At 63.6% G+C, this 56,795-nt stretch carries 50 protein-coding genes, 1 tRNA gene and 4 pseudogenes (1 of these 55 only partly in view); 28 read left to right on the forward strand and 27 right to left on the reverse strand.

Annotated elements, in window-relative coordinates:
* Positions 1-148: 148 nt before the first annotated feature.
* Positions 149-712: a hypothetical protein gene (locus tag QMX96_RS05485; RefSeq protein ID WP_116053627.1), complete on the forward strand. Its 564-nt coding sequence runs from the start codon at positions 149-151 to the stop codon at positions 710-712.
* A gap of 36 nt (positions 713-748) precedes the next feature.
* Here QMX96_RS05485 and QMX96_RS05490 read toward each other — a convergent pair whose 3' ends face one another.
* The 3 genes and pseudogenes from QMX96_RS05490 to QMX96_RS05500 form a co-directional block, all read right to left on the reverse strand.
* Entirely contained in the window at positions 749-1,051 is a 303-nt protein-coding gene (locus tag QMX96_RS05490) for a hypothetical protein (protein ID WP_282361324.1), read from the reverse strand.
* A gap of 78 nt (positions 1,052-1,129) precedes the next feature.
* Complete coding sequence (locus QMX96_RS05495; RefSeq protein ID WP_321141387.1) at positions 1,130-1,501, reverse strand: CZB domain-containing protein; 372 nt, start codon at positions 1,499-1,501, stop codon at positions 1,130-1,132.
* Positions 1,478-1,879 (reverse strand): annotated as a pseudogene (locus tag QMX96_RS05500) (methyl-accepting chemotaxis protein); the annotation flags it as partial. The gene QMX96_RS05495 and the pseudogene QMX96_RS05500, both read right to left, overlap by 24 nt.
* Before the next feature lie 447 nt (positions 1,880-2,326).
* On the opposite strand from QMX96_RS05500, the gene QMX96_RS05505 reads away from it, so the two are divergent.
* Positions 2,327-2,848 (forward strand): hypothetical protein, encoded by a 522-nt coding sequence (locus tag QMX96_RS05505; RefSeq protein ID WP_282361325.1) that lies wholly within the window; start codon positions 2,327-2,329, stop codon positions 2,846-2,848.
* Positions 2,849-2,880: 32 nt separating this feature from the next.
* On the opposite strand, the gene QMX96_RS05510 is transcribed toward QMX96_RS05505, so the two are convergent.
* Positions 2,881-3,303: a hypothetical protein gene (locus QMX96_RS05510; protein ID WP_058540370.1), complete on the reverse strand. Its 423-nt coding sequence runs from the start codon at positions 3,301-3,303 to the stop codon at positions 2,881-2,883.
* Between QMX96_RS05510 and QMX96_RS05515 the strand changes: the two genes are divergently transcribed.
* The 4 genes from QMX96_RS05515 to QMX96_RS05530 all read left to right on the forward strand — a co-directional run bounded on the left by QMX96_RS05515 (position 3,281) and on the right by QMX96_RS05530 (position 5,009).
* The gene (locus tag QMX96_RS05515) at positions 3,281-3,868 is read left to right on the forward strand and encodes a GNAT family N-acetyltransferase (RefSeq protein ID WP_282361326.1); all 588 of its coding nucleotides are present in this window, start codon (positions 3,281-3,283) and stop codon (positions 3,866-3,868) included. The genes QMX96_RS05510 and QMX96_RS05515 overlap by 23 nt on opposite strands.
* A 46-nt stretch (positions 3,869-3,914) precedes the next feature.
* Positions 3,915-4,169 carry a hypothetical protein gene (locus QMX96_RS05520; protein WP_054914290.1) on the forward strand — a complete coding sequence of 85 codons (255 nt, stop codon included), beginning with the start codon at positions 3,915-3,917 and terminating at the stop codon, positions 4,167-4,169.
* A 155-nt stretch (positions 4,170-4,324) separates the two neighbouring features.
* Positions 4,325-4,657, forward strand: coding sequence for a hypothetical protein (locus tag QMX96_RS05525; RefSeq protein ID WP_043861710.1), 333 nt, complete (start codon positions 4,325-4,327; stop codon positions 4,655-4,657).
* 25 nt (positions 4,658-4,682) lie between these two features.
* A complete protein-coding gene (locus tag QMX96_RS05530; RefSeq protein WP_043861709.1) occupies positions 4,683-5,009 on the forward strand; it encodes a DUF2388 domain-containing protein in 327 nt (108 codons plus the stop codon).
* 129 nt (positions 5,010-5,138) lie between these two features.
* On the opposite strand, the pseudogene QMX96_RS26945 reads toward QMX96_RS05530, so the two are convergent.
* Positions 5,139-5,330, reverse strand: a pseudogene (locus QMX96_RS26945) (hypothetical protein); the annotation flags it as partial.
* A 170-nt stretch (positions 5,331-5,500) separates the two neighbouring features.
* Between QMX96_RS26945 and QMX96_RS05540 the strand changes: the two are divergent.
* The gene (locus QMX96_RS05540; protein ID WP_253087054.1) at positions 5,501-6,649 is read left to right on the forward strand and encodes a serine hydrolase domain-containing protein; all 1,149 of its coding nucleotides are present in this window, start codon (positions 5,501-5,503) and stop codon (positions 6,647-6,649) included.
* A 34-nt stretch (positions 6,650-6,683) separates the two neighbouring features.
* Here QMX96_RS05540 and QMX96_RS05545 read toward each other — a convergent pair whose 3' ends face one another.
* Positions 6,684-6,980, reverse strand: coding sequence for a hypothetical protein (locus QMX96_RS05545; RefSeq protein WP_043861706.1), 297 nt, complete (start codon positions 6,978-6,980; stop codon positions 6,684-6,686).
* Positions 6,981-7,215: 235 nt separating this feature from the next.
* Positions 7,216-7,635, reverse strand: a complete 420-nt coding sequence (locus QMX96_RS05550) for a hypothetical protein (protein WP_147303867.1) — start codon at positions 7,633-7,635, stop codon at positions 7,216-7,218.
* A gap of 314 nt (positions 7,636-7,949) precedes the next feature.
* On the opposite strand from QMX96_RS05550, the gene QMX96_RS05555 reads away from it, so the two are divergent.
* On the forward strand, positions 7,950-8,435 hold the full coding sequence (locus QMX96_RS05555; RefSeq protein WP_282361327.1) for a GNAT family N-acetyltransferase: 486 nt from the start codon (positions 7,950-7,952) through the stop codon (positions 8,433-8,435).
* A 72-nt stretch (positions 8,436-8,507) separates the two neighbouring features.
* Here QMX96_RS05555 and QMX96_RS05560 read toward each other — a convergent pair whose 3' ends face one another.
* Together QMX96_RS05560 and QMX96_RS05565 are read right to left on the reverse strand one after the other, a co-directional pair.
* Entirely contained in the window at positions 8,508-8,975 is a 468-nt protein-coding gene (locus tag QMX96_RS05560; RefSeq protein WP_282361328.1) for an anti-virulence regulator CigR family protein, read from the reverse strand.
* Positions 8,976-9,078: 103 nt separating this feature from the next.
* Complete coding sequence (locus QMX96_RS05565) at positions 9,079-9,279, reverse strand: hypothetical protein (protein ID WP_054914285.1); 201 nt, start codon at positions 9,277-9,279, stop codon at positions 9,079-9,081.
* 146 nt (positions 9,280-9,425) lie between these two features.
* Here QMX96_RS05565 and QMX96_RS05570 point away from each other — a divergent pair.
* Positions 9,426-9,548 (forward strand): annotated as a pseudogene (locus QMX96_RS05570) (integrase); the annotation flags it as partial.
* A 99-nt stretch (positions 9,549-9,647) separates the two neighbouring features.
* Here the strand turns inward: QMX96_RS05570 and QMX96_RS05575 are convergent.
* Together QMX96_RS05575 and QMX96_RS05580 are read right to left on the reverse strand one after the other, a co-directional pair.
* Positions 9,648-9,721, reverse strand: a tRNA-Cys gene (locus QMX96_RS05575).
* A gap of 182 nt (positions 9,722-9,903) precedes the next feature.
* Positions 9,904-12,069 carry a methyl-accepting chemotaxis protein gene (locus tag QMX96_RS05580; protein ID WP_100632511.1) on the reverse strand — a complete coding sequence of 722 codons (2,166 nt, stop codon included), beginning with the start codon at positions 12,067-12,069 and terminating at the stop codon, positions 9,904-9,906.
* 302 nt (positions 12,070-12,371) lie between these two features.
* Here QMX96_RS05580 and QMX96_RS05585 point away from each other — a divergent pair, with 302 nt between their 5' ends.
* The 3 genes and pseudogenes from QMX96_RS05585 to QMX96_RS05595 all read left to right on the forward strand — a co-directional run bounded on the left by QMX96_RS05585 (position 12,372) and on the right by QMX96_RS05595 (position 19,324).
* Entirely contained in the window at positions 12,372-14,318 is a 1,947-nt protein-coding gene (locus QMX96_RS05585) for a methyl-accepting chemotaxis protein (protein ID WP_282361329.1), read from the forward strand.
* Between the two features lie 154 nt (positions 14,319-14,472).
* Positions 14,473-16,617, forward strand: a pseudogene (locus QMX96_RS05590) (TonB-dependent siderophore receptor); the annotation flags it as partial.
* Between the two features lie 241 nt (positions 16,618-16,858).
* Positions 16,859-19,324 (forward strand): EAL domain-containing protein, encoded by a 2,466-nt coding sequence (locus tag QMX96_RS05595; RefSeq protein WP_058540378.1) that lies wholly within the window; start codon positions 16,859-16,861, stop codon positions 19,322-19,324.
* 41 nt (positions 19,325-19,365) lie between these two features.
* Here QMX96_RS05595 and QMX96_RS05600 read toward each other — a convergent pair whose 3' ends face one another.
* On the reverse strand, positions 19,366-20,850 hold the full coding sequence (locus QMX96_RS05600; protein WP_054914280.1) for a PLP-dependent aminotransferase family protein: 1,485 nt from the start codon (positions 20,848-20,850) through the stop codon (positions 19,366-19,368).
* A 161-nt stretch (positions 20,851-21,011) separates the two neighbouring features.
* Here QMX96_RS05600 and QMX96_RS05605 point away from each other — a divergent pair, with 161 nt between their 5' ends.
* Together QMX96_RS05605 and QMX96_RS05610 are read left to right on the forward strand one after the other, a co-directional pair.
* The gene (locus tag QMX96_RS05605; protein WP_116053598.1) at positions 21,012-22,076 is read left to right on the forward strand and encodes a phosphotransferase; all 1,065 of its coding nucleotides are present in this window, start codon (positions 21,012-21,014) and stop codon (positions 22,074-22,076) included.
* Positions 22,077-23,396, forward strand: a complete 1,320-nt coding sequence (locus tag QMX96_RS05610; RefSeq protein WP_282361331.1) for an aspartate aminotransferase family protein — start codon at positions 22,077-22,079, stop codon at positions 23,394-23,396.
* Between the two features lie 96 nt (positions 23,397-23,492).
* Here QMX96_RS05610 and QMX96_RS05615 read toward each other — a convergent pair whose 3' ends face one another.
* Both QMX96_RS05615 and QMX96_RS05620 read right to left on the reverse strand, forming a co-directional pair.
* Positions 23,493-24,527 (reverse strand): ABC transporter substrate-binding protein, encoded by a 1,035-nt coding sequence (locus QMX96_RS05615; protein ID WP_058540381.1) that lies wholly within the window; start codon positions 24,525-24,527, stop codon positions 23,493-23,495.
* A 70-nt stretch (positions 24,528-24,597) separates the two neighbouring features.
* Positions 24,598-25,371, reverse strand: coding sequence for a class II aldolase/adducin family protein (locus QMX96_RS05620; protein WP_043861694.1), 774 nt, complete (start codon positions 25,369-25,371; stop codon positions 24,598-24,600).
* A 171-nt stretch (positions 25,372-25,542) separates the two neighbouring features.
* On the opposite strand from QMX96_RS05620, the gene QMX96_RS05625 reads away from it, so the two are divergent.
* Entirely contained in the window at positions 25,543-26,943 is a 1,401-nt protein-coding gene (locus QMX96_RS05625) for a PLP-dependent aminotransferase family protein (protein WP_043861693.1), read from the forward strand.
* A gap of 183 nt (positions 26,944-27,126) precedes the next feature.
* Positions 27,127-28,179 (forward strand): NAD(P)-dependent alcohol dehydrogenase, encoded by a 1,053-nt coding sequence (locus tag QMX96_RS05630; RefSeq protein WP_043861692.1) that lies wholly within the window; start codon positions 27,127-27,129, stop codon positions 28,177-28,179.
* Between the two features lie 9 nt (positions 28,180-28,188).
* Here the strand turns inward: QMX96_RS05630 and QMX96_RS05635 are convergent, their stop codons facing one another.
* Entirely contained in the window at positions 28,189-30,072 is a 1,884-nt protein-coding gene (locus tag QMX96_RS05635) for a methyl-accepting chemotaxis protein (RefSeq protein WP_282361332.1), read from the reverse strand.
* A gap of 222 nt (positions 30,073-30,294) precedes the next feature.
* A complete protein-coding gene (locus QMX96_RS05640; protein WP_043861690.1) occupies positions 30,295-31,710 on the reverse strand; it encodes an amino acid permease in 1,416 nt (471 codons plus the stop codon).
* Positions 31,711-32,070: 360 nt separating this feature from the next.
* Here QMX96_RS05640 and QMX96_RS05645 point away from each other — a divergent pair, with 360 nt between their 5' ends.
* The 4 genes from QMX96_RS05645 to QMX96_RS05660 all read left to right on the forward strand — a co-directional run bounded on the left by QMX96_RS05645 (position 32,071) and on the right by QMX96_RS05660 (position 36,868).
* Positions 32,071-33,483 (forward strand): PLP-dependent aminotransferase family protein, encoded by a 1,413-nt coding sequence (locus QMX96_RS05645; protein ID WP_043861689.1) that lies wholly within the window; start codon positions 32,071-32,073, stop codon positions 33,481-33,483.
* 81 nt (positions 33,484-33,564) lie between these two features.
* Positions 33,565-34,200: a LysE family translocator gene (locus QMX96_RS05650; RefSeq protein WP_058540384.1), complete on the forward strand. Its 636-nt coding sequence runs from the start codon at positions 33,565-33,567 to the stop codon at positions 34,198-34,200.
* 107 nt (positions 34,201-34,307) lie between these two features.
* On the forward strand, positions 34,308-34,991 hold the full coding sequence (locus QMX96_RS05655; RefSeq protein ID WP_043861687.1) for a response regulator transcription factor: 684 nt from the start codon (positions 34,308-34,310) through the stop codon (positions 34,989-34,991).
* Between the two features lie 8 nt (positions 34,992-34,999).
* Positions 35,000-36,868, forward strand: a complete 1,869-nt coding sequence (locus QMX96_RS05660; RefSeq protein ID WP_282361333.1) for an ATP-binding protein — start codon at positions 35,000-35,002, stop codon at positions 36,866-36,868.
* Between the two features lie 90 nt (positions 36,869-36,958).
* On the opposite strand, the gene katG is transcribed toward QMX96_RS05660, so the two are convergent.
* Positions 36,959-39,229 (reverse strand): catalase/peroxidase HPI, encoded by a 2,271-nt coding sequence (gene katG, locus QMX96_RS05665; protein ID WP_104572593.1) that lies wholly within the window; start codon positions 39,227-39,229, stop codon positions 36,959-36,961.
* Between the two features lie 346 nt (positions 39,230-39,575).
* On the opposite strand from katG, the gene QMX96_RS05670 reads away from it, so the two are divergent.
* From QMX96_RS05670 to QMX96_RS05680, 3 genes are all read left to right on the forward strand, one after another.
* A complete protein-coding gene (locus QMX96_RS05670; protein WP_282361334.1) occupies positions 39,576-40,202 on the forward strand; it encodes a hypothetical protein in 627 nt (208 codons plus the stop codon).
* A 127-nt stretch (positions 40,203-40,329) separates the two neighbouring features.
* Positions 40,330-40,839 (forward strand): autoinducer binding domain-containing protein, encoded by a 510-nt coding sequence (locus tag QMX96_RS05675; RefSeq protein ID WP_282361335.1) that lies wholly within the window; start codon positions 40,330-40,332, stop codon positions 40,837-40,839.
* Between the two features lie 76 nt (positions 40,840-40,915).
* Positions 40,916-41,248 carry a hypothetical protein gene (locus QMX96_RS05680; RefSeq protein WP_058540389.1) on the forward strand — a complete coding sequence of 111 codons (333 nt, stop codon included), beginning with the start codon at positions 40,916-40,918 and terminating at the stop codon, positions 41,246-41,248.
* 36 nt (positions 41,249-41,284) lie between these two features.
* Here the strand turns inward: QMX96_RS05680 and QMX96_RS05685 are convergent, their stop codons facing one another.
* On the reverse strand, positions 41,285-42,268 hold the full coding sequence (locus tag QMX96_RS05685; RefSeq protein WP_054914269.1) for an Lrp/AsnC family transcriptional regulator: 984 nt from the start codon (positions 42,266-42,268) through the stop codon (positions 41,285-41,287).
* Between the two features lie 97 nt (positions 42,269-42,365).
* Here QMX96_RS05685 and QMX96_RS05690 point away from each other — a divergent pair, with 97 nt between their 5' ends.
* Positions 42,366-43,658: an MFS transporter gene (locus tag QMX96_RS05690; RefSeq protein ID WP_043861683.1), complete on the forward strand. Its 1,293-nt coding sequence runs from the start codon at positions 42,366-42,368 to the stop codon at positions 43,656-43,658.
* Positions 43,659-43,746: 88 nt separating this feature from the next.
* A complete protein-coding gene (locus QMX96_RS05695) occupies positions 43,747-45,159 on the forward strand; it encodes an amidase (protein WP_116053571.1) in 1,413 nt (470 codons plus the stop codon).
* Positions 45,160-45,218: 59 nt separating this feature from the next.
* Here QMX96_RS05695 and QMX96_RS05700 read toward each other — a convergent pair whose 3' ends face one another.
* The 3 genes from QMX96_RS05700 to QMX96_RS05710 all read right to left on the reverse strand — a co-directional run bounded on the left by QMX96_RS05700 (position 45,219) and on the right by QMX96_RS05710 (position 48,325).
* Complete coding sequence (locus tag QMX96_RS05700; RefSeq protein ID WP_282361336.1) at positions 45,219-46,496, reverse strand: NADH:flavin oxidoreductase/NADH oxidase family protein; 1,278 nt, start codon at positions 46,494-46,496, stop codon at positions 45,219-45,221.
* Between the two features lie 95 nt (positions 46,497-46,591).
* On the reverse strand, positions 46,592-47,032 hold the full coding sequence (locus tag QMX96_RS05705; RefSeq protein ID WP_043861680.1) for a MerR family transcriptional regulator: 441 nt from the start codon (positions 47,030-47,032) through the stop codon (positions 46,592-46,594).
* Positions 47,033-47,158: 126 nt separating this feature from the next.
* Positions 47,159-48,325 carry an MFS transporter gene (locus QMX96_RS05710; protein WP_078481047.1) on the reverse strand — a complete coding sequence of 389 codons (1,167 nt, stop codon included), beginning with the start codon at positions 48,323-48,325 and terminating at the stop codon, positions 47,159-47,161.
* A 94-nt stretch (positions 48,326-48,419) separates the two neighbouring features.
* Here QMX96_RS05710 and QMX96_RS05715 point away from each other — a divergent pair, with 94 nt between their 5' ends.
* Both QMX96_RS05715 and QMX96_RS05720 read left to right on the forward strand, forming a co-directional pair.
* On the forward strand, positions 48,420-49,313 hold the full coding sequence (locus QMX96_RS05715) for a LysR family transcriptional regulator (RefSeq protein WP_088514798.1): 894 nt from the start codon (positions 48,420-48,422) through the stop codon (positions 49,311-49,313).
* Between the two features lie 318 nt (positions 49,314-49,631).
* A complete protein-coding gene (locus QMX96_RS05720; protein WP_282361367.1) occupies positions 49,632-49,928 on the forward strand; it encodes a DUF3077 domain-containing protein in 297 nt (98 codons plus the stop codon).
* A 339-nt stretch (positions 49,929-50,267) separates the two neighbouring features.
* Here the strand turns inward: QMX96_RS05720 and QMX96_RS05725 are convergent, their stop codons facing one another.
* From QMX96_RS05725 to QMX96_RS05745, 5 genes are all read right to left on the reverse strand, one after another.
* Positions 50,268-50,501, reverse strand: a complete 234-nt coding sequence (locus tag QMX96_RS05725; RefSeq protein ID WP_078481050.1) for a hypothetical protein — start codon at positions 50,499-50,501, stop codon at positions 50,268-50,270.
* Positions 50,502-50,636: 135 nt separating this feature from the next.
* Positions 50,637-51,611: a tripartite tricarboxylate transporter substrate binding protein gene (locus tag QMX96_RS05730; RefSeq protein ID WP_078481051.1), complete on the reverse strand. Its 975-nt coding sequence runs from the start codon at positions 51,609-51,611 to the stop codon at positions 50,637-50,639.
* Positions 51,612-51,781: 170 nt separating this feature from the next.
* Positions 51,782-52,921: a mandelate racemase/muconate lactonizing enzyme family protein gene (locus QMX96_RS05735; protein ID WP_282361337.1), complete on the reverse strand. Its 1,140-nt coding sequence runs from the start codon at positions 52,919-52,921 to the stop codon at positions 51,782-51,784.
* Positions 52,922-52,937: 16 nt separating this feature from the next.
* Positions 52,938-54,059, reverse strand: coding sequence for a mandelate racemase/muconate lactonizing enzyme family protein (locus tag QMX96_RS05740; RefSeq protein ID WP_043860271.1), 1,122 nt, complete (start codon positions 54,057-54,059; stop codon positions 52,938-52,940).
* Entirely contained in the window at positions 54,056-55,681 is a 1,626-nt protein-coding gene (locus QMX96_RS05745; RefSeq protein ID WP_282361338.1) for a BCCT family transporter, read from the reverse strand. Before QMX96_RS05745 ends, QMX96_RS05740 begins: the two co-directional genes overlap by 4 nt.
* Before the next feature lie 123 nt (positions 55,682-55,804).
* Between QMX96_RS05745 and QMX96_RS05750 the strand changes: the two genes are divergently transcribed.
* Complete coding sequence (locus QMX96_RS05750) at positions 55,805-56,707, forward strand: LysR substrate-binding domain-containing protein (protein WP_043860269.1); 903 nt, start codon at positions 55,805-55,807, stop codon at positions 56,705-56,707.
* Between the two features lie 19 nt (positions 56,708-56,726).
* Here the strand turns inward: QMX96_RS05750 and QMX96_RS05755 are convergent, their stop codons facing one another.
* Positions 56,727-56,795, reverse strand: the 3' end of a protein-coding gene (locus tag QMX96_RS05755) for a LysR family transcriptional regulator (protein ID WP_054916486.1). 861 nt of this gene lie beyond the right edge of the window; the window shows 69 of its 930 coding nt (coding positions 862-930); its start codon lies beyond the right edge, outside the window; the stop codon is at positions 56,727-56,729.

Genomic DNA, 56,795 nt, shown 5'->3' on the forward strand with positions numbered 1-56,795 from the left:
ACGATTTTCTTTTGAATCAGAAACACTTTTGAGAAAAATCCTACATAAAGCGAATCGGCTTTCTGTTTGACTGAGTGCAATACGCCGCCAAATAGGCGTGGCTTTTTCGCGTGCATCACGCGGCACCGTCTGATCAAAAGGTTTCGACTTGAACGCTCATCTGCTGACCATCACCTTGGGGCTGCTCCTGGCACCTGCCACTTGGGCCGACTACTGGCCGGGAAACGCCAAAATCTGGAAGTTCGAACCCGACAACTTTGCTGGCATCAAGCTCAATGGCAACAACCTTGCCGAATTCGCACCCTGTTCCGCCGACGCTACGCATATCCCTCCCGAGGTGATGTGCCTGGAGCAGACGTCGATGAGTGATTACTACCAGGTCAGGGGCGCTCCCTACATCGGACTTGGCGCGGACTACCAGCTGGGCATGAAGCTCAACGCAGGGCAGTTGGAGTACCTGTCTATATCGGGCAGCGCGGAAGGCTTCAACGAGGTGCAACAGTTGCTCGTGTCCAAATACGGCCAACCGAATCGGCGCGAGAACCAGAACCTGGAGATGCGCTCAGGGCTTCTGTTCAACAACGACATTCTGATCTGGGACGGCAAGCACGTAGCCATTACGCTGCAGCGCGATGCTGAAGACTACCGACGCTACTCGGCGAGGTTCAGCAACCTCGACAGCCACCCGGAGATGGTGGAAAACCCGCGATAAAAACTTGCCAGCACGTGCCGACGCAGCCAACCAACGTCAAAGCAGCAAAAGGCCGTACCACAGCGCAAACAGCGCCATTGCAATGCCTTGCACCACAAGCAGCACGCGAGCGCCATGGGGCCGGAACGCCAACAGCCAATAGGCAAACACCAGTGGCAGGCACAGCAGGTTGGTCAGTGCCAGCGCGAAGATCGCCAGCACCGGGCCCAGCGAGGGGAACATGCTGGCCGGGCTCAACAGGCAGTACAGGGAAGCACAGAGACCAACCGCCGCAATGATGACTGCACAGACAACGCAGAAACGACGCGCGACGTCGCGCTCATCCAGCTCCCCAACCATGCGGCACTCCCTTTACCCGATCCGATCGCACGGATCCTACCACTTTTGCTCCCTCGCGCCTGTGCCTGCAACTGTCGATCAGTCGCCGCGATGGGCGAGCGCCTGCAGCACCTGGTTCACCTTGAGGCTGGCGGTCTCCATGCTGTCCAGCGAGGCCACCACCGCGCTCCAGTCCTTGTGCTGCGCCTGGTGCAGCGCATGGCTGGCCGATTCATGGCAGATACGGTGGGGGTCGTCGAGCTGGGCGAATGCCCGGTCGTGCTGGTAGATCTGCTGGGTTTCCGGCATCAGGTACCACTTGCCCAGGCGGCAATGCTTATGGTCCGACAGCTCAAGGTTCGGGTCCTGATTGAACAGGCGCAGGTACACCATCAGCTTGAACAACAGGTGGTCGAGCTTGACCGCCTCGCAGAACGAACTGAGCGCCATGTTCTCGATCAGGGTGGTCATGTGGTCCCCCATCACCACCATTTCGTCCAGGGTCTGTGCCGAGGTCGACACGTCGCCAGCCAGGCGCGTGGCTTCATTGGAGAGGTTGCCGATCGAGTTGCTCGCCGCCGTGGTATCGACATTGATGGCGTCCACCAGCACGCTGATGTCCTGGGTGGCCTGGTGGGTGCGCTGGGCCAGGGCCCGTACCTCGTCGGCCACCACCGCAAACCCGCGCCCCTGCTCACCGGCCCGCGCCGCCTCGATGGCGGCGTTGAGTGCCAGCAGGTTGGTCTGGTCTGAAATGGCCTTGATCAAGCCCACGATGCTGCTGATTTCGCTGACCCGCGCCTGCAGGTGGGTCACGCTCTCGACACTGCTCACGCCTTGACCGGCCATGTGCGTGAGCGAGGTGGAGAACGACGAAAGCAGTTCGGACGTCTCGCTGAACACGCCGCTGTTGGCCTTGAGGTGGTCGACCTCCCCGCGCAGGGTTTCGGCCTGGCTGACTACCCCATCACGGGTCTGCTTCATCGACTCGTCGAACATGCCCATCTTGCTGTGCAGATCACATTGGTAACGGCTGTAGGCATTGAGCTCGGCCTGCTCACCCTGGGTTTGCGCCAGCAAATCGGTCAGTTGCTGGTTTTCCTGCTGGAGCGCCAGATTCTGCTGCTTCAGCTCCTGCAACTCACGCGCCTGTGCGCTGACCTGTTCTCGCCACTTTCCACCAAACATTGCCACAACTCCCCGGCACGCAACGCCTATCGATATGTGCCTCGATTTTAAAGGCGCAGCAGGGAGGCAACATTGACATCAATCAGCCATCATGCATGAATTGGCCCCTTGCGCACTGCCGCAGAGCGTCTGCATCGCGTTTTTCGCATCCTTGAAAATGCCCGTGACCATGGCACAGTGCGTGGGCTGCAGTGTTTTCTCTTCGTTGTCGCAGGTAGCTGTATGGACAAACTCACCACCTTTCGAATGGGCCTCACCCTGGCTGCCGTACTGGGCCTGATGCCCCTGACGCTGCTGTTCATTGCCGGGTGCATCGGTTTTTTCTTCCCGATGTTGGTCATCAGTGAGCAACCGCTGTTCGCGATACCCATAGCGATGGGCCTGATGTCGATTTCGTTGTTCGGCCTCTGGTCGTGCTGGAAGATCTACCTGCTGGCGATGGCTGAAATACCCGTGGTACCCAACCGCCGCCTGCTGATCTGCGGGGTGGCAGTCACACTGATATGGGGCGGCGTGCTGGCCGGCTTCACTCACAAGTTCCCGCAGCTCGTGTATATCTTCATGATGCCCGGCCTGCTGTCGGCCGCCCTGTTGTGGCATACACTGCGGCGGGAACGGCAGGCGGGGTGACGCGCCCCTTCATCCCCCCCTTGGTCAACGGCTTAGCGCTGGTCAGCCTCCAGCGACCTATCGGGCCTGCGCCGCTCGAGGGCGACCGCAAGCCCCGCCAGCAAAATGGCCAGCGCGTAGGCAAAAAGACCAAGGTTGACGCCCAGGATCATCTTCTCCGAACCGTCTGTGAGTACCATCGAGCCGCCGTAGCCATCGCGCAGCCAGTACGCCATCAGGAACCCGCCTGTGACGAACAGGGTCAGCAGGCTCGCCAGCCTCAGGTTATCGCGCCCCCACACCAGCCAGACGCTGTACGCACCAATGGCGGTATTGGTGAAGAGTTGCCAGGTTTCATGCAGGCGCGCGTGTGGCTCCCAGGCCTGATTGAAGACGTGGGTATCATTGATTTCGAGGATCGGTACCACGACGGCGTAAAACACGATACCAACGGTGACCATCAACTTCGCTATCATCGCAAACTTCCTTGTTCAGACCATGACGGGACTATTCGGCACTGTAGCGCCAAGTTGCGTATATCGCGACTTTTATGGATTCAGTGTCCCTGAAGTACACTTCGCGGCATCAAACCGACAAGGCGAGACCATGAGCCTATCTATCAGGCAGGCCCTGGCAGAGGACATCCACCACCTGACAGGCATTGACGCTGTTGCACGCAACGATGAACGCCGCCGCGAGCAGCTTGCGCAGGCCATCCGCGCACGTGAGTGCTGGATTGCCTGCGAAGCGAACGACGCCGCCACCCCCTTGGGTTATGGTTGCCTGGACCGAAGCTTTTTCGGTGAGTACTTCATTCCCCTGGTGGTCGTTTCAGATGCATCCAGGCGCACCGGTGTCGGCCGCCAGCTGATGACACACCTGGAGCGAGTCGCCTCGGCGCAGAAGGTGTTCACATCCACCAACACCTCCAACCTGCCGATGCGCCAACTCCTGGCACAGCTGGGCTATCAACACAGCGGGACAATCGAAAACCTCGACCCGGGCGACCCGGAACTGGTGTTCGTGAAGTTCATGCGTTGAGCGGGCTTGTCGCCAGGCTTCGACAGAACAGAAAAGGATTTCATCGATGGCATTTTCCCCGACAGAACGTACTGCCCTGCTGGCGCTCAAGGGCGTAGGCCCCACCGTTATCACCCGGCTCGAGCAGATGGGCATCGATTCCCTGGCCGAGCTGGGCAGATCGGATGTCACTGACATCCTTGCCCAGGCATCTGCCGCATTGGGCTCGACCTGCTGGAAGAACAGCCCCCAGGCCAGGGCCGCCATTACCGCAGCCGTGGACCTGGCCAGAGGGCTGGCCGACGGTGAGCCCGCGCGCTAGTTCCCTCCCCATCGATGGCGGCACCGCCCCGGCGCAGCACTGGCATCGCCCGGGCGAATCTTTCAAAACGAGACTCAGCGCAGGGTAATGAAAACCATCACCCTGTAGTCTGCAGCGCTAACGCAACAATGATGCAACTACCAGGACCCGTGACCATGAAGTGCAAGTACCTGTTGCCCCTGGTGCTGCTGGCCGGCTGCACCACCCAGCCCAATCATCAGCCCAATCATCAAGGCATCGACTGGGGCCAGGGCACTTGCCCGGCCCCAGACCCGCAGAGCATCTCGCCCAACCACCAACTGGTGATCGAAGATGGCAAGACGCTCAAGTGCCAACTGCGCCCCTACGTGTCGAACATGGCATGCCAGGGCATCGTCGACAGCCAGAATGAAGGCGTCATCTGCCAGGACAACGTGGGCAACCAGATCATCTTTCTGTTCGACGACAAGGGCGTGCTGAGCCTGCATCGAAGCCTGAGATCACGCTAAGCTACCCGGTGCAATGGAACCGCAAATGACCGTATGGAACGCCCTGGGCGCCGCCCTGCTTGTCCTGGCCAGCAGCCACGCTGCGGCTGCCGAAAACGCCAATCCGTTCGATAAGGCGCTGATGTACACCACGTTCGTGCCGAGCATCCTGGTGGCGGGCACCACCGCGCTGACCTTCAATGCGCCCGATCTGTTCAAGTCGGCCAGAAGCGATGCGCTGGCCTTCGTTGGCTCGGATGGCCAGATACGCGGCGCACAGTTCGAGCAGGCGTCTCGGCATTATCGTGCGACCGCCCGGCCACCTTTGATGACAGATCGGCAGCTGGCTCAGGCGATCACCGCCACCTACTGACCGGGCGAGGGTTCAGGCACCGGACTCAGGATCGCTCGCAGGCACGTCGCGCGTCTCCTTTCTCTCATCGCCCTGCTCGCGCAATGGCGAGCCCGCATGCGGGTGGTCGTCGCGACTGTGGTTTCCTGCCTCGGGATGCTCGCTCAGTACCGAGTTGCCGGCCTCCACATCGGTCATGTCTTCTTCGACCGCCGCTTCGTCGTCAGGCGGCAGTGGCACCTCTGGCGCCTCGCGCCTTGGATCGTGACCGGTTTCGTTGTCGGTGGTGCGCGTAACGCCCTGCTGTGACCTGTTGCCAGGTGCGTTCTCGTCGATGTCCATGGTGCTTCTCCAGGCTGCTGCACGGGATGCCCGCGCATAAGCGTGAGAAGCTTCGAAGGGTGTGGGAGTGCCGGGCATTGGACGAACGGTGCGCACAAGCGCAGGGCACCGGCACCCCCACCGCGCAGTACGGGCTAGAGTTCAGCGCTCGATCGAATGGAGTCAATGAGATGCAGGTACAAGGACGATGTGACGCTGCTTTTGAACCGGTCCGCCAGGCCTTCGCCGCCATCCTGGAAGAGCCCCACGAGCGCGGTGGCGGTGTCTGCATACAGGTCGGCGGCAAGACCGTCGTAGACATCTGGGGCGGCGTGAAGGATGTGCACGGCCATGCCCCCTGGCAGCGCGATACCCTGGTCAACGCCTATTGCACCATCAAGCCGATCACCGCTGTGGCGGTACTCATGCTGGTGGAACGGGGCCGACTGGGTCTGGATGATCCCGTGGCCAAACACTGGCCTGAATTCGCCCGACACGGCAAAGAACGAATCACCCTTCGCCAGGTGTTGAGCCATACCAGCGGCTTGCCTGCGCTGCGCCTGCCGGATCGCACGCCCCACATGTACGACTGGAACCACATGGCCCAGGTGACAGCAGACGAACAACCGTGGTGGTCGCCAGGCACACAGGTGGGGTACGGCGCGACCACCTATGGCTGGATCATCGGCGAGTTGATCCGCCGCGTGGACGGTCGCGACGCCGGGGTTTTCATACACCAGGAGATCCTCGAACCCCATGCGCTGGATGTGTTCCTGGGCGTGCCTGCCGATCAGTTCAAGCGTATCGCTCACTTCGAACATGCGCCCGGCCGAGTGGGTGACCGGTTCGCACAGGACCTGCGCACCCTCATCCTCAATGAGCCTGCGCATGTGGCGACCCTGGCATTCACCAACCCCAGCCTTTCACCCACCCGTACGGGTAATCCGCGCTGGTGGGGCTACCACCAGCCGGGCGTCTGCAGCCATGGCAACGCCCATGGCCTGGCGGGCTTCTACAGTGCCCTGCTGCAAGGCAAGTTGTTGGGGCCACAACTGTTGAAGGCGTTCGGCACAGAGCAAAGTGCAGGGTTCGACCAGACCCTGCGGCGCCCCATGCGCTATGGCCTGGGTTGCATGATGGAACATGCCGCCGACCCTGACGCGTCCTATTGCATGGGGCCGCAGGCATTCGGTCATGTTGGGCTGGGCGGGCCGGTGGCGTTCGCAGACCCAGACCGGGAGATGAGCTTTGGTTTCGTGACCACCACCATGGGCAGCCATGTGCTGATGGACCCTCGCGCCAGAACGCTTGCGGCACTTGCCTTCGCAGCGGTTGAGTGACGCATCGTGCCAGCGCTTACCGGGCGCTGGCGTTTCAGTCCTGATCGGCCAGTTCGCAGACGCCATTCGCACGATTCTTGCCGGTGTACGACACATCCGGCGAGCCGTCGGGCCTGATGGTGAGCGACACGGTTATCCCGCTGCCCTTGGCTTCGAAATAGTTGTCGTTGAATTTCTTCAACGTGGCCTCTTTGCCATTGATATAGATCGGCCCGCCTTCATCGGCGTGAACCTCGATGTTGCCTGGGCAGGTGGCGTTAAGCAGCGGGATGTCCGCATGGGCAATGCCGGCAGCGCTCACCAGCAAGGCGCCCAACAGTAGCTGTTTCATTGAATTGTCTCCTGAGTCGGCCAGGTGCCGAAACATCAGCAATAGCTCACTTCAACGGTGCACGCCACCTTGGTGCAGGGGCGGATGAATCGAATGCGCTACCACAGCGATGGATTCAAGATGAAAAGAGCCCCTCTCGGTCAACCAGCAAAGTGGCTGCAAGCAAAATGCCACCAAGTGCAAGAATGTTCGGAGCTGTTTTAAAATGCGCACTTTGTCATTTCAAAGGAATGAACTAGTGGTAAGTCACAATGCCGTCGCGTGCCCACACTGTCACGGGCAAAATGTTCAACTGCTGTCCGTTATCCATGCCGCAGGCACCTCCCGCATCAAAACCACTCATCAAGTGCAATCCGGAGTAGGGCCAAGTGTTACGGTCGAGACGACGGGTAAACATCAGACTGACCTGGCCGCCAGCGTCTCTCCCCCACCAGGCAAACGCTTGCTGGGGCCCGTCATACTTACGATCGTGGGCTCCATCATCCTGTATGACGGCCTTAAACTCATGAACACCTGGTGGGGAGTCGATTGGACCAGGTTCTTCATTGGCGTTGCGTTCATTGCAATCGGCGTGATCGGTTTTGTTCGTCATTGGCGGTTCAACGTCGCGCAATACGACAAGTTGGAAGTCTGGCGCCGTAGTTGGCTTTGTCATGCTTGCGGCACCCGATTTGAGCCCTCATAACGTGTGAGGTCACTGTCCCGACGCGTACTTGAGCCCGTCTAGCGCGGGCTTTTTTTGAGCCATTTTTCTGCATGAGCATAATTTAAGGGCCGCCAGCTTCTGGTTGTACTCGTCGAGGCTCATGCCGCAGGCGCTGTCACCGTACTGGTTGGCCAGGTTCAGCTTTTGCTGGTTGATCCGGTCGGCGATGGTGGCGGCATCGGTCTGCTCATCACGCCCCTGGACATTGAAATAATGGTGGGTTGCCGGTATTGGTGAACATCAAGTCATCCGCAAGGCAAATCATGCAGCTAACGTTCCGACATCTCAGCGATGTTTCAACCGATGACATCATGGCGCTTAACAACAATCCAGATGTCTTACGCCAGATGCCCTTGGGCCGCCCCGACTTTGACGAAAAAAAATGCAAGGCATGGGTCGCCCAAAAAGAGGCCCAATGGGTCCTTAACGGATATGGGCCCTGGGCCTTCTTCGTCGAGAATGAATTTGCCGGTTGGGGTGGGCTACAGAAAGAGGGCGACGACGCCGATCTTGCCTTGGTGCTCCATCCACACTACTGGGGATTGGGAAAGGTAATTTTCAATGAAATCGTACGGCGCGCTGTTCAGGAGTTGAGGCTGGAGTCGATTACCCTACTGCTTCCACCAACCAGAGTTCGAATCAAAGGTGTACTGCGCCTAGGGTTTCGCCCTGACGGAGAAGTTGATATCGACGGTACGCACTTCAGGCGCTATCGGCTCCTTGTCAGGCCAAGCGCACAGCACCCGTAACCCTTCAACTCGCATCCAGAGGAGCAAGCGCGCCGCCTGAAAAGCCTGATGCGAGCTTCTAATAGATCGAGCTTAATCCAGCACTCCATTTATCACTTCGTAGATGATGCCAGTGGCAATAGCAACGAGAATCAAGTCTGTGCCAGCTTGTTGCCACTCATAGCCATCGTAGCGCGGTAGATGGCCGATAAGTCTTGCGTCGAGCTTTTTCGCGATGCCAGGAGGGAGCGGTTTTCCTCGTGCCAAGTTCTTCTGGATGCCAGGCGGTAGTGCTGGACTTGGGGCCCAATAATTGCGGTAACTGTTCAGTACATTCAGGACGCTGCCACGATCAATGTTCGGGCCGTGGTCCCAGTCATTTTGCCCTGAACGCGTTCCCTTCGCGCCGCTCCCCTGGTTGCCGTGGCCTTGAGCATTGTGGGCGTTACCCTTTCCGTTGCCTTGCCCTTTTCCATTACCGGGGTCAGCGCATGCGCCGACCGAGCCTGTAATTAAAACAAGGCTTGTAAGCACTGAGATCAACATTTTCGATTTGAGCATGGCCGTACTCTCAGAAAGGGGATAGCCCCTCCAATGTAGACGACGCTGGATGAAAAGATTCACTCACCCCCATGCCGCATCCGGCCACGGAGGGCCACCAGAGTCACCATCTGCCTGCCAGGTAGAACATGCCTCCTGCAAACACAGTCAAGATGATGCCGTCCAGTACATCGCCAAATGCGGCGTTATCTGAGCACCATGCTTCGAGCTGTGCGGCCAGAAAGAAGATCGCAATGAACAACACGACGCCCGCGATGCGCCGCTGAACCTTGAACCTGGCTTTGTCGGTTCCGAACCACAGCATTCACGCCTCCTTCAGTCATCCATCCATAACCCCACGATAACTTGCGTAGGCGCTCAGGTCACGGAGGGCGGCGCATGTATGGGGAAAGCCATGGACAAGTAGTCCGCCCAACATTTCAAGTCCGCAGCAGTGGCGCCACAACACTTCCGAAAGCGGCCTCGGTGATCGAGGATATCAGCCACGCCAGCCGGCTGCTGGGACACTCCAAAGAGGAGATAACGAGGCGTGTTTACCGACGCGTTGGGGAGGTGGTAAGCCCTACAAAATAGGTGGGGTTGCGGACCACATGCTAAAAGATGCGGAACACTTAGTGTTTTCTGCGCCCAAAGAAAAACCCCGCAGACGTTAATCTGCGGGGCTTTCAATAATGGAGGCCGAGGTCGGAATCGAACCGGCGTAGACGGATTTGCAATCCGGAGCATAACCACTTTGCTACTCGGCCTCAAATGACTGAACCCTCTGAAGCAGCTCAATCACGTACAAACTGTAGAGATTTGCATCTCATTGAAAACGTTGAGATTTTTATTTCTCGTCGCTTTCGATGGACGCCATTATGTCCGCATTCGGGAGGGCTTGCAACCCCCTGATTTAAAAAAGATTTGGGGTGGGTTTTCGCCAACGGGGTCATGCGGCGGCAGGCTCTCCTGCCCCGCGGCTGACTTCGAACACGCCCACCAGCTTCTGCAGCTTGTTCGCATTCAAGCGCACGGTCTCGGCACTGGTGTGCAACACCGTCACGGTCTGGCGCATTTCCAGTGACGCCTGATCGACCTCCTTGATGGTGCGCCCGTACTCGAGGCTGCGCTGGTTGAGCTGCTGGATGATGCCGAACATGTTCTCCACGGCCCGGTGCAATTGCACGTTCTCGGACGAGGCCTGCTCGGCCAGGCGCAGGCTGTCATCCACGTCCTGCACGCCGCTCTGCATGAAGCCCACGGCCTGCTGCGTCTCGCTGTGCAAACCGTCGACCATCGTACGGATATCGTCGGCCGCCCGTGCCGTGCGCGCCGCCAGGCTGCGCACCTCGTCGGCCACCACCGCAAAGCCGCGACCATGCTCGCCGGCACGCGCCGCCTCGATGGCGGCATTGAGCGCCAGCAGGTTGGTCTGGCTGGTGATGTCGCTGATCAGCCCGGTGATGTTGCCGATCTCGGCCATGCGGCTGTCCAGCAACCTGACACTGGACGATGAACGCTGCACCACATCGCGAATCGACTGGGTGCCCGCCTGCACGGTCAGGAACTGCTCCCGCGCCCGGCTGACCACCTCGTCCATGGCCTGCTTCATCTGCTCGGCGCCGGCCGAGGCCTGCTGGATCTCGCCCAGTTGCTCCTCCACGATCACCATCATGCGGTGCACGGCATCGGCCACCTCCTCGGAGGTGAGGCTGGCGGCCTGGCTGCGCCCCAGCATCATCTGGTTGGTGGTGCCCACGCTGTGGCTGGCCTTGATCACCTGCCCCACCACCGCGTCCAGGTGGTCGATGAAGCTGTTGATCCAGCGCCCCATGTCGCCGGTCTCGTCATTGGCCATGCGCGTGGTGTCCAGGCGCTGGCGCAGGTTGCCCTCGCCTTCGGCGATGGCCCTGATCACGCCGGTCATCTCGCTCAGGCGCGCGGCGAGGCGCCGCGGCCCCAGCACGCTGAACACCAGCGCGGCCAGCAGCAGGCTCACGCCCTCGCACGCATCGATCAGGCCCTGGTCGAGGCCGCTGTAGTGCTGCACCAGGTAGTTGCTGACGAACAGGCCGAGCATGGTCGCCAGGTACGGCTTCATCAGGCCGTAGCTCAGCGAGCGCCGCCGGTACACCTCCTCCAGGTCGGCTTCGCACATCATGCCCCAGCGGTCCGGCGAACCGGGCAACTGAAAGGTCACACCCTTGCCCACCACGGGAATGTGGCGGTAGTCCGAGTAGCCGGGGTAGCTCACGAACAGGTTGGCGCCGGTGCGGATGGTTTCGCGCACGCCGGGGTGCAATTGCCCGGTGGCCGGGTCGGTGAAGCGCAGCTCAAGCTCGGTGTGGCGCTGCACCTGCACGGTCTTCCACGGGGTGTGCACGCCGCTCTTGAGGTTCTCGCCGTGGCTGAAGGTGCCGTCCTCGAAGCGCGAGCGCGACAAGGCCACCCCCGGCTGCAGGCCGGGGTCGAAACGCGACTGCACCATGAACAGGTAGTTGTCCCCGGACTCGGCAAAGATATGCCCGGCCTCGCGCTGGATCAGGTCGCCCAGTACGTCGTTGGGCACCCGTGCACACAGGCAGCCCACCACCTGGCGGTCGACCTTGATCGGCTGGTAGAACATCAGCGTCACTTCATCATGAAAGCTGGAGGTCGACGGGCCGATCGCCAGGGTCAGCGGGTCGCTGTAGGGCCCATGCAGAAACGGCGCCTTCAGCCCCTCGGCCAGCGGCCGTGGGTCGATGCGCGGGCGCGTGCCCTGGCCGCGCCAGGTCGAGGCAAGCACCTCGCCCGCCGCATCCACCACGAACAATTCGGAAAAGTCTTCGGCCTGCGCCAGCTTCTGCTGCAAGACCTGCCCATCGAGGCTGCGGATGTCGTTGCCGGCACTGGCGGCCAGCTCCGCCAGGTGCTCCCACTGCTCCTGGGCCCAGCCCTGCAGCAACTTGACGCGGGTATGCGCAATGGCTTCGAAGGTCTGCCCGATCACCGGGTACGCCGATCGGTTGAGGCGGCAGGCCCAGCCCATGGCCAGTTTGCCGGTCTTGCCAAACCATGGCAGCCAGCGCTTTTCTGCGGCGGACAGTTGCATGCAATTGTTCGATAGCGACATTTACATCTCCCGATACGACATTCCTTTGTCCATTCGGCAGGCAACTACCAGGCCAACGCAAAAAACCACCTTGAAAACCGACGCGCAAGCCAGCCAGATAGCACTCTGCCAGCCCCTTCCATGCCCCCTGCGAACCCACCTTTTCTGCGCCCCGAAACGGCGCATGAACGCGCTTGTGTGCACCGCAGGAGTGCGCAGATGAAATGTCCTACAATCCTTGCCTTTGCTGCTCAAGCGGCCGCTCGCCACGCCGATAACCCGACCAGACGAAACAACAATTAAACGGCGTCAGCGGAGCGGATATGAACATCAAACAGAAACTCACGTGGGGCTTCGCGACCATCGCCTGCGTACCGATACTGGTCGTCGCTACGCTGGTGATACTCAACATCCGCCTGGAGGCGCGGGACAACTTCGTCGACGGCAGCGACCGCGAAATTCGACAGGTGGCCAATGCCATGCAGTTGTTCTTCGACGGCATCAGCCAGAACATCGAATTTCTCAGCAAGCTGCCCATGCTGCAGAACACCGACGCCAGCCTGAAGAAGTACATTTCGCCCGACGCCCCCACGCTGCCGATGGGGCCGCAGGACAAACCGGTGTTCGACTACTTTGCCCGCCTCGGCGCCAGCCACCCGGCCTATGGCTACATCTCCATCGGCACCACCGAGGGCGGCTACATCTCATGGCCCGAAGACCCCAGCCTGGCCAACTACGATCCGCGCCAGCGCCCCTGGTTCAAGATGGCCCAGGCCAACCCGGGCAAGACCCTGCGTACCGCCGCCTACTACTGGGCCAACGACGACGCGGTGCTGGTCAGCACCGTGCGCAGCCTGCCCAACGCGCTGGGCGCCAACGGCGGCGTGGTGAGCGTGGATGTGTCGCTCAAGCAACTGACCGAGATCATCAAGCAGCTCAAGCTGGGTGAAACCGGCTACGTGATGCTGCTGGAGCAGAGCGGCAACATCCTGGTCGACCCCAAGCAGCCGGCGCACAACTTCAAACAGCTCGACAGCCTCGGCCAGGGCTATGCGCAACTGGCCAAGACTACCCAGGGGCTGGTGGAGATCGAGCTTGACGGTGAGCGCTACATGGCCAACGTGTGGCCTTCCGAGCAACTGGGCTGGCGCTTCATCGGCCTGGTCAAGCAGAGTGAAGTGATGGCTTCGGCCACCCGCCTCACCTGGCTGATCGTCGGCATTGCCGCCGCGCTTGGGCTGCTGTTCGCCTTCGTCGGTGCCAGCTTTGCCCAGGTCATCGTGCGCCCGATCAACGACGTGTCCCACGGCCTGGAAGGCATCGCCCAGGGCGAAGGCGACCTGACCCGCAACCTGCATGTGCGCGGCAACGACGAAACGGCCCAGCTCTCGGGCTGGTTCAACCAGTTCCTGGGCGCGATCCGCAGCCTGATCCAGCACATCATGCACGCCGCCGATGGCATCCTGACCAACTCCCACAGCGCCACCAGCGTGTCCAACGAAATGGCCGACGCCGCCAGTCGCCAGCGCGAGGCCGTGGACATGGTGTCGACCGCCTTCCATGAAATGGTCGCCACCGCCAACGAGGTCGCGCGTTCGTGCAGCCAAGCCGCCGAGTCGGCCGACAACGGCCAGCGCCAGGCTTCCGAGGGCCAGCAGCAGATCGACGCCGCCGTGGGCAGCGTCGACCAGCTCAGCCAGGAAATCGCCCAGTCGGCGCAATCCATGCAGCAGCTGGAGCGCGACAGCAACGCCATCCAGTCGATCCTCAGCACCATCCGCTCGATTGCCGAGCAGACCAACCTGCTGGCCCTGAACGCGGCCATCGAGGCGGCGCGGGCCGGCGAGCAGGGTCGCGGCTTTGCCGTGGTGGCCGACGAAGTGCGTGCGCTGGCCAAGCGCACGGCCGACTCCACCGCCGAGATCGACGGCATGCTCGCCAACCTGGCCCGCGGCACCAGCCAGGTCGCCGCACAGATGAACACCAGCCTGAGCCTGTCGCAGGACTCGGTCAGCCGCATCGGCGAGGCACGCACCCGCTTTGGCCAGATCCGCGAGTCGGTGGACATGATCCGCGACATGAACACCCAGATCGCCACCGCCGCCGAAGAGCAGCACCAGGTGGCCGAAAGCATCAACCAGCACATCAGCCAGATCCACGGCGATGCGCAGCGGGTGGCGCAACTGGCCAGTGAAGCCAAGAGCGATGCGTTCAACCTGACCCAGCTGTCCAACGAAATGAACACGCTGGTACGGCGCTTCAAAACCTGAAAAAAAGGCGCTGCACGATTTATTTTGCAGCGCCTCTGTCACTTTTTGTTTCTCGTGCGGCAACAGGGTTACTGAGAACCATTCACATCAGGAACCTGACCCCATGTCCGTTGCCGCCCCTACGCCCCGCCCTCACCTGCTGGCGCTTGCGATTGCCTGCGCCGGTATCGCCACGCCGCTGCTGGCCGCCGATGAACAGGCTGTGCCCCAAGCCCGGCTGAACCTGCCGCAAACCGACGTCAACGCCACCCGCATCGCCGACGGCAGCGCCGAAGCCGGCTACCTCACCGACTCGCTGAAGAACGTCGGCGCCCTGGGCGGCATGGCCCTCAAGGACACGCCCTATTCGATCAGCGTGGTGTCCAGCGAGCTGATCCGCAACACCCAGGCCACCTCCACCGACGACATCTTCAAGCTCAGCCCCTTCACCCAGTTCACCTCGCCCTCGGGCGCCGGCTATGCCAGTTCGGTGGCGATCCGCGGTTTCAACGACCTGGGCAATCTCAACATCGCCAACGACGGCCTGCGTTTCAGCAATGGCTCCGACAGCGGCAACTTCGTCGAGGAGATGGAGCGCCTGGAGATCGTCACCGGCCTCAGCGGCTTCCTGTATGGCCCCGGCAGCCCGGGCGGGCTGGTCAACTACGTGCTCAAGCGCCCCACCTACGAGCGCTACAACAGCGTGACCCTGGGCAACGCCGGCGGCGAGAACGCCTATGTGCACGGCGACTTCGGCGGCCCGATCGACGATCAGGGCGTGCTGGCCTACCGCGTCAACGTGCTGGCCCAGGACGGCGAGACCGCCATCGACCTGCAGAACCGCCGTCGCAAGATGGTCAGCCTGGCGCTGGACTGGAACGTCAGCGACGACCTGCTGGTGCAGTTCGACGCCTCGTACAAGAAAAACCAGACCCACGGCCTGACCAGCTACTGGTACTTCGCCGACCAGCGCCTGCGCCCCGACGCCGATCAGTTGGACAACGACAAGCTCTACAGCCAGCGCTGGGCGTTCTCCGACAGCGAGCACGAGCGCGTCGGCAGCCGCTTCAACTGGCGCCTGAACGAGGTGTTCAGCCTGCGCGGCGCGGTGGCCCACGACCGCAACCGCACCCAGTACGCCTACACCGGCCCCACCGTGACCTCGCCCGGGGTCTACAGCCAACCGCTGTACGCCTTCGCCCCGGTCGAGCGCGAGGAAACCTCGGCCTACCTGTTCGCCGACGCGGCCTTCGACACCGCCAGCATCGGCCACAAGGTCACCTTCGGCTACCAGGGCAACGTGGCGCGGGTACGCGACTACACCGACTACATTCCCTTCCCGGGGCCGCAGTACCAGCCGGTGGGCGGCAACGGCTCGATCACGCTGGATGAAACCCCGCAGTACGCCAAGCCCGACTACTCCATCGGCCACGGCGACCAGCGCCTGTCGTCGCGCACCCAGGCCGACAACCTGCTGCTGGGCGATGTGATCACCTTCAACGAACAATGGTCGACCATCCTCGGCGTCACCCGCACCCGCATCAAGACCTTCAGCGACAACTTCGTGTGGGCCGAATCGTTCGGCACCCCGAGCCAGATCGACAACTACAACCAGAGCAAGACCTCGCCCAACGTCTCGCTGATCTACAAGCCGCTGCCCTGGCTGACCACCTACGCCACCTACATCGAAGGCCTGCAGGCCGGCGGCATCGCGCCCAACACCGCACTCAACGCCGGCCAGGCCATGGCCCCGGCCGTCAGCGAGCAGTACGAGGTGGGGGTCAAGGCCGAAGTGGGCGAAGCCCTGCTGACCCTGGCACTGTTCAACATCGACAAGCCCAATGGCTACACCAACCAGCAGCAGATCTACGTGCAGGACGGACGCCAGGAGAACACCGGCCTGGAGTTCGGCATCACCGGCAAGGTCACCCCGCAGCTGACCCTGGTCAGCGGCCTGACCCTGCTCGACCCCCAGGTGAAGAAGGCGGCCAACGCCAGCATCGAGGGCAACAAGCCGGTGGGCGTGGCCAGCCAGCTGGCCAAGGTGTACGCCGAATACGACCTGAACGGCGTGCCCGGATTCGCCGTGACCGGCGGCGCCTATTACACCGGCAAGCAGTACGTGGATGAGGCCAACCACTACAGCCTGCCGTCGTTCACCACCTTCGATGCCGGTGCGCGTTATCGCCTGCCGCTGGCGGACAACGCCCTGACCCTGCGCGCCAACGTCAGCAACCTGACCAACAAGGCGTACTGGCTGAGCGACCACTTCCTGGGCGCGCCGCGTACCCTGACGTTCTCGGCACAGCTGGAGTTCTGAGCCCTTTCGCCGGCATTGCCGGCTCCTGCACGGGCGCACGCAGCCTGCAGGAGCCGGCGTTGCTGGCCAAATGCCCACCTCGCGCCGCGCAAATCCCTGAGCGCCGCCAAAATCAGTACCAAAGAACCATTGCCGTTCGCATCCGGCCCTGATATTGAGTGTGCCGCTTTGCGCACCCGCGCCTTTCGTTTCCTCTTGCCCACCCCGCTGGCTTCATCCCCACGCGATCCGAGATGCCGACATGATTGAAAACTCCGATGTAATGTATCGCCTGCTGGTACAGAGCGTGATCGATTACGCGATCTACATGCTGACCCCGGAGGGTGTGGTCAGCAACTGGAACGCCGGGGCGCAGCGGGCCAAGGGGTATACCGGCGAAGAGATCATCGGCGAGCATTTCTCGGTGTTCTACAGCGCCGAGGAGCGCGCCACGCAGTTGCCGCAGAAAAACCTGCAGACCGCCCGCGACCAGGGCCGCTTCGAGGCCGAGGGCTGGCGCCTGCGCAAGGACGGCAGTGCGTTCTGGGCGCACGTGGTGATCGACGCGGTGCATGACGACGACGGCCACCTGGTCGGCTTTGCCAAGGTTACCCGCGACTGCACCGAACAGCGCCGCGCCCTGCTCGAACAACGTGAACAGGAGCGTCACTTCCGCCTGCTGGTACAAGGCGTGAACGACTACGCCATCTACATGCTCGACCCGCTGGGCCATGTGATCAACTGGAACGCCGGCGCCGAGCGGGCCAAGGGCTACACCCACGACGAGATCGTCGGCCAGCATTTCTCGGTGTTCTACACCCCGGCGGACCGCGCCGCCGGCCTGCCCGCCCAGTGCCTGGACGCCGCACGCCAGACCGGCCGCTTCGAGGCCCAGGGCCTGCGCCAGCGCAAGGACGGCTCGCACTTCTGGACCAACGTGGTGATCGAAGCCATCCACGACGACGATGGCCAGCTGCTGGGGTTTGCCAAGATCACCCGCGACATCACCGAGCGCCGCCAGTACGAACTCGACCTGCTGGCAGCCAAGGAGCTGGCCGAGGCGCAGAGCGAGAAAATGGCCGCGCTGTCGCAGTTTCTCGACTCGGTGATCAGCAACATCCCGTCCAGCGTGATGGTGCTGGACGTGGCCTCGCGCCAGATCCTGCTGGCAAACCCGCAGGCCGAGAAGCTGTTCTCCAGCCAGCAGTGCGCCCTGGTCGGCAGTACCCCGCAGCAGAGCCTGGTGCCGGTGATGGCTGGCTACCTCGAACACCTCACCGAACATTGCCTGAACCATAACGGCCTGCACCTGACCGAAGACCACCTCGACACCCCGCTGGGCCGACGCACCCTGCGCTCACGCACCCTGCTCAGCCGCAACCCGCAGGTGGGTGCGGGCCACTATGTGCTGCAGATCGCCGACGACGTCACCGACGAGATCGCCGCGCACGCGCAGATTCACCACATGGCGCACCACGACGAACTCACCGGCCTGCCCAACCGCACGCTGTTCCACAACTGCCTGGAAGAGGCGCTGGCCGACGGGCAGGCGCGCCAGCACATGACTGCGGCGCTGTGTCTGGACCTGGACAATTTCAAGAACATCAACGATGCCCTGGGGCATGCCTTCGGCGACCGCCTGCTGCGCGCCCTGGGCCAGCGCCTGCGCAGCGTGCTGCGCGACCAGGACACCCTGGCGCGCCTGGGCGGTGACGAGTTCGCCGTGGTGCTGCCGCACCTGGCGCGCCTCGAGGATGCCCAGCGCACCGCCACGCGCCTGATCGAGGCAGTGGCGCCGGCGTTCCTGATCGACGGCCACAGTTTCTCGGTGGGCCTGAGCGTGGGTATCGCCATCGCGCCGGTCGACCACCACAAGGCCGACCAGTTGCTGCGCTACGCCGACATGGCCCTGTACGAGGCCAAGCGCAACGGGCGCAACCGCTACGAGCTGTTCCACCCCGAGCTCGACGAAGCCGCGCGGCGCCGCCGCATCATGGAAACCGACCTGCGCACCGCGCTGCACCTGGGCCAGCTGCACATGCACTACCAGCCGATCATCGGCAACGACGGGCAGATCACCGGCTACGAGGCGCTGATGCGCTGGCAGCACCCGGTCAAGGGGCAGGTCATGCCGATGGACTTCATCCCGATTGCCGAAGAGACCGGGCTGATCCACGAGGTGGGTACGCGGGCGCTGAACCTGGCCTGCCAGGAGGCCGCCAGCTGGGCCACCGAGCAATCGGTGGCGGTCAACCTGTCGCCGGTGCAGTTCAAGAACAGCGACCTGGTGGAAGTGGTGCAGCTTGCGCTGACCGACGCCAGGCTCGACCCGTCGCGCCTGGAACTGGAGATCACCGAATCGGTGCTGCTGGAGAACAGCGACGGCAACCTGCGTACCCTGCAGGCGCTCAAGGACATGGGCGTGCGCATTGCCTTGGACGACTTCGGTACCGGCTACTCCTCGCTGGGCTACCTGCGTTCGTTCCCGTTCGACCGGATCAAGATCGACAAGTCGTTCGTGCACGACATGGGCGAAAGCCGCGAGGCGATGTCGATCATCCGCGCCATTACCGGCATGAGCAGCAGCCTGCTGATCAACACCACCGCCGAGGGGGTGGAGACCGAGGCGCAGTTCAAGCAGTTGCAGGCAGAAGGCTGCTCGCATTTTCAGGGGTATCTGTTCGGGCATCCGCAGCCGGCTGACAAGCGCCAGAAGGGAGGCCGGTAGAGCAGCGAGCGCGCAGGCCGTTTCGCCGGCAAGGCCGGCTCCTACACGACAGGTGCGGGAGCCGGCCCTGCCGCCACCTGATCGTACAGCCGCCGCAGCCGCTGCACTGCCGCCTCGATCTCGCCCACCTTGACCCCGCCGTACCCCAGCACCAGCAGGTTGTCGTCATCGGCGTCGGGCTCCACGCTGTAGCCGCCGCGCAGCACCAGCCCATGTGCCGGGGCCTGCGCCAGCATCTTGCGCGCCGTGCCCGGGGCACCGATGCGTACCGCCAGGTGCAACCCCGCCTGCCCCGCCGAGTACCCGATCAGCGCCCCGAACGCCTCGTCCAGGCACTGCTGCAGGCAACTGCGGCGCTGGGCGTACTCGGCGCGCATCTTGCGGATGTGCCGGGCGAAATGCCCTTCCTGGATGAAGTCGGCCATCGCCGCCTGAATCGACAGGTACCCTGGCCGGTACAGCTGGATCAGGCCCTTGCCGAAGGCCTCGGCCAGCCCCTCGGGCACCACCAGGTAACTCAGGCGCAGCCCCGGGAACATCACCTTGCTGAAGGTGCCCAGGTAGATCACCCGGTCTTCGCCACCGAGCCCCTGCAGCGACGGCATCGGCTCGATGTCGTACCGGAACTCGCTGTCGTAGTCATCCTCCACCACCCACAGGTTGTTGGCCTGGGCATACGCCAGCCAGTCACGCCGGCGCTGCAGCGACATGATGTTGCCGGTGGGGTACTGGTGCGACGGCGTGACGAACGCCAGCCGCGGCGCAGCAGCCGGCACTGCCGAGGGCAGGCAGGCGCCCTGCGCATCGATCGCCAGCGGCGCGCAGTGCAGCCCCGCCGCCGAAAACACCACCGGCGCACCCCAATGGCAGGGGCTCTCGACCCACACGGTGTCCCCTGGGTCGCCCAGCAGCTTGGCCACCAGGTCCAGCGACTGGTGGGTGCCCTGGGTCACGATCACCTGCGCCGGGCTGCAACGGACCGCGCGGGCTGCATACAGGTAGGCACTGAGCGCCTCGCACAGCGGGCGGTAGCCGCCCTGATCCACGTAGCCGGCCAGGTGCGCCTGGCGCTTGCTCAGGTAGCGGTTGTGCAGGCGCTTCCAGATATGAAACGGAAACAGGTCGGCGTCCGATACGCCGCCCACGAAGGCGCCCTCGGCCCGCGCCACCGCGCCGAAACGCGCGTTGATCGCCTTGCCCCGGGCCGACAGCGGCGCCTGGTCGGGCGTATCGGGGGCCGGCACGCCGGTTTTCACCTGGGGCAAGGTGTCGGCCACGAAGGTGCCGCTGCCGGGCCGGGCGTACAGGTAGCCTTCATCGAGCAGACGGTCGTAGGCCAGCGACACGGTCAGGCGCGAGACCAGCAACTGCTCGGCCAGCGCCCGGGTGGAGGGCAACTTGTGGTTGACCGGCAGGCGCCGCTGCAGGATCGCCGCCTGGATCGCCTGGTACAACTGGCGCTGCAGGGTCACGCCGCCGTCGCGGTCCAGCGTGCCGACCAGCAGGTCGTGGAGAAGCGATGCCATCGGGTGCCTCACTGCAGGGGCGGAATCGGAACCGCGAGCATACAAGTGGCCTTAACAACTGATCAACTCTGGATATAACCGATATAGCCAAACAGGCCTATGTTCGAACCAGTGCTGGCCTTACACCCCAGCTTTCCCGGCAATCGACAGAGTGATGTTCAGTGACCCTTCACACACCCCCTGCCTTCGACGCATTGCTGGTCGCAGCTCCGCCCAAGGTTTCGGCCGAACAGGCGCAGGCCGTGGCAGCGCAGTACTTCGGCCTGCACGGCGCATGCCGCCTGCTCACCGGCGAGCGTGACCTCAACTTCCAGATCACCTGCGCCGACGGCGCCCAGTACCTGCTCAAGGTCTCCAACGCGGCCGAAGACCCGCAGGTGGCCGACTTCCAGAACCAGGCGCTGCTGCACATCCAGCACTGCGACCCGACCCTGGCGGTGCAGCGCATCTACCCCAACACCAGCGGCAGCTACCAGATCCCGCTGATGTTCGATGGCCAGCCGCTGCTGGTGCGGCTGTTCTCGTTCGTCGACGGGATCTGCCTGCACCGCGTCGAACACCCCGACGTGGCGCTGCGCAGCAGCCTGGGCGAGCACCTGGCCCGCCTGGGGCTGGCCCTGCGCGGCTTCTTCCACCCCGGCGCCGGGCACGAGCTGCTGTGGGACCTCAAGCACGCCTCGCGGCTGAGCGACAAGATCGGCCTGATCCAGGACCGTGAAGAGCGCCAGCTGGCCCAGCACTTCCTGGACAACTTCGAGCGCCACGCACAACCGCACCTCAAGGGCCTGCGCGCCCAGGTGATCCACAACGACCTGAACCCGCACAACGTGATCGTCGATGCCAGCCAGCCGCACCCGGTGCGCAACATCCTCGATTTCGGCGACATGGTGCATGCCCCGCTGGTCAACGACCTGGCCGTGGGCGCCGCCTATCAACTGGGCAGCCAGGGCGACCCGCTGGAACACGCTGCACCGTTCATCCGCGCCTACCACCGCATCGCGCCGCTGGAGCCGCTGGAACAGGAACTGCTGGTGGACCTGATCGCCACCCGCCTGGTGCTGACCGTGACCATCACCAACTGGCGCGCTGCGCTGTACCCGGAAAACCGCACCTACATCCTGCGCAACGCGCCGTCTGCCTGGCGTGGCCTGAAGGCCCTGGCTGACGTGCCGCGCGAGGTCGCGCAGCAACAGATTCGTCGTATCTGCTCCGAGGAGACGCTGTAAATGACCATGATCAATGGCTTCACCGCCGAAGATGCCGCACGCCTTAGCGAAACCGAACGTGCCCTGATCGAGCGCCGTGCGCGCGTGCTGGGCCCGGCCTACCGCCTGTTCTACGAACACCCGCTGCACCTGGTCAAGGGTGAAGGCGTGTGGCTGTACGACGCCGACGGCAAGCGTTACCTGGATGCCTACAACAACGTGGCCTCCATCGGCCACTGCCACCCCAAGGTGGTCGAGGCGCTGTACGAGCAGGCCAAGGTGCTCAACACCCACACCCGCTACCTGCATGAAGGCATCCTCGACTATGCCGAGAAACTGCTGGCCACCTTCCCGGCCGAGCTGGACCAGGTGATGTTCACCTGCACCGGCAGCGAGGCCAACGACCTGGCCCTGCGCATCGCCCGTCAGTACACCGGCGGTACCGGCCTGATCGTGACCCAGCTGGCCTACCACGGCGTGACCGACCAGATCGCCGCCGCCTCGCCTTCGCTGGGTGCGGGCGTGCCGGTGGGTGACTTCGTGCGTACCGTGCGGGCTCCTGACGCCTACCGCCTGGGCGCCGAGAACGTGGCACAGATCTTCGCCGACGACGTGCGCGCCGCCATCGCCGACCTGCGCCGCTGCGGGATCAAGCCGGCAGCACTGCTGCTCGACGGCATCTTCGCCAGCGATGGCGTGCTGTCCGACCCGGCCGGCTTCCTGCAACAGGCGGTGGCCGTGGCCCGCGAAGAGGGCCTGCTGTACATCGCCGACGAGGTGCAATCGGGCTTTGGCCGTACCGGCTCGCACATGTGGGGCTACCAGCGCCATGGCGTGCAGCCCGACATCGTCACCATGGGCAAACCCATGGGCAACGGCCAGCCGATTGCCGGGGCGGTGTTCCGCGGCGAGGTGCTCGATGCGTTCGGTCGCACCGCCCGCTACTTCAACACCTTCGGCGGCAACCCGGTGTCATGTGCAGCAGCCAACGCGGTGCTCGACGTGATCCAGGGCGAAGGCCTGATGGCCAACTGCGCGGCGGTGGGCGAATACTTCAAGGCGGGTCTGCAAGGGCTTGCCGAGCGCTACCCGCTGATTGGCGACGTGCGCGGGGCCGGGCTGTTCGTGGGGGTCGAGCTGGTAACCGATCGTGCCAGCAAGGCGCCGGCCACCGAGGCAACGGCACGGGTGGTGAACGGCATGCGTGAACGTGGCGTGCTGATCAGTTCGGCGGGGCCGGCGGCCAACATCCTGAAGATCAGGCCGCAGCTGATCTTCCAGCGCGAGCATGCTGATCTGTTCGTGCAGACGCTGGAGGCGGTGCTGAAGTCGCTGAACTGACAGCAAGAGGCATTGACGGTTGTGGCCCTTTCGCCAGCAAGGCTGGCTCCTACAACGATTGGTGCAGGAGCCAGCCTTGCTGGCGAAGGGGTTCACTTACTTGGTCTTGGCAACCCAGGCATTGAAGCGCTGCTCGAGGTCTTCGCCGTTGTTGACCCAGAACTCGCTGTCCATCGGAATGGCCTGCGCCAGGTTGTCCGGCGCGGTGTTCAACTGCGCCGCCAGTGCAGGGTCAAGCAGCCCGGCGGTATGCAGGTTGGTCGACCCATAGCCCAGCTTGGTGGTGTGGATCTTCTGGTTTTCCGGGCGCAGCGAAAACGCGATGAAGTCCTCGGCCAGGGCCTTGTTCTTGCTGCCCTTGGGGATCGCCCACGAGTCGATGGCGTAGATGCTGCCATTCCATACCGTGTGCACATTGGCGCCGGCCGCCTGTGCGGCGAACACCCGGCCGTTGAACGCGGTGCTCATCACCACGTCGCCGCTGGCCAGGAACTGCATCGGCTGCGCACCGGCCTCCCACCACTGGATGTCGGGCTTGATCTGGTCCAGCTTGCGGAATGCACGCTCCACCCCTTCCGGCGTCGACAACACCTTGTACACGTCGGCATACGGCACGCCATCGGCCATCAGTGCCGCTTCCAGGGTGTACTTGGCGCCCTTGCGCAGGCTGCGCTTGCCCGGAAACTTCTTGGTGTCCCAGAAATCGCTCCAGCCGGTAGGCGCCTGCTTGAGCTTGTCGCCGTTGTAGGCCAGCGCCATCGACCATACCAGCAGGCCGCCGCCGCAGTCCGACAGGGTGCCGGGCACGAAATCCGCTTCCTTGCCGATACGGTTGAGGTCCAGGTGTTCGAACAGGCCCTCCTCGCAGCCACGGATCAGTTCGGCGCTCTCGACCTGCACCACGTCCCAGTTCACGCTGTTGGTGTCGACCATGACCTTGATCCGGCCCATTTCGCCGTTGTATTCACCCGCTACCACCTTGCTGTGGCTGGCGGCGGCAAAGGGGGCGTAGAAGGCCTCGGTCTGTACATCCTTGCTGGCACCGCCAAACGAAATCACGGTGATTTCGGCAGCAAGGGCGTTGGCGGCAAAAGCACTGAGCAACACGGCGGCAATGGTGGTTTTTTTCATGTCTACCTCTGTAATTTATTGGTTTTGGCAGAGTTGATACACGCTGGGCGTCCTTTCGGGTGGTCGCACTTCAGCTTCGGTAATCCACCTGATCACCACTGATCAGGCGCAAGGCGGCGGTCCAGGCCAACAGGTGAAGTTGCTGATCGAATTCGGCGTCGGACTGCTGCGCGGTCAGTTCGCAGACCGCTTCGTCCGGCAGGCGCAGCGGCGGGTTGCCCGCCAGTGCCTGTACCTGCGCCTGGCAGGCGCGCTCCAGGAAGTAGATCTGGTTGAAGGCTTCGGCAATGCAGCGCCCGGCGGCCAGCAGGCCATGGTTGCGCAGGATCATCGCCATGTGCGGGCCCAGGTCCCTGACCAGGCGCTCGCCTTCGGCCGGGTTCAGCGCAATGCCCTCGTAGTCGTGGTAACCCAGGCGGCGATAGAACTTCAGCGCATGCTGGGTGATCGGCAGCAGCCCCTGCTCCTGGGCCGACACGGCCATGCCGGCAGCGGTATGGGTGTGCACCACACAGGCCAGGTCCGGACGTGCGGCGTGGATCGCCGAATGGATGTTGAAGCCGGCACGGTTGACGCTGCCGGCGTCATAGCCAGGGTCGATGGTGTTGCCGTGGTGGTCGATCTTGATCAGGTCCGAGGCGCGCATTTCGTGAAACAGCACGCCGTAGCGGTTGATCAGGAAATGCCCCGGCTCGCCGGGGACACGGGCCGAGATGTGCGTGTCGATCAGATCGGTCATGCGAAAGTGGGCCAGCAGCCGGTACAGCGCTGCCAGGTCGCAACGGGTCTGCCACTCTTCGGGCGAAACCTGCTGCGCGTCGATCCGTGGGGTGTTGGGGTGCATCGCGCCTCCTTGTTCATGGTATGTTTCGGGCACTTGGCCCGCCGGCATGCAGGGATGTTGCAGCAGCCCCCGGCGGCCCACCATGCACAGAACGCGCTGGTTGTGCCGGCCCTGTTATGGTGTTTTCACCAGTACACCCACCGCCACACCCTCGCCTGACGGATGTTTTCTATGATGTTGTTGGATGCCAGCTCGTCGCAGTCGCTGGTCAACCAGATCGTTGCGGGCATCACCCTCGCGATCAACGAACAGCGCTTGCGCCCGGGCACCAAGCTGCCCTCCATCCGCAAGTTCGCGCAAACCCACAAGGTCAGCCATTTCACCGCCGTCGAGGCCTATGACCGGCTGGTGGCCCTGGGTTACCTGACGGCGGTGCGCAATGCCGGCTTCTATGTACGCAGCGCCCCCGACACCCCCGCCCCGCCGCCGATGCCCAGTGCCAGCGACGATGCCTTCGACTTCGACGCCTACCTGCTGCTGCAGAAGGTGTTCCAGCCGCTGGGCATGGACCTGCGCCCGGGCATCGGCCTGCTGCCCGAGCCCTGGAGCGACGATGACGGGGTGCAACGCAGCCTGCGCGCCCTGAGCCGTCGCGACCCGAGCGAGTTCACCGGCTACGGCCATGCCAAGGGGTGCGCCAACCTGCGCGCCCGGCTGGTGGAGAAACTGCTCGATACCCGGGTCAACGCCCACCCCGAGCAGATTCTGCTGACCAGCGGCGCCAGCCATGCGCTGGACCTGCTGGTGCGCTACCTGGTGCACCGCGGCGACAGCGTGCTGGTGGACGAACCGGGCTACCACAACCTGTTCCTCAACCTGCGCCTGCAGGGGGCCCGTCTGCTGGGGGTGCCACGCACCCGCGACGGCATCGACCTGGACGTGCTCGAGGCGCAGATCCGCGAACACCGGCCCAAGGTGTTCTTCACCAACACGCGCCTGCAATGCCCCACCGGCACCAGCCTGACACTGGCGGTGGCCCACCGTCTGCTGCAACTGGCGGAAAAGTACGACTTCCTGATCGTGGAGAACGACATCTACGCCGACCTCGACCCGTCCGACCAGCAGGCGCTGGCAGGCATGGACCAGCTGGCGCGGGTGATCTACGTGGCCAGCTTCTCCAAGAGCATCGCGCCGTCGCTGCGGGTGGGGTTCGTTGCCGCGCACCGCGACCTGATCGACGAACTGGTGCCACTGAAGATGGCCAGCGGCCTGACCACCTCGGCAATTGCCGAGGAACTGGCACTGGAGGTGCTGCTGCAGGGGCGCCACCGCAAGCACGTCAAGCAGTTGCAGGCCAACCTGGCCCTGGCCCATGAACAGGTGGCGCGCAAGCTCGAGGCGGTGGGCATGGAGATCTTCGTCAAGCCCCATGCGGGGTTGTTCCTGTGGGCCCGTCACCCCCAGGTCGAAGACGCCACGGCACTGGCCATGGACGCGCGCGAACACAAGATTCTGCTCGCGCCCGGGCAACTGTTCATGCCCGATGCACGGGTGGTGCCGTGGCTGCGCTTCAATGTGGCGCACGCGCAGGATGAGCGGATCTACCGGCTGTTGGAGCAGGCCGCGCACTGACCGGATTCGACTCGCCTCTTCGCCAGTAGGCGCTGGCCTTGCCGGCGAAGCGGCCCGCCCGGGCGACACCCCCGCAGGTCCGGAGAATCAGGCATGACACGCAGAGGAATGCCGGTGGGCACGCCCGGTGCCCGCGCGGACAATGCGCCGCCTCTACCGTCATTGCTTTTGCGAGGTTCCCCCATGTACACCGCCATCGGCTACGCCGCCCAGTCGGCCACCACGCCCCTCGCCCCCATGACCTTCCAGCGCCGCAGCCCACGCCCCGACGACGTGGCCATCGAGATTCTCTACTGCGGCGTGTGCCACTCCGATATCCACCAGGCCCGCAACGAATGGGGCATCGCCGTTTACCCGCTGATGCCCGGCCACGAAATCGTGGGCAAGGTCACTGCTGTGGGCGCCAGCGTCAGCCGCTATCAGGTGGGTGACCTGGTGGGTGTGGGCTGCATGGTCGACTCCTGCCGCCACTGCCAGGCCTGCGCCGCCAACCTGGAACAGTACTGCCTCGAAGGCCCGACCATGACCTACGCCACCCCCGACCGGGTCGACGGCAGCAACACCATGGGCGGCTATTCCAGCAGTATCGTGGTCGACCAGCATTTCGTGGTGCGCATCCCGGCCGGCATGGACCTGGCCAGCGCCGCGCCGATCCTCTGCGCCGGCATCACCACCTATTCGCCGCTCAAGCACCACGGGGTCAAGGCCGGGCACAAGGTCGGCATCCTCGGCATGGGCGGCCTGGGTCACATGGGCATCAAGCTGGCCAAGGCCATGGGCGCCGAAGTCACCCTGTTCACCCGTTCGGCCAGCAAGGCCGAGGAAGCCCGCCGCCAGGGCGCCGACCATGTGGTGGTGTCCACCGATGCCGCGCAGATGGCCGCCGTGGCCGGGCACTTCGACTTTCTGCTCGACACCATCCCGGTGCAGCACGACCTCAACCCCTACCTGGAAACCCTGAAGTTCGACGGCGTGCACATCCTGGTGGGCCTGATCGAACCGGTGGAGCCGCCCCTGCACGCCGCCAACCTGGTGCTCAAGCGCCGCGTACTGGCCGGCTCGCTGATCGGCGGCATCGCCGAAACCCAGGAGGTGCTGGACTTCTGCGCCGAGCACGGCATTTGCTGCGACATCGAGATGCTCGACATCCAGCACATCAACGAGGCCTACAGCCGCATGATCGCCGGCGACGTGAAGTACCGCTTCGTGATCGACATGGCCTCGCTCAAGGCCTGAGCCCCCGCCTCACAGGTTGAAGCGCCCCAGCAGGTGGTGCTGTTGCCCCACCTGCTCCACCATCACCGCACACTGGCGCACCTGCACCTGGGTGCCTGCGGCCACTTCATGACTGATGTCGCGAATGGTCGTGGTGTTGCGGTTGATCTCTTCGCTGGTGGCGCTCTGCTGCTCGGCCGCGGTGGCGATCTGGGTGTTCATGTCGTTGATGCGGGTGATCGCCTGGCGAATGCGCACGAGCCTGTCGTTGGCCGCGCCCGCCTCCTCGGCGGTCTTGCCGGCGCTGTCGCGGTTGTGCTGCATGCGCGACTCGGCGTGGCGCACCCCGGCCTGCAGCTGGTCGATCATCTGGCGGATCTCCTGGGTCGACTGCTGGGTGCGCGAGGCCAGCGTGCGCACCTCGTCGGCCACCACCGCGAAACCTCGCCCCGTCTCGCCGGCACGTGCAGCCTCGATGGCGGCATTGAGCGCCAGCAGGTTGGTCTGCTCGGCAATGCTGGTAATCACCGCCAGGATCGACTCGATGTTGTCGCTGAGGCGCGACAGGTCATTGATTGCATGGCCGGTGTCGTCCATTTCGCTGGCCAGTTGCCGGATCGCCGCGGTCGAGCGTCGCACCACGTCCTCGCCGCCGTGTGCTTCCTCGTCGGCAATCACTGCGGCCTGGGCCGCTGCCTGGGCGTTGCGCGCGACGTCTTCGGCGGTGGAGGCCATCTCCTGCATGGCCGTGGCCAGTTGGTCCAGCTCCTGCAACTGGCGCTGCAGGCGTTCATCGGTCCGGGTGGCTTCGGCCGACGTCAGGTGGGTGCTCTCGCGCACCTGGTTGGAGGTGCTCATCACCTGATGGATCAGGTTCTGCAGGTTGCCCAGAAAGCCGTTGAACTCGCGCGACACCAGCGCCACCTCGTCATTGCCGCCGTCGGGCAGGCGCCGCGTCAAGTCGCCGTCGCCCTGGTTGACCTCATGGAACGAGCGGTGCAGCAGGTCCAGCGGCTTGAGCAGGCGCCCGAGCAGCAGGCCCAGCACCACGAGGCTCACCAGCACGCCGAGCAGCGTGGCCAGCACTGCACGCCAGGTCAGGCTGTCGGCCTCGGCCATCACGATGCGCTGGTCGAGCACCACGCCGATCAACCAGTCCATGCCCTCCAGGTAGGTCAGCGGGGTGAAGGACACCAGTGAATCGTGATCGCCGGTTCTAACCGTCTGCAGCTGGCTGTCCAGCGCCGGGTGCTGGCCATCGAACAGGCTGCTGTAGGGCTTGCCGTTGTACTGGCTGTCGGGGTGGGAAATGATCGTGCCGTTGCGGCTGAGCAGAAAGGCATGGCCGGCGCCGTTGAAGTCCAGGGTATTGATGGCATCGGCCACGCTCTTGAGGCGGATATCGCCGCCCAGCACGCCGGCGAAGGTAGCGCCATCGTGGAGGCGCGTGACCGCCGAAATCAGCGTTTCGCCAGTGGCCGAGTCGATGTAGGGCTCGGTGAGCACCGCCTTGTCGGCGCCCTTGGCGACGGCATACCAGGGCCGTGTGCGCCCGTCCCAGCTCGCATCGGGGCGCCAGCTGGGCGTGTTGGTGAGGGGTTTGCCGTCGCGTTGCAAGGCGCCGAATATCAGGATGAACTCGTCCTTGAGCATCGGGCTGTCGATGATGCGCTGGGTGTTTTCAGGGCTGTAGCGGCTGTCGATGACCTGCGCCACCAGGCCCATGAGCTTGAGCTTGGCGTTCAGCCAGTTCTCTATCTGCCGGGCCAGGGCACCGCTGGACTCGGCGATGCCGGCAGACACTTGCTTGTGCAGGGCGTCGCGCACCTGGCTGACCTGCGTGACCGACAGCAATCCGGTGGTAATGAACAGCAATGTGGCGGCCGCCAGGCCAGCCTTGTGAACGATCTTCATGCCTGCACTCCGTGCCGAATCGAGCAAACGGGCATGCTAGGCAGGCGTACTGGCACACTGCAATCAACGTTGCGATGATTGCCCGGTGCCGTAATGGGGATTGTTTACCGGCATCACAGCCACTGCTTGTAGGACGAACCCGGCGGGCGGCATCCGCGCCGCGGGCAGGCAAAAAAAAACCAGGGCCGTTTGCGGCCCTGGTCTTTTTCGTCATGGTGCCTGTCAGCCCTTGAGCTGCCTGGCCGCACGCACGTGCATGAACACGCCCATCAGTGCCACGATGGCCGCGGCCGCACCGGTGGAGAACACCAGTACCTGGTAGTCCGGCACAAAGGCCATGGTCACCAGGCACCCGATGATGAACACGATCACCAGGTAGGTCAGCCACGGGAACAGCCACATCTTCAGGCGGATTTCCTTGCCCTCGGCTTCCAGCTTGCGACGCATCTTCAGTTGCGAGAACGCGATCACCAGGTACACCAGCAAGGCGATCATGCCGGTGGTGTTCATCAGCACGTCCAGCACGTCTTTCGGGCGCAGGGTGTCGCTGAAGTTGATCAGGGCGACGAACACCGCCACCGAGCACGAACCGATGATGGCGAACACCGGCACACCGGTACCGGCGCGGGTGATCTTGAAGAACGACGGTGCATCACCGCGGGTCGACAGCGAGAACAGCATGCGCGAGGCGGTGTAGTGCGCCGAGATCAGGCAGCTGCTCACCGAGGTCAGCACCACGAAGTTCATCACGAACTCAGCGCCCGGAATGCCCAGCAGCTCCAGGGTACGACGGTACGAACCGTAGCCCGACTGGCCCATCAGCGGGTCGTTCCACGGCACCAGGGCCACGATCAGGAAGATCGAACCCACATAGAACAGGCACACACGCCACACCACCGAGTTGGTGGCCTTGACGATCTGCTCGGACGGGTTCTTCGACTCGGCGGCCGCGATGGTCACGATTTCAGCGCCCAGGAAGGCGAACATCACCCCCAGCATGGCCACCACCACTGCCTCCACCCCATTGGGCATGAAGCCCTGGGCCGTAAGGTTGCTGATGCCGTGGACCTCACCGGTGGGCCACAGGTTGGCCACGGCCAGCCCGCACACCACAAGGAAGCATATGATCGCCACCACCTTTATCAGCGCGAACCAGAATTCGAACTCCCCGTAGTGCTTGACGTTGAAGAAATTGACGCTGATCAGCACCAGGGTAGTGGCCAGCACGAACACGTTGACGCTGATGGAGGGGAACCAGCCGTGCAGGATCTTGCCCGCCACATAGGCTTCCCAGGCCATCAGGATGACCCAGAACCACCAGTACAACCAGCCGATGGTGAAGCCTGCCCAGCGCCCGATGGCGCGCTCGGCGTAGGTGGAGAACGAGCCGGTGTCTGGCGAGGAGGTGGCCATTTCACCCAGCATGCGCATGATCAGCACCACCAGGATGCCGCCGGCCAGGTACGCCAGGATGGCGGCCGGCCCGGCGCTGTGGATCACACTCCCCGAGCCCACGAACAGCGCACCGCCGATCACCCCGGCGATGGACATCATGGTCAGGTGGCGCGATTTGAGCGAAGCGCTAAGCTTGCTCTCGGGCTCCACCTTGGAGGATGTGGAAGTCGATGTAGCGTCCATCAGTTGTCTACCCCTTGTTTTTCTTTTTCCAGCGAACACGCAAGACCGGCGAATGCCGGGCTTCATTGCTCGTCAGTGTCTGATTGTGTACGGGATGGATCGCAAACCCGGCGGGCATCCATGGCCTTGAAGGTCGGCAATCGTGCTGTGCACGCCCGGGGGCTTGCCCCTGGCGGTAGTGATCGGGCCTCTCAACATGCTTTAGCTGGCGAATACAGACCCCTAATGTAAAAATGTACGACACAGAGAGCCATGCACAGCGCCGTGAAATATGCACTGCACTGTACAGGCCGCCAATGCAGTACACCCCCGTTCCCTGCAGGCGCCAGGCGTTACGCACCCTGAAGGCACAGCCCCAACATGCTTGAATTACGACCCGACTCCGCCCCCCCGCTCGTCAACCAGATCATCAACGGGTTGCGTGAGTTGATCGAGAACCAGACCCTCAAACCCGGTGCCAAGGTACCGTCTATCCGCGCCTTCGCCGCCACCTACTCGGTCAGCACCTTCACCGTGGTCGAAGCCTATGATCGGCTGGTGGCCCAGGGCCTGCTGGTCAGCCGCGGCAATGCCGGCTTCTTCGTCAACCGCTCGGTCAACGAGCGCATCGAAAGCCAGGCCAGCGACGCCGAGCCGGGCAAGCCGGAGTTCAACTCCGAGTGGTACCTGCAGAACATCTTCGAAAGCCGCCAACTGGCCTTCAAGCCCGGCTGTGGCTGGCTGCCCAACGAGTGGATGTTCGAGGACGGCCTGCGCCGCGGGCTGCGCCAGGTGGCCGGCAGCGTGATGGAACTGAGCGGTTACGGCGACCCCATGGGCCTGCTCGAGCTGCGCACCCTCACCGCGCAAAACCTGGAACAGGATCAGCGCATCGTGGCCAACCCCAACCAGCTGATGCTCACACACGGCGCCAGCCAGGCGCTGGACCTGGCGGTGCGCACCCTGGTGCGCCCGGGCGACGTGGTGCTGGTGGACGACCCGGGCTACCCCAACCTGATGAGCATCCTGCGCTTTCAGGGCGCCACCCTGATCGGCGTGCCGCGCACCCCGGCCGGGTATGACCTGGAGCATCTCGAGCGGCTGCTGGCCCACCACCGGCCCACGGTGTTCTTCACCCAGCCGCACCTGCACAGCCCCACCTGCTCGCGCACCCCGCTGGCGCAACTGCACCGCCTGCTGCAACTGTCGGCGCAACACGGCTTTCGCCTGGTGGAGAACAACCTGTACGCCGACATGGTGGCCGAACCGCAACCGTGCCTGAGCAGCCTGGACCACCTGCAGCAGGTGGTGTACGTGGGCAGCTATTCCAAGAGCATCTCGCCGAACGTGCGGGTGGGCTACATGCTGGCCAACCCCGAACTGATCCAGAAGCTGCTGCAACTGAAGATGCGCTCGGGCCTGACCACCTCACAGGTGATGGAGCGCGTGGTGTATGCGGCCATCACCGACGGGCGCTGGCGCAAGCACCTCAAGCGCCTGCGCCAGCGCCTGGCCGAGGCGCAGCAGGAGGTCAGCCGGCGCCTGAACCGCCTGGGCTTCGAGATTTTCGTCGAGTCCGACGAGGGCATGTACCTGTGGACCCGCCACCCGCAGATCGCCAACAGCGCAGCGCTGGTGGACGACGCCCTGGAGCGCGGCATCATGATCGGCCCCGGCCAGTTGTTCATGGTCGACGCCCAGGCCACCGGCTGGATGCGCTTCAACGTGGCGTTCAGCACCGACCCGGCCTTGTGGCAGCAACTGGAAAAGCTGTTCGCCCGTCACGCCGCCTGAACCTGCGCAATTTTGTTCAATACGCCGCCCCCGGCCCCGCCACACACTTCCTGGACCCACATCCATAGAAGTGAAGGTTACATGGAGCAGTTCCTGATCATTGCAGCAGCGCACTTTCTGGCGCTGCTGTCACCCGGGCCGGATTTCTTCCTGGTGGCACGCACCTCCCTGGCCACCAACTGGCGCGTGGCCAGCGGAGCCTGCCTGGGCATCGCACTGGCCAACGGGGTGTTCATCGTCGCCGCCTTTACCGGCGTGTCGGTGCTGCAGCCGCACAGCACGCTGTTCATCGTGCTGCAACTGGCCGGTTGCGCCTACCTGCTGTACCTGGGCTGGCTGTTCATCCGCCATGCCGGTGCCAGCACGCTGGAGGTTGCCCCGCAGGGGTCGCCGGCACCGTCGCCCGCGGCCACCACCTGGCTGGGCGCCGCCGGCATGGGGGTGGTGTCCGGCATCCTCAACCCCAAGAACGCGCTGTTCTACGCCAGCCTGGCGGCCATGCTGAGCGGGCCGCAGGCAAGCCCTGGCTGGAAGCTGGCCTACGGCCTGTGGATGTTCGGCGTGGTGCTGGCGTGGGACCTGCTGGTGGCGGTGGTGATCGGCAACCGCCACGTGCGCCGCCGCTTCGCCCGTGCCCTGCCGTGGCTGGAGCGGGCCACGGGGGCGATGCTGGTGCTGCTGGCGCTGGGCGTGATCGCGGTAATGGCGCTGGGCTAGCACCGGGGCGTGGGGTAGGCTATGAGGCTTCATTTACCTGTTTTCAGGGATACCTATTGGCCGCTGCATGGGGCACAGTCGCCCCCACCGCGCGCCCGAGACTGCCCATGCCTATCCAGACGACTGTTCCCGAACCCACGCTGCTCGCGCCGGTACTGCTGGTGGAGGACGAGCCGCTGATCCACCGCCGCCTGGAAGCCCTGCTGCTGCAACTGGGCTACCGGCCCGAGGCCCTGCTGTTCGCCAGCTCGCTGGCCGAGGCCCGCGCCTGCCTGGCGGCGCAGCCGGTGGCGCTGGCGCTGGTAGACCTGGGCCTGCCCGACGGCAACGGCATCGAGCTGATCGAAGAGATGCACGCCACCGACCCCGGCCAGGCGATCCTGGTGATCTCGGCATGGAGCACCGAAGACACCCTGCTCGCGGCGCTGCGGGCAGGCGCCACCGGCTATGTGCTCAAGGAACGCGACGACCTGGAGATCCTGTTGTCGCTGCGCAGCGTGCTGCGCGGTGGCGCCCCCATCGACCCGTTCGTGGCCCGGCGCATCATCGAGGAACTGCGCCCGGGGGCCGCCCAGCCGGTCGACACCGCCGATGGCGAACGCCTGACCCCGCGTGAAGACCAGATCCTGCGCCTGGTGGCCGAGGGCCTGGGCAACCGCGAAATCGCCGAACAGCTGAACCTGTCGCGCTACACCGTCGAATGCCACGTCAAACGCATCTATCGCAAGCTGGCGGTGTCTTCGCGCACCCGCGCCATCCATGCGGCACGCACGCGTGGCCTGCTCGATTGAGAGGCCTGATGGCGTGCTGGCTGCTCGTCCTGTGCCTGTCGGGTGCAGCGCAGGCTGCAACGCCGGACGGTGCAAGCTGCACCGTGCAGGTGCTGTCGGTAGCCGCCGCCCAGGGTGATGACCAGGGCAACCGCCCCGAGGCCGGCCCCTGGCAGGCCGTGACCCTGCCCGACGACTGGAGCCGACGCTGGCCGCAGCACGACGGCACGGTGTGGTACCGCCTCCAGTGGCAGCGCGACTGCGCGGCCGGTCAACGCATGCCGGTGGCACTGACGCTGCGCTCGGTGATCATGGCCGGCGAAGTGTTCGTCAACGATCAGCGCCTGTGGCGTGACAGCCAGCTGAGCGAGCCGCTGTCACGCAGCTGGAACATGCCCCGCTACTGGCACCTGCCCGAAGGCCTGTTGAACGAAGGCGTCAACACGCTGTGGGTACGTGTGGTGGGCCTGGCGGTACAGTCACCCGGGCTGGGGCCGGTGTACCTGGGGGATGAGGCCTCGGCACGCCAGCTGTATGAAGAGTTGCTGTGGACCAACCGCTCGTTGTTCGTGCTCAACCTGACCGTCTCGGCGGTGCTGGGCGGGCTGTTCTTCTGTATCTGGGTGATCCGCCGCGAGCAACGGATCTTTGGCTGGTATGCGGCCATGGCCCTGTGCTGGGTGCTGTTCATCGCCAATATACTGATGACCAGCCCCTGGCCCTTCTCCACCACCCTGATGGCTGCGCGCTTCAACGGCATCGCGCTGGTGATGTACGTCACCTGTTTCTGCGTGTTTGTCTGGCGCTTTGGCGGGCAATCGCTGCCGCGCCTGGAGAAGGCACTCTGGCTGCTGACTGCCGCACTGGTGGCCTTGATGGCACTGGCCCCGGATGCCCGCGTCGGCAACGCGCAACTGGTGGCGGTGCTGAGCACGGCGACGGTGTTTTTCCTCAACTGCCTGCAGTTTCAGCTGCATGCCTTGCGCACCCGGCGGCCCGAGCATGTGTGGCTGGCCGCCAGCCTGCTGGTATTCATGCTGGCCGGGGCCCATGACCTGCTGATAATGCTGAAGCTGATCGGCGAAACGCCCGCGTGGACACCGCTCACCAGCGTGGTGACGACCCTGTGCATGTCGGTGGTGCTGGGCTTGCGCCATGCGCGCAGCGTGCGCCGCATCGAGCGCTTCAACCTGGAACTGGCCGAAGGCATCGAGCGCGCTCGCGGGGAACTGGCCACCACCCTCGAACGCGAACACGCCCTGGCGCTGACCAACTCCCGCCTGCAGGACCGCCTGCAGATCGCCCACGACCTGCATGATGGGCTGGGCGGTTCGCTGGTGCGCATGATGGCCATGGTCGAGCAGGCCAGCACGCCGCTGCAGGGCCCGCAGTTTCTGTCGATGCTCAAATTGCTGCGTGATGACCTGCGCCAGACCATCGACAATGGCTCCAGCGCCGGCATCAAGGTGCCGGCCACGCCGCAGGAATGGATCGCCCCGCTGCGCCATCGCTTCACCCAGCTGTTCGACGAACTGGATGTGACCTGCACCTGGCACTTTGCCGCGCAGTGGCGCACACCGCCCAGCGCCTTGCAGTGCATGGCATTGACCCGCCTGGTGGAAGAGTCGCTGACCAATGTGGTCAAGCACAGCCGTGCCCGGCATGTGCGGGTTGAGCTGCAGCAGCCGCAGCCCGACAGCCTGGAGCTGAACATCGAGGATGACGGTATCGGCTTCGACGTGCTGGCGGTACAGCGCGCCGGGGTGAGCGTGGGCATGCGCAGCATGAATGCGCGCATCGCCCGGGTGGGCGGTCAGCTGGAGGTGGTTTCGCTGCCGGGTTGTACACGGCTTGTTGCACGCCTTGCGCTGCAACGGGAGGTGCCGGCCAGCGTGTAAGCCGGTACTGCAGGCATTCGCTTGGCCGGCAAGGCCGGCCCCTGCAGGGGTTGTGCTGCTCTGCAGGGGCCGGCCTTGCCGGCGAACGCGCTACTTCACATCGAAACGGTCCAGGTTCATCACTTTGGCCCAGGCCGCCACGAAGTCGCTGACGAACTGCTGCTGCGCATCTGCACTGGCATACACCTCGGCCACGGCCCGCAATTGCGCGTTCGAGCCGAACACCAGGTCGACCCGGGTCGCGGTCCACTTTACCTGCCCGCTTTTGCGATCACGCCCTTCGAACGCCTGAGCGGCCTCGGACACCGGCTTCCACTCCACGCCCATGTCCAGCAGGTGGGTGAAGAAGTCATTGGTCAGCGCCTGCGGCCGCTGGGTGAACACGCCATGGCTGCTCTGGCCCACATTGGCCCCCAGCACCCGCAGGCCGCCCACCAGCACCGTCATCTCCGGTGCACTGAGCGTCAGCAGTTGCGCCTTGTCGATCAGCAGCGCTTCGGCCGGCACGCGGTAGTGCCCCTTGAGGTAGTTGCGAAAACCATCGGCAATGGGTTCGAGAAAGCCGAACGACTCCACGTCCGTCTGCTCCTGGCTGGCATCGGTGCGCCCCGGCGTGAACGGCACCGTGACCGTATGCCCGGCGTTTTTCGCAGCCTGCTCGACGCCGGCGTTGCCTGCCAGCACGATCAGATCGGCCAGGGAGATCTTCTTGCCACCGGCCTGCGCCCCATTGAATTCGTTCTGGATGCCTTCCAGGGTCGCGAGCACGGCGGCCAGCTGTTCGGGCTGGTTGGCCTGCCAGAACTTCTGCGGGGCCAGGCGCAGCCGCCCGCCATTGGCACCGCCGCGCTTGTCCGAACCCCTGAAGGTGGAAGCCGCCGCCCATGCGGTGGACACCAGCTGCGCCACCGACAGGCCCGAGGCCAGTACCTTGGCCTTGAGCGCGGCGATGTCGCCGTCATCGACCAGCGGGTGGTCGACCTTGGGAATCGGGTCTTGCCACAGCAACTCCTCAGCTGGCAGTTCCGGGCCCAGGTAGCGCGACAGCGGGCCCATGTCACGGTGGATCAGCTTGTACCAGGCGCGGGCAAAGGCATCGCTCAGTTGGTCGGGGTTTTCCAGGTAGCGGCGCGAGATCTTCTCGTAGATCGGGTCGAAGCGCAGCGACAGGTCGGTGGTCAGCATGGTGGGGTTGCGCCGCTTGGACGGGTCGTGGGCGTCGGGGATGATACCGGCGCCGGCGCCGCCCTTGGGCGTCCACTGGTGGGCCCCGGCCGGGCTCTTGGTCAGCTCCCACTCGAAGCCGAACAGGTTCTCCAGGAAGTTGTTGCTCCAGCGGGTCGGGGTGGTGGTCCAGGTCACCTCCAGGCCGCTGGTGATGGTGTCCGGGCCCTTGCCGGTGCCGAAGCTGTTCTTCCAGCCCAGGCCCTGTTCCTCCAGGCCTGCCGCTTCAGGCTCGGGGCCCACGTTGTCGGCCGGGCCGGCGCCGTGGGTCTTGCCGAAGGCGTGGCCGCCGGCGATCAGGGCCACGGTTTCCTCGTCGTTCATGGCCATGCGCCCGAAGGTCTCGCGAATGTCCTTGGCGGCGGCGACCGGGTCGGGGTTGCCTTCCGGGCCTTCCGGGTTCACGTAGATCAGCCCCATCTGCACTGCGGCCAGGGGGTTCTCCAGGTTGCGGCCCTGCTCGGTACGGCTTTCTTCGTTGCCGTGCTGCTCGGGTTCGGCCACCAGGGTGCCCTCGCCCGGCGGCTGCATGGCTTCAGGGTCTTTGCCGTAGCGCGTGTCGCCGCCCAGCCACTTGTTCTCCGAGCCCCAGTACACGTCCTCGTCCGGCGCCCACACGTCCGGGCGGCCGCCGGAAAACCCGAAGGTCTTGAAGCCCATCGACTCCAGCGCCACGTTGCCGGTGAGCACGATCAGGTCGGCCCAGGAAATCGCCCGCCCGTACTTCTGCTTGATCGGCCACAGCAGCCGCCGCGCCTTGTCGAGGCTGACGTTGTCGGGCCAGCTGTTGAGCGGCGCGAAGCGCTGCTGGCCGGAGCCGGCACCGCCGCGCCCGTCGCCAGTACGGTAGGTGCCCGCACTGTGCCAGGCCATGCGCACGAACAGTGGCCCGTAATGGCCGAAGTCGGCCGGCCACCAGTCCTGCGAGTCGGTCATCAGCGCGGTGAGGTCCTGCTTGAGGGCCTGGAAGTCCAGGCTCTTGAACGCCTGGGCATAGTCGAAGCCCTCGCCCAGCGGGTCGGCCTGGGGCGCGTGCTGATGCAGGATCTTCAGGTTGAGCTGGTTGGGCCACCAGTCACGGTTGGTGGTGCCACCGCCGGCGGCATGATTGAACGGGCATTTCGATTCAGTTGCCATGTGAGAGCTACCCTTGGTCGAGTTCATGTCGCCAGGCAGCCCTGCCAGGGCGCCGTGGCAACGTGCGAAATCAGTTACACAGGTTGCATCGTCAACGACTCGAACGGCTGAGCGCCGCGATCTTGTCTCTTCATCAGGATGGGTCGGCCAGCTGGCGCCGGCACCGAACTAAGGCTAGTTCGCCGCCCCCGAGTCGGCAAATAGCCGCAGTATTGGTGGGTGATAGCCATAATCTCTTATACGGAACCCGCCAGGGAGCAGAAGGTAGGACAAACGCTCGCTGAGCCGTGCACCGATAACGCAGGCGTAGTCAGGGCGAGCGACCACCCCACGGGAGGCTCGCCCCATGGACATGCGCCCGCGCTCAACCGCCATCCACGAGGCCGGTCACGCCCTGGCCGTGTGGTGGAACGGCCAGCCCATTGCACGGGTGACCGTGCTGACCCACGCCCAGGCCGCCAGCGGCCCGCTGATCGACCTGAACGGTCGTGCGCACTTTGCCGAGGGGCTGGTGGAGGCGGACTACCTGATCGTGCACCCGGCCTTTGCCGCCCGTGGCATTGCCGAGTACCTGCCCTCCCTCGTCGAACCCATCGAGCGCGACCTGCTGCACTGCTTTGCCGGGCCCGTGGCCGAAGCCATCCACCGGCACGCACGCTATGACCGGGTCTTGCGCGGCAGCGGCCGTGGCGACCGCTGCCGCGGGCATGAACTGATCAGCCTGTTGCCCGCGCACAAGCTGCTCGATGCCGAGGCCCTGGCCATCGCCCGGTCCGGCTGCCTGGTACGCCGGTACTGGGCGGGGCTGATGGCGGTGGCCGACCTCTTGCAGGCACGGGGCGTGGTGGACGGCGAGCGAGTCAGCGCGTTGCTGTGCCAGGTGACTGGTGAGTCACCGGCACAAGGGCCCGCAAGCCTGCGCGAACTTGACCCTGAGGGCGGGTCCGACCAGAGGCAGGCCACCCGGCAATAGCGTTAGCGCTTTTTGCAATAGCGCAAAAAAGCTGAGCTACAGTCGTAAAAGGCGCATCTGATACGTATTTATCAGGAGAAACTGATCTGTATCCACGGATGTTCACATCATGCAGGGATGAGCAACGATGGATCACTGGACAACGGAGCAACTGCGTCAGCTGGTGTGCTCGAAGGACTTGGACAGCCAGTTGGCGCAATTGGAAAAGCTGCTTCGGTGCCTGGGTTTCGACTGCTACGCCTTCAGTTTCACCACCCCGACGTTTTCGATCACACAAAGCAACTGCCCCAACCCATGGGGCGAGCGCTACCGTCGCCATGAGCCTGCGGTCGTTGAGCCCCTGCTTGCGCACAGCCGGCACTCATCCTTCCCGTTGCTGTGGACACCAGAGGCTTTCACCAGCCCCCCCGAGTTGTGGGCAGGCGCGCAGGATCACGGCGTTTGCCTCGGCTGGACCCAACCCTTTCACGATGAGCAAGGCAGGTTCAGCAGCTTGAGCGTGGTACGCCAACACCCGCCCGTGACCGTCAATGAGCTTTACAGCAAGGGGGCCGCGGTGCTGTGGCTGGTGCAGGTGCTGCATGCGACGGCGGCCGCTCTGGTGAATGACCCGCAGGGGCGGTCATCATCCGAGTGACCCGCAACGGGGTTCGCCAGCGCCACATGGGATATCCTCGCTACCTGGCCCGTTCAAAGATCGAGTGGAAGACCCATTGAAACTGCTGAAGGAAAACAGAGAAATCCTCCTGTCTGGAGAAGAAGCCATCCACCTTGTCGCCGATATCGAATACATGCTCATTTCCCTGAGAGACATTGCCCGCCATTACTACAGGGATGTTGATGGCGACATCAGCCCAGGCGACAGAGCGCTGTATTGCGAAGAGACGACACGGTTCATCGATGAAAACCAGATCACCCGTCGACTGGCCGCCATGCGAAGAACAATCACTGAAAAGTTCGACCTCGCGCTGGGCTGCGACGACATGGATGACATTGAAAGAGCGGTGGCCGAGATGGACTACTGGAAGCCCAAACAGGCAACGTAGCCAGCTACGTTGCTTGCTCAAAGGCAGGCATGAACCCTACTCGACCATCAACCCTCGACGCACTCGCCCCGCCCTTTTGTAGGCCCTGACCACCGTATTGGTCTCACACGAGATGATCCCCTCCAGGGATCCCATGCGGGCGGTCGAGACGGTCCATAGATCATGGATATCACGGCACAGCACATGCCAGAACAGCTGCGAGCCGCCACTGGTGCCAAACAGGCAACGCGTGTGTTCATCCTTCGCCAGTTCCTGGGCAATGCCCTCCGCCGCACCCGGTCGAGTCTGCAACGACACAATCGCCTCTACCCCATAGCCCACCAGCAACGGCTCGAGCTCCACACGAAATGTCAGGGCATTGCTGTCGACGAGCCCACTCAGCATCCGCTGAACCTTCGGCTCACTGACTCCACATGTCTCGGCAAGCACGCCCAGGCTGGCCCTTCCATCCAGGGTCAGGGCGCCGAGTAACCGCATTTCGTCAGCACTCAGGCTCACAGGCCCGGCCAGCACCGGCTCGGTAGGCACCGAACCATCAATACGCCAGCGGCTGGCTCGTCGGAACGACCTGAGCACCACTTGCGTTTGAACCTGCCTAACCCCCGGCACCAGCGGCAACTCCCGCACCACCATGTCAGAAAGCGCTTCCACGCTGGGCAGGTTGATCTCGGTGAAGATGTCGAACTCGCCCGTTGTCGCCATCACAACCTGCGTCTGTGCCCACTGCGCCAGGTGCTGCGCCACTTCGCTCTGACGACCGTCTGCTACCCGAATCCAGGCATGCAGCACCGGGCCACTCCCCACCACAACCGGGTCGAGCTCGCCGATCACCCGGATATACCCGTTGTCCATCAAGCGTTGCAGCCGACGCGAAAGCGTACGCTCCGCCACATCGCAGCCGGCGCTCAGATCCCGCCAGGTGCCGCGAGGGTTCGCCTGCAGTGCAATCAGGCAGGCCAGATCCGCGTCATCCAACGCAAAATGTCTTTTTTCATCCGAATCAACGGTTGACGAGACCATATCCTTACAATACCTTCGCTCAAGTGGCCAAATTAATACAAAAAAACGCCGCATATGTCTAAAAACAATTACAACTCAAACCCAAAGGCACAAGCCAATGAATTATGCGACTCAAACGTCCGAAGCGGCAAAGCCGCAGGTATCAACCGCGCGCAAAATTGCTGCTGGCAGCATTGGCAATGCGGTGGAGTGGTTCGATTGGACGATCTATGCGTCGTTCGCGGTGTTCTTTTCCACACAATTCTTTCCAAAAAATGACGAAACGGCGTCCCTGCTGGCGACCTTCGCGATTTTCGCAGTGGGGTTCTTCATGCGCCCGATCGGCGGCTGGGCCCTGGGGATCTACTCTGATCGCTATGGCCGCAAATCGGCACTGGGGGTCACCATCCTGCTGATGGCAGGCGGGTCCCTGATGATCGGCATCACCCCCACCTACGAGAAGATCGGCCTGCTCGCGCCGGTCTTGCTGGTGATCGCGCGCCTGATGCAAGGCTTGTCGCTGGGCGGTGAATACGCTTCAGCCTCTACCTACCTTGCCGAGTTGGCGCCGGACCACCGTCGCGGGTTCTTTTCGAGCTTCGTGTTCTTCAGCTCCGCCGCGGGCATCCTGACCGCCTCGGCGATCGGCTGGGCGCTGACCACCCTCCTCACCGAGGAACAGATGAGAGAGTTCGGCTGGCGCATTCCGTTCCTGCTCGGCGCCCTGGGCGGTATCGCAGGCATCTGGCTGCGTATGTCGGTACCTGAAGCAGAAGCCTCCACGCCGCCAACCGCAGACAAGGTAGAGAAGCAACCGCTGCGCACCCTGCTGCGCGATTATCCGCGCGAGACCCTGCGGATCGTGGGCTTTTCGATCCTGAGCACCTTTGCCTTCTACCTGTTCGTCATCTACATCCCGACCTATGCCATCCGTGCGCTGCACGTGGAGTCCTCGACAGCGTTTGCTGCAAACACGGTTGCAATGGTCGCGTTCATGCTCGTGCACCCACTCTTCGGCATGCTCTCTGACAAGTTCGGGCGCAAGCCGCAACTGATCGTGTTCGCCCTGGGTTACCTGGTGTTCTTCTACCCGATCATCACCAGCATGCAGCCGACGTTCTCGTCGATCCTGATGGTGGAGCTGTTCGGCCTTATGCTCTACGCGCTCTATACCTCCATCGCCCCGGCAATCATGTCCGAACAGTTCCCCAGCCGCGTTCGCGCCGTCGGCATTGGTGCTCCCTACAACCTGATGGTGGCGCTGCTGGGCGGTACCACGCCGTATCTGCTGACCTGGCTGCAGAGCAACGGTCAGGAGAGCTGGTTCTTCTACTACGTGCTCGCAGGCGCCGCGCTCACGCTTGTGACCTTCATCAAAATGCCGGAAACAGCCGGAAAGCCACTGAAATAGTCACTGGCTCGAACAACGCCATGCAATCCCCGTCAACGAGTATCGGATACGGGGATTACCGACCCACACCGCTTAGAACCTAGAACCCATGCTCGAACGATCCGAAGCCCTATGTTTCCAGTCTGCCCTGCAGATTGCCCATCTGATCGCTACCCGGCAGATCACCTCGCGTGCCGTCACGCACTACTTTCTGGACCGCATTGCTCGCGGCAGTGAGCTCAATGCCTTTACCGCAGTGTTCGCAGAGCAAGCCCTGGCGGCAGCCGATGCCGCCGACAGTGCGCTCGAGGCAGGCCACCCATTGAGCGCTTTGCATGGCGTACCGGTCGCCATCAAGGACAACATCGAAATCGCCCATACCCCGGCATCGGCAGGTTCGTTGAGCCGCCTGGGCACTGTCAGTGCCGTGACCAGCACCGTCGCGCAACGATTGCAGGCGGCCGGAATGGTTATCCTGGGCAAGACCCAGATGACCGAATTTGCGTTCGGCCTGTCCGGGCAGAACCCGACCCGAGGCACGCCCTGGAACCCGTGGGACACAACGCTGCATCGCGCCCCGGGCGGTTCCTCTTCAGGCGCGGCGGTTGCTGTTGCCGCAGGGCTTGTACCTGTTGCAGTGGGGGGCGATACCGGCGGATCGATCCGAGCCCCCGCATCGCTCAATCATCTGGTCGGCTTCAAGCCGTCCAGCGGGGTCATCAGCGTGCACGGTGTGGTTCCGCTTGCGCCCAGCCTCGACGTGCTGGGCCCGATCGCCCGTGATGTTGGCGACGCCCATGCACTCACGGCCATCCTTGCCAGCCCGTCTACCGGCAGTGGGTCGAGCGTTCAGGCCGACCTTGCAGGTGAGCTGGTACCAGCCAAGCCGGGCACGGTGTTCGTACTGGACCAGAGCGCGTTCCCAAGTGCGCTGTCCGTGGGCGCTCGCCGGGTTTGGGATCAGGCCCTGGTCACCCTGGAAAAGGCCGGCTGGACGCTCCAGAGCTGGGTTCCAGAGGATGAGTTGAACATCGGCCGGCTGTCCGAGTGCAACTCGATGATCATTGCCTATGAGGGGTATCGCGAGTTCGGCCACCTTGCACATGACCCTGCGCAGCCGCTCTGGGGGGTGGTGCGCAATCGCATCCTGGCCGGCGCGGCCATCAGCCGTGACGACTACGAACACGCCGTTGCACAGCGTGCCCACGTCGCCGAGGCCTTCAGACGAGCGATCGGCTCATCCGGTGTTCTGCTGATGCCGGTCAGCGGTCACGGGGCCCTGCCTCTTGATGACCAGGACGCTGCTCACGTGAGCATCGGCACGTTCAGCCGCGCCAGTAACTACCTCGGCACCCCGGCAATCGCCCTACCCGCCGGATTCGATGAAGCACAGATGCCGATTGGCGTGCAGCTGCTGTCACCGGTATCTACCGACATGCACTTGCTGAACATGGCGAGCGCCATGGCGCCTGCACTGCTGCTTGACGAGCGCAAGCCCGAGCTGGGGCGGTGGGGGCTTTAAGCCCGGAACAACACTCGCGTAGCACCTGGCGCAACGTCTTCAGTGATGTTGCGCAGGTGTCATCCAGGCAGACCATCGCCGTGCGCTGCGATCGTCAGGCCGTTGCAATGCGAAGACTTTTCTACCCATCTCCGGTACCGGCGAGTGCGAAACGCCATGGCGGCCTGTTGCAGGATCAGCGCGAACAACGGTGAAACACTCGGGTCGGGATTTTTATTGCGACTGAGTTTACGCAGTTGAAACTTCACTACAGCCATGTTCGCCAAGGCCGCCATGGCTTTGTTTTTCCAGGTGATCGGCGGCAATTGCGGGGCATTGTCGTTGCCCGCCAGCCACTGGCGAGGCAGGTGCGGGTCGATAGCAAGAGCGGTTCCGATGCCCACCATGTCCACACCGCTCTGCACGACGCTTTCGGCCACCGGGCGGCGGCGTATACCGCCAGTGACCATCACCGGCATGTTGGCGACGGTTTGGATATCACGGGCGAACTCGACGAAATAGGCTTCGCGAGCCAGTGTGCGACCATCGCGCGCGTCACCCTGCATGGCGGGTACTTCGTAGCTGCCTCCCGATAACTCCACCATGTCCACGCCCAGGTCGTTGAGCAACTCAACCACCTTTTTCGCGTCATCGGCGGTGAATCCTCCGCGCTGGAAATCGGCGGAGTTCAGCTTGACCGCCACTGCAAAATCCGCAGAAACCACAGCCCTGACCGCCTTGACGATTTCGAGCAACAGGCGCGCCCGGTTTTCCAGAGGGCCACCCCACTCGTCCGTGCGCTGGTTGGTCAACGGCGAAAGGAACTGGCTCAACAAATAGCCATGGGCAGCATGAATTTCCACACCAGTAAATCCGGCCTGCTCGCCGAGGCGTGCGGTATTCGCGAAGCGCTGAACAACCTCTTCGATCACGCCTTGGGGCATCGCATGAGGTGTGGCAAATCGCCTGGACATTTTGCCGAGGTCCAGCGGCACGGCTGACGGGGCCCAGGTCTTTTGCCCAAGATTGGACTGCATCTGGCGACCGGGATGATTGATCTGCAACCAGAACTGCGCACCACCAGACCGACCTGTACGCGCCCAGTGCTTGAACTTGTGCAATTGCTGATCGTCTTGCAACACCACGCCACCCGGTCCGGTCATGGCGCGGCCGTCGACCATAACGTTGCCGGTAATGATCAGGCCGGCACCACCGTCGGCCCATGCTTGATAGAGACGCAGCAGGTCCTTGGAAGGCGCCTGATCGGCGTCCGCCATGTTCTCCTCCATGGCAGCTTTGGCGATTCGGTTCTTGATGGTTGAACCGTTGGGAAGCATCAGGGTGTCGAACACATTCATGGAGCAGCCCTCAACTGAAGAGGAGGCCACCTTAAGATTAAAGTCAACTTTAAGGTCAATACCCTTTTGCGCAGTGCAGCCAGTGGAGTTTGACCTTAACGCACCGCACGCTTGCCCGGCGCTTTGCCAATGCCTTCTTCACGCAGGCGATTGATCAGCATTTGCGCATTTTCCGCGCACGCCATGCTTTCGGGCTTATCCTCGATGCCCTTGATGACGAGCAGAAGCTGCGCTTTGTTGTGGGCTAGCCGTTGCTGTAGAACAGCGATTTCCTCAACCTTTTGCTTAAGCCCGCTGAGCAATTCATCGTGCTGCCAACCGCTGGCATTCATCGGCATCAACTGCCGAATTTCTTCCAATGAAAAACCCGCCGCCTGCGCTGCGGTGATGACCTCCAACACCCACTTGGTATCAGGCGCGTAGTCCCTGTAACCATTTGCTTTGCGCTCGACAGATTTGATCAAGCCGCTCGACTCGTAGAACCGGATGCGTGAGGGCGCCAAACCACTGATTTTCGCCAGTTCGCCTATTCGCATAACCCACCCTGAACACTCTGTTGACCTTGAAGTTGACTTTAAACCTAAAGCCATCGGGGCGGCCAACCATCACGCATTGAATGCAGGCTCGACCACTGTCGCTACGCCACTGGCATCACTGCTTAGTCACACCACTGTTGATGCAACAGTTCTGGAACGCCAGCCATACGCCAACACCATCAGCAGCCCCAGAGCACCCATCGACGCTCCGGCCAGGGAAATGGCCGGATAACCCAACCCGGCGTTGATCACCGCTCCGCCCAGCGCTGCGCCAATCGCGTTGCCAAAATTGAAGGCGCCAATGTTCACCGCAGAGGCAAGATTGGGCGCATCCTTCGCTGCTTCCATCACACGCATCTGTAGTGGCGGCACCAGGGCGAAACTGGCGATACCCCATATCAGGATGGCCAGAGCGGCCGGCACCGCCCAACGCATCAGCAGGGTGAACGCCAGCAGGACGAGAATCAGAACGCTTAGCGAGACGATCAAGGTGCGATCTATCGAGCGGTCGGCGGCCTTGCCGCCCCACAGGTTGCCCAGCGTCAACCCCACCCCGAAAAGAACCAGCATGCCAGTGATATAGGCGGTGGAACCATTGGTCTCGCTGCTGAGGATCGGCGCGATGTAGGTGAAGACAGTAAACATCGCGCTCGACCCGACTACGGTCAGGGCCAACGCGCCCAGCACCGGACCGCGCCCCAGTACTCGAATTTCGGCCATTACACCGACGCTTTGCGACGTCTTCAGGTTAGGCAGGGCGAACCATAATGCGGCCATGGTCGCCACGCCGAGGCCGGTAATACCCCAGAAAGCGGTGCGCCAACCGAACAGTTCACCAAACCAGGTGGCCAGCGGCACACCGCCGATGGTCGCCAAGGTCAGGCCCATGAACATCGCCGCCACCGCCCCGGCACGTTTTTCCGGGGCGACCACGCTGGCGGCGACGATGGAGCCAACGCCAAAAAATGCACCATGGTTCAGTGAGGTCACCACCCTGGCGACCATGAGGCTGTAGTAATCGGTGGCCAGGGCTGACATCAGATTACCCAAGGTGAAAATCCCCATGAGCCCGATCAGCAGATAGCGTCGGGGAATTCTGCCGGTGGTCAGGGTCATCAGCGGTGCACCGAGCAACACGCCCAGCGCATAGGCACTGACCAGCAAACCGGCAGCGGGAATCGAAACGCCCAGATCCTGAGCGATACCCGGCAACATGCCCATGGGGGCGAATTCTGTTACGCCGATGCCAAAGGCACCGATGGCAAGTGCGACAAGTGGTGGATTGATACGCATGGAAGGCTCCTTATCTATGCCGCCAATGCTACGATGCAGTTTTTTAACGCGGTAGATAGCATTTTTGGCAATCACCTTTGCGCAGGAGGCACAAGTGGACTTCAACGGCAGGTCAGGTGAAATGAGCGTGTTCACCACCGTGGCGCACGAAGGCAGCCTGTCGGCCGCGGCGCGTGCACTGGGCGTGACACCCTCGGCAGTCAGTCGGGTCATCGCGCGTACCGAGCAACGCCTTGGCACCCGCCTGCTGTTGCGCACCACCCGAGCGCTCGCCTTCACTGCCGAGGGCGAAGCGTTCCTGCGCGGCGCCCGGCGTATCCTGGCCGATATGGACGAGGTCGAAGCAGCGATCGCTGACCAGGGCGTACCCAGGGGGCGATTGCGGGTCAGTGCCGCCCTTGGCCACGGGCGGCTGGCCATCGTCCCGCTGGTGGCAGCATTCAGCGCCCGTTACCCGAACATCGTCGTCGACCTTACCCTCGGCGACGAAGTGGTCGACATTCTCGGCGGGCAGGCCGATGTCGCGATCCGCTTCGGCCATCTGCCCGACAGCCCACTGACCGCGCGCAGGATCGGCGACACCGGCCAGGTAGTGGTGGCATCGCCCGATTATCTGCAGCGCGAGGGCATCCCCAAGGAGCCGGAAGACTTGTTTCAGCACAATTGCCTGCGCTTCAACTTCCGGCGTGCCGAACCCAACTGGCCGTTCATCCGCGATGGAAAAGAGTTTTCCCTGAAGGTCAGCGGCAACATCGAATGCAGCAGTGGTGAAGCGCTGGCACAACTTGCGCGAGTAGGCGCCGGCATTGCACGTATCGGTGAGTTCAGCGTGCGCGAGGATCTGCAGCGCGGCGCCCTGATTCCGCTGCTGGAAGCCTGGAACCCTGGGGACCAGGAACCGATCCATGCTGTGTTCGTCGGCGGGGCGGCAATGCCGGCGCGGGTGCGACTGTTCGTGGACTTCTTGCTGGAACATCACCGGATGTAAGCGCTTGATCTGAAATTTCCGGGTACTTGTGGTGTTGAAGTCTCGAAAATGTCGTTACCTCACCAGCATCAATGCTGAAACGGTAACCCCTCCAGCTTCCCCACAAGCCAGAACCTTGAATACCCACCCCCACCCCGTTAACCTTCGCCCATCGCTTTTTGTGTCTGCTGTTTCGTGTCATGGCAGCTGTGCGTGGGGCGCATTCGTGCGCGCCGGGTTCCTTGATTCCCGGTCTACCAACCTGCGTACAGCGCCACCCTTCGTCTGGTAGCGATAGGTGTCGGCTCCACCAATCAAGGGAGCTGCACAATCACAAGAATCGTCCCCGCTCCCCCGCTTGTTAATTCCCGCAAAACCACCTACACCGCCTTCGGCTGTAGCAACGGAAACCACCCTCCCCTGTTTTCCGTCTGCGAAGGCATCGAGCTCGAAGATGCGTTGGTCCATCTGTCGCTACAGATCCAATGCGCCAAGGACACCACCGCACAAGCTTGCGAACGCGCCGACGCGCAGTTCAAGCACCTGCTGGTGGCAGCGCAGCAGTCGCTGGAGATGAGCACCGTGTTGATCGACACGGTGCTGGACGGCATGGAGGCGCAAGCGGTAGACGCGTAACGACGAGACACCCGGGCCGCAGACGCGGCCCACTGATAGGGGTGCCTATGCGCCATGTAGGAGGCGGCCTCGCCGGCGAAGCGACGCGCGGGCAGCGCGCGGCCTAGAGAGCGCCATCAGATTCAAGGCATGCCCCCCAAACCCAGATGCAATTTCAAGACAGGTGACTGGGGATGTCTTCAGAAAGGCAACCAAAGGATCGCGGTGAGGTTATCAGGTGCCAGTCAATGCTGTTGTGCCGGTCACAAGATCGAGCGCGGCGCTTCGCCGGCAAAGCCGGTTCCTACATGGGCTGCCACGTGCCAACGCCTGTGAGATTCGAGTTGCCAGCCACCACAACTACACCACCAGAATCGCCTCATGCACATCAATTGTCGGAATCGGCACCACACAACGGCGCGTGTCGAGCCACTGGCGCATCTTGCAGGCGTCGAAAATCTGGCCCTCGTCCATCATCGTCAGGATGAGCTTTTGAGACATGTGGTAACACCCACATTTCAGGCAACGCCGCCCTTCCCACCCGGCTGGGCAGTCGATGGCCTCGGCGTGGCCGGCGCAGATCAGACAGCTCATGCAACCCCCTGATTGTTTTTCTGGGCGGGAAGGAACGTGCTGGTTACACCACAAAAAACAGCGTTCGAAAAAGGCATGAAAATTCCGTGCCAAGGCACGTATCTCGACAGATGGCAGCTGTTTCGGGCACCCGCCTCACTGGCCCCTGCGAAGGTCGTCGATCAGGGTCTTGTACCCGGCCACCTGCTGCTTGACGTAGGTGCGCAATTGATCACCGGTCAGGGCGAACGGCAGCAGCCTGAAGCCGCTGCGAAGCTGGGCGAACTGTTCCGAGGCCAGTAGCTGGTCGAAGGTGTGCTTCCACCAGGCGTAGTCCTCGTCGCTGACCCCGGGCCCCAGATAGAAGCCCCTGACCACCGGGCAGACGATGTCGTAGCCCTGTTCCCTGGCGGTGGGTACGTCCTTGAGCTCACCGCCCAGGCGTTCTTCCGAGAGTACGGCCAGCAGGCGCATCTCGCCGCGCTGCAGGTGGGTGATGACCTCGAACGCATCGGTACTGCTGACTTCGATGTAACCGCCCAGCAACGCCGTGGCGCTTTCGCCGCCGCTTTCCAGGGCGATGTAGCGCAATTCGCCAATATCGATACCCGCGGCCTTGGCGAGCAACGCGGCCTGCACCCAGTCCTGCCCGCCGGCAGTGCCGCCGGAGCCGAACAGCACCTTGCGCGGCTGCTGCTTCAGCGCCTTGACCAGGTCGTCGAGGTTCTTGTACGGGGAGTCGCTTCTTACCGCGATGGCGCCATAGCTTTTGCCCAGGGCGGCGACCCAGCGTACCGCGCCCTCGTCGAAGCGCCCGAACTTGCCCTGAGCAAGGTTGAGCAGCGACCCGCTGGACCATGCGATCAGGGTGCCCGGCTCTGCCGGCCGTTGCGCGATGATGGTGTTGTAGGTCACCGCCCCGACCCCACCGGGCATGTAGGTGATCTGCATGGGCTGGTCGAACACCTTGTTCTGGGCCAGGGCTGTCTTTATCAATTGGCACATCAGGTCCCCACCGCCACCCGATGAACCGGGCACGATGCACTCGGGCGAAGACGGCGGCGCCGCCAGCAACGAAGTGGCGAACAGGGAGCAAGCGATCGAGCAGATACTGCGCAGGAAAAACGTCATGGCGGTCGCCTGTTATTGTTTTTGGTATGACTTGGCAGTTGCGCACCGGGCGGGTTGTCGCCAGTGCACAACTGCACGTACCAAATCTTAGGCTGTGTAGCTTTCTCCAACCTTGCAGCAAGGCAGCGTACGCTGCCCGCGCCATGACTGCAAAACCGGCACCACGGCAGTTACGCAGCGCCTGCCTGGCGGCCGACACTCAGTTGCAACTGGGCAACGCGCCCGATCTGCTCCCAGTCGATCTGCAGGCCCAGGCCCGGTTGCTGCGACACCGTCACCTGCCCTTGCGCGTTGGTGCGGATCGGGTTGGCGGTGGCGAACTCGAACAGCTCGACCTCGCACGCCTGTTCGAAGTAGCTGCACACCGGCTGCCCCAGCATCAGGTGCAGGTTGGCCGCCTGTGCCAGCGAATGCCCCCAGCTCTGCAGTTCGACCTTGAGCCCGCTGGCCGCAGCGTGGTGGATGATCTTCAGCGCGGGGGTGATGCCGCCGCAGGTCATCACATCCACCCGCACACGGCTCCAGCACTGCTGGCTGGCGGCAAACGCCACCAGCTGGCTGTCGGTGATGGCGTTGCCGGCGGCCAGCACCGGCACCTGCAGCCGCGCGCTCAAGTGCCGGTACCCGGCCAGGTCGTAGTCGTCCAGCGGCGCCTCGAACCAGGCGTAGCCCAGTTCGCCCAGCACCCGCCCGACCTTGAGCGCGGCGTCCAGGTCGTAGCGCTGCTCCACGTCCAGCATCAGCGCCAGGCCCTTGTCGCCGTGGGCCCGCTGAACCTGCTCGAGCAGTTGCAGGTCGCGCGCCGGGTCGCACCAGCAATGGAACTTGATGGCCGTAAAGCCCGCCTCGACCAGTTGCTGCACGGCGTCCACATAGGCCTGCGGCGTGCCCAGCACCGGCGTGCTGGCGTAGGCGTCGATGCGCTCGCGGTAGCCGCCCAGCAGCCTGAACAGGGGCAGGCCCGCCGCCTGCGCCGCGATGTCCCACAGCGCCACGTCGATCAGCGCCTGGGCCTGGGCCGAGCGCGCATAGGCCCTGGGCTTGAAGTGCATCCACAGCCCTTCGCGCTGCAGTGCCGAGCGCCCGAGCAGGTCGGGGATCATGTCGCGCAGCGTCTCGGCCAGTACCGCGTCGGGGTGGTGCGTGGTGTACGAATCGGTAGCCGCCACGCCGACGATGCCGTCGCAGGTGCTGATGCGGATGAAGGTGTGCGTGGTGCACGGCGCCGGTTGCTCCGGGGTCCAGGTGGAGCCGCGCAGCGGCGGCGCGCACACGAACACCTCGACCCGGTCGATGATCTGGTTGTGCATTGGGGGCCTCCCGCCTCTAGGTGCGAACGCGATAACGCTCGATCATCGCCTCGTCCAGTATCACGCCAAGGCCTGGGCTGTCGGGCACGCGCACATGGCCGTCCTCCAGCGCCAGCAGGTTGCTCACCAGGCCACGGAACAACGGGCTGTCGCTTTGCGAGTATTCGATCAACTCGCCAAACTCGCTGGCCGCCAGAAAGTGCACGGTGGCTGCCAGCAGGATGCCGGTGCTGAAGCCGTGGGGTACCAGTTGCGCGCCGTGCAGTTGCGCCAGTTCATAGATGTGGCGCATCTCGCTGATGCCGCCGCAGCGGGTGATGTCGGGCTGGATGATCGCCGGGCGCGAAGCCTCCAGAAAGTGACGGAACTCGTGCCGCGTGGCCAGCCCCTCGCCGCCGGATACGCGCAGCCCGGAGCGCTCGGCCAGGTACGCCAGGCCGCGGGTGTCGTCCGAAGGCAAGGGTTCCTCGATCCAGTTGAGGTTGAACTGGCGCAGTGCATCGCATTGCACCAGCGCGTGGGAGTAGTTGCGCCAGCGCCCCACCAGGTCGATCTGCAGTTGCACGTCGTCGCCGATCTCCTCGCGCACCAGTTGCAGCAATGCCTTGTCCCTGGGCAGGTCTTCGCCAAAACCTGCGCCGCCGAGCTTGATGCTGCGCAGGCCCTGGGCCAGCAGGCCGCGTACCCGCTCGCGGTTGCCGGCCTCGTCGGGCCGCGGGATGAAGGTGCCGTAGGCGGCGATGCGCTCACGGTACTTGCCGCCGAGCAGGGTGTGCACCGGCACGCCGTAGTGCTGGCCGGCGATGTCCCACAGGGCGATGTCGAGCGCGCTGATGGCATGGATGGCCACGCCGCGCCGGCCCATGTATTCGCAGTGGCGGTACATCTTCTTCCACAGCCGGTCGATTTCCAGCGGGTTCTCGCCGACCAGGATGTCGCGCAGCCCCTGGCAGGTTTCATGGGATGCCGGCGTTTCGATCAGGGCCTTGACCACGGCCGGCGAGCTGTCGGTTTCACCGATGCCCAGCAGGCCGCTGTCGGTGTAGATGCGCACGATCAACGCATCCTCACCCCACTCGCAGGGCTGGTCGAGCGCAGGCACGCGCAACCAGATCGCTTCTACATCGACTATTTTCATTGCAGGTTTTCCAGAGTTTTCGGGGCGCCCTGGCGAGCTTGGCGAGGGGCCTGTTCGGTGTCGCATGCAGTGCTCTGGGCCAGGCGGGCGGACTGCGCTTCGATCAGGTGTGCGGGCATTGCTGCGTAGTCTTCGCGCAGCCACTTCAGCAGCCCCCAGATCTTCACCATGAGGATGAAGATGAACGGGATGGCGGTGAGGATCACGGCAGTCTTGAGGGTGTTGAGCGAGGCATTGATGTACAGCATCGCCAGCGGCAGCACGGCCAGCATCAGGCACCAGAACAGGCGCAGGCTCGGCGACGGGTCCTGGCCTTCACGCAGGTTGCGGGTGCTGGTGGCGGCCACGGTGTAGGCCACGGCGTCCAGGTGCGAGGCCAGGAACACCAGCATGAGCAGGAAGTACACCACCGACAGCAGTTTGCCGAACGGCAGGCTGGCGAGCAGCATCGACACCGCCGCTTCGCCGCCGGCACCGCTGAGCATGGCCGGGGCATTGACCACATCGGTGACGAACTGGTGAATGGCAAAGCTCTGCAGGCTGCCGAAGAAGAACCAGCAACCGCCGCAGCCGCCCAGGATCATCGCCAGTACCACCTCGCGAATCGTGCGGCCCTTGGAGACGCGGGTGACGAAAATTGCCACGCCCGGCGTGTAGGTGATCCAGTACAGCCAGTAGAACACGGTCCAGTCACGGGAGAAGCCGCCGTCCCCGGTAGGGTCGGTGAACAGGCTCATGTGGATGAAGTTCTGCAGGGTCAGGCCGATGGCGTTGGCGATGTTGCTGACGCTGAACTGGGTGGGCCCCAGCAGCAGCACGACCAGGGCGAACAGCATGGTCATGCCGCAGGCCAGTTTTGCCAGGCGCTGCATGCCGGAGCTGATGCCGATGTAGGAGCTGAGCGAGAACACCAGTGTCACCAGGATCACCAGCGACGCCTTGAGCATGAAGCCATCGGCAAGCCCGGTGAGGTCCGACAGCCCCTTGGCCACGGTGGAGGTGGTCAGGGTGGTGGTCAGCACCAGCCCGCCGAAGGTGGCGAACAGGAAGATCAGGTCGATGACCCGCCCGACCGGGCCGTGGGCCTTGTAGCCGGTGATCGACTCGATGATGCCCGCCAGGCTCAAGCCTTTGTTCTTGCGCACATGGAAGTGATACGCCATCGCCAGCGAGGCGATGCCGTAGATGGCCCACGGGGTCACGCCCCAGTGGAAGAACGAGTAGGCGATGCTCATCTCCAGCGCCTGCTTGCTGGCGGCGGTGATGTTCAGGCCCGGGGTGAGGTAGTAGTAGGCCCATTCCATGAACGCCCAGTACATGGTCGCCGAGCCGAGGCCGGCGCAGATGAACATGAAGATCCAGCTGGTGTTCCTGTACTCGGGCTTGCCCTCGCCCAGGCGGATGTTGCCGTACTTGCTCATGCCCAGGCCGATCACCAGTACCACGCAGGCAAAGCCCAGTACCTGGACCAGCACGCCGAAGGTGGTGGTGGCACGGGTGAAGAGCTGATCGGCCAGTACCTTGGCCTGATCGGGGAACATCATCAAACCGATGACCGTCAGCGATATCACCACGATGCTGGTGAAAATCAGCGTCAGGTCTTTCTGGGTGTTCTGCTGCATAGTGAGTCCCAACTGTTGTAATTATTGGACAGACCCCCGTATTGGCAGGCTCGGCGGCTAATGTAAGCTGGTGCCCAGCGCCGAGAGAATCGCGATTTGGTAATGGACTAATAACGAAGTCTTATGAATAAATTCGCCCTGACCCGCCTGCCGCACATGACCCTGCTGCTGGCCTTCAAGACCGTTGCCGAGCACGGCAGCTTCACCCGTGCCGCCACCGCGCTGCACCTGTCGCAGTCGGCCATCAGCCAGCAGGTGGTCAAGCTGGAGGAGGCATTGGGGGTGACGCTGTTCGTGCGTTCGACCCGTACCGTGGCCCTGACCAGGGCCGGCGCCGCGCTGCTGGACGATATTCGCGCCCCCTTCGACCAGCTGGTGGCCGCCTTCGAGAAATGCGCGCGCAAGGCCGCACCGTCGGTGCTGCACATCGAGGCCGAGCCGGTGATGAGCGCGTTCTGGCTGACCCCGCGCCTGAAGCATTTCACCCAGCGCTTCCCCGCGCTGCGCATCCAGCAACTGCTGAGCACCCAGCGCGTCGAGTTTCCCGACGAGGTGGAGCTGGCGATCAAGTGGGGCACGGCCGACTGGCCGGGTTTCGACACGCAGTTTCTGATGGGCCTGAACTACGTGCCGATCTGCTCGCCCGCATTGCTCGAAGGGCCCGACGCGCTGCGGGTGCCGGCCGACCTGGCGCGTCACCCGCTGCTGCATGACCGGCATCATCACGACTGGGAAGCCTGGCAGGCGCTGTACCCCACGCCAGGGCTGGAGGTGCGCAGCGGGCACGTGGTCACCGACTCCAATGTGCTCGCGCAGCTGGCGATCGAGGGGCATGGTGTCGCCCTGTGTGCGATCGAGCTGACCGAACGGGCGGTGCGCAGCGGCGAACTGGTGATGCCCTTCCCCGAGCTGGTGATGCCGCATCAGCTGGCGTATTACCTGCTGACCAAGCCGCACAAGCAGATCAGCGACATGGCCCGGCAGTTCATTGCGTGGCTGAAGGAAGAGGCAGGCAACGGGGCGTAGTGCGTGACTGGGTGCCCGATCAGCCCATCAGCTCGACATCCGGAATCGCCGCCACCGTGGTTTCGCGCAGCAGCGCCAGGAACTCGAC

The organism is Pseudomonas sp. PS01300, assembly GCF_029960155.1.
Classification (GTDB): Bacteria; Pseudomonadota; Gammaproteobacteria; order Pseudomonadales; family Pseudomonadaceae; genus Aquipseudomonas; species Aquipseudomonas palmensis.

Coding starts and splice junctions, on each gene's coding strand:
- QMX96_RS05490 (WP_282361324.1), bottom strand. CDS start 1,051: ATGGTTGGGGAGCTGGATGAGCGCGACGTCGCGCGTCGTTTCTGCGTT.
- QMX96_RS05495 (WP_321141387.1), bottom strand. CDS start 1,501: ATGACCACCCTGATCGAGAACATGGCGCTCAGTTCGTTCTGCGAGGCG.
- QMX96_RS05510 (WP_058540370.1), bottom strand. CDS start 3,303: ATGATAGCGAAGTTGATGGTCACCGTTGGTATCGTGTTTTACGCCGTC.
- QMX96_RS05520 (WP_054914290.1), top strand. CDS start 3,915: ATGGCATTTTCCCCGACAGAACGTACTGCCCTGCTGGCGCTCAAGGGC.
- QMX96_RS05525 (WP_043861710.1), top strand. CDS start 4,325: ATGAAGTGCAAGTACCTGTTGCCCCTGGTGCTGCTGGCCGGCTGCACC.
- QMX96_RS05530 (WP_043861709.1), top strand. CDS start 4,683: ATGACCGTATGGAACGCCCTGGGCGCCGCCCTGCTTGTCCTGGCCAGC.
- QMX96_RS05540 (WP_253087054.1), top strand. CDS start 5,501: ATGCAGGTACAAGGACGATGTGACGCTGCTTTTGAACCGGTCCGCCAG.
- QMX96_RS05545 (WP_043861706.1), bottom strand. CDS start 6,980: ATGAAACAGCTACTGTTGGGCGCCTTGCTGGTGAGCGCTGCCGGCATT.
- QMX96_RS05550 (WP_147303867.1), bottom strand. CDS start 7,635: ATGACAAAGCCAACTACGGCGCCAGACTTCCAACTTGTCGTATTGCGC.
- QMX96_RS05555 (WP_282361327.1), top strand. CDS start 7,950: ATGCAGCTAACGTTCCGACATCTCAGCGATGTTTCAACCGATGACATC.
- QMX96_RS05560 (WP_282361328.1), bottom strand. CDS start 8,975: ATGCTCAAATCGAAAATGTTGATCTCAGTGCTTACAAGCCTTGTTTTA.
- QMX96_RS05565 (WP_054914285.1), bottom strand. CDS start 9,279: ATGCTGTGGTTCGGAACCGACAAAGCCAGGTTCAAGGTTCAGCGGCGC.
- QMX96_RS05580 (WP_100632511.1), bottom strand. CDS start 12,069: ATGTCGCTATCGAACAATTGCATGCAACTGTCCGCCGCAGAAAAGCGC.
- QMX96_RS05585 (WP_282361329.1), top strand. CDS start 12,372: ATGAACATCAAACAGAAACTCACGTGGGGCTTCGCGACCATCGCCTGC.
- QMX96_RS05595 (WP_058540378.1), top strand. CDS start 16,859: ATGATTGAAAACTCCGATGTAATGTATCGCCTGCTGGTACAGAGCGTG.
- QMX96_RS05600 (WP_054914280.1), bottom strand. CDS start 20,850: ATGGCATCGCTTCTCCACGACCTGCTGGTCGGCACGCTGGACCGCGAC.
- QMX96_RS05610 (WP_282361331.1), top strand. CDS start 22,077: ATGACCATGATCAATGGCTTCACCGCCGAAGATGCCGCACGCCTTAGC.
- QMX96_RS05615 (WP_058540381.1), bottom strand. CDS start 24,527: ATGAAAAAAACCACCATTGCCGCCGTGTTGCTCAGTGCTTTTGCCGCC.
- QMX96_RS05620 (WP_043861694.1), bottom strand. CDS start 25,371: ATGCACCCCAACACCCCACGGATCGACGCGCAGCAGGTTTCGCCCGAA.
- QMX96_RS05625 (WP_043861693.1), top strand. CDS start 25,543: ATGATGTTGTTGGATGCCAGCTCGTCGCAGTCGCTGGTCAACCAGATC.
- QMX96_RS05630 (WP_043861692.1), top strand. CDS start 27,127: ATGTACACCGCCATCGGCTACGCCGCCCAGTCGGCCACCACGCCCCTC.
- QMX96_RS05635 (WP_282361332.1), bottom strand. CDS start 30,072: ATGAAGATCGTTCACAAGGCTGGCCTGGCGGCCGCCACATTGCTGTTC.
- QMX96_RS05640 (WP_043861690.1), bottom strand. CDS start 31,710: ATGGACGCTACATCGACTTCCACATCCTCCAAGGTGGAGCCCGAGAGC.
- QMX96_RS05645 (WP_043861689.1), top strand. CDS start 32,071: ATGCTTGAATTACGACCCGACTCCGCCCCCCCGCTCGTCAACCAGATC.
- QMX96_RS05650 (WP_058540384.1), top strand. CDS start 33,565: ATGGAGCAGTTCCTGATCATTGCAGCAGCGCACTTTCTGGCGCTGCTG.
- QMX96_RS05655 (WP_043861687.1), top strand. CDS start 34,308: ATGCCTATCCAGACGACTGTTCCCGAACCCACGCTGCTCGCGCCGGTA.
- QMX96_RS05660 (WP_282361333.1), top strand. CDS start 35,000: ATGGCGTGCTGGCTGCTCGTCCTGTGCCTGTCGGGTGCAGCGCAGGCT.
- katG (WP_104572593.1), bottom strand. CDS start 39,229: ATGGCAACTGAATCGAAATGCCCGTTCAATCATGCCGCCGGCGGTGGC.
- QMX96_RS05670 (WP_282361334.1), top strand. CDS start 39,576: ATGGACATGCGCCCGCGCTCAACCGCCATCCACGAGGCCGGTCACGCC.
- QMX96_RS05675 (WP_282361335.1), top strand. CDS start 40,330: ATGGATCACTGGACAACGGAGCAACTGCGTCAGCTGGTGTGCTCGAAG.
- QMX96_RS05685 (WP_054914269.1), bottom strand. CDS start 42,268: ATGGTCTCGTCAACCGTTGATTCGGATGAAAAAAGACATTTTGCGTTG.
- QMX96_RS05690 (WP_043861683.1), top strand. CDS start 42,366: ATGAATTATGCGACTCAAACGTCCGAAGCGGCAAAGCCGCAGGTATCA.
- QMX96_RS05695 (WP_116053571.1), top strand. CDS start 43,747: ATGCTCGAACGATCCGAAGCCCTATGTTTCCAGTCTGCCCTGCAGATT.
- QMX96_RS05700 (WP_282361336.1), bottom strand. CDS start 46,496: ATGAATGTGTTCGACACCCTGATGCTTCCCAACGGTTCAACCATCAAG.
- QMX96_RS05705 (WP_043861680.1), bottom strand. CDS start 47,032: ATGCGAATAGGCGAACTGGCGAAAATCAGTGGTTTGGCGCCCTCACGC.
- QMX96_RS05710 (WP_078481047.1), bottom strand. CDS start 48,325: ATGCGTATCAATCCACCACTTGTCGCACTTGCCATCGGTGCCTTTGGC.
- QMX96_RS05725 (WP_078481050.1), bottom strand. CDS start 50,501: ATGAGCTGTCTGATCTGCGCCGGCCACGCCGAGGCCATCGACTGCCCA.
- QMX96_RS05730 (WP_078481051.1), bottom strand. CDS start 51,611: ATGACGTTTTTCCTGCGCAGTATCTGCTCGATCGCTTGCTCCCTGTTC.
- QMX96_RS05735 (WP_282361337.1), bottom strand. CDS start 52,921: ATGCACAACCAGATCATCGACCGGGTCGAGGTGTTCGTGTGCGCGCCG.
- QMX96_RS05740 (WP_043860271.1), bottom strand. CDS start 54,059: ATGAAAATAGTCGATGTAGAAGCGATCTGGTTGCGCGTGCCTGCGCTC.
- QMX96_RS05745 (WP_282361338.1), bottom strand. CDS start 55,681: ATGCAGCAGAACACCCAGAAAGACCTGACGCTGATTTTCACCAGCATC.
- QMX96_RS05750 (WP_043860269.1), top strand. CDS start 55,805: ATGAATAAATTCGCCCTGACCCGCCTGCCGCACATGACCCTGCTGCTG.